The organism is Butyrivibrio sp. AE3004 (assembly GCF_000703165.1).
Classification (GTDB): Bacteria; Bacillota; Clostridia; order Lachnospirales; family Lachnospiraceae; genus Butyrivibrio.
The window spans coordinates 620,505-678,175 of the sequence record NZ_JNLQ01000002.1 but is presented as its reverse complement, the minus strand read 5'-3'; the positions used below and the strand labels follow the sequence as shown (position 1 = coordinate 678,175).

Here is a 57,671-nt window from a genome sequence, read left to right as displayed (position 1 = left end):
AGGTGTCAATGAACATGTCCAATAAAGCCAAGGATGTGGGTGAGCCATACAGAATCTATGTAAGCTGGAACGGTTGCAAGTCAGGTACTGTAGATTATAACGGCGGTGACAAATTCACCTCATCTAAAGATATGTATCTAAACTGCAGTCAGAATCAGGATTTTGCTCTTAATCTCGACTCCGATGTCACCTATAAAGTTCCAAAGGGCGGAACCTTAGGCGAACAAAAAGCCATCGTTTTTTCTCAGTTTGGCGGAGCATCCATTGCCTGGATATACGAATGGAAGCAAATAAACTAAAGTATAAACTCTATAGGAATGAACCAACGCTTTAGGAACTATACTATCAAATAAGAATGCAATGCTTTGGTTCCAGTACTTAAATAAATGCTGTACTAATATATCGCATGAATAAGGCCTCCTAAGATAAAATCTTAAGGAGGCCTTTTATTATGACAAAACAAAAAGATTAAAAAAAATTCTTTGATGGCCAGGCTTATCTTCGTTCGTTGCATTTCGACAGCAAATTCCCAATTCTGACACTTGAAATCCAAACTTTGATTAGTGCAAGTGTCTGATTACTGCATAAATCTCCAGACACAACACTCGAATTAAGAATAATAGGTCAAAAAGACTCTTTACTGTGATTGTCTTTTATACTTCTTTCAAAATCACAATTTCCCCATCGCTTGATGATACCTTCAAAGACACATGCCCTTCGGTTTTTTTGCGTATGATGGCAAGAGCACGGCCATTCCAGGTGGTTGTCATATTTCCGCAATAGTTTTCCTGTGATTTGGGATTGGCAGAGCCAAGTCCAATCAGTTCACCATCTCCCATAGCCTCTACTGTAATTTGCGCTTCTTTATCTGTAAAAACATTCCCATTTGCGTCTACCAGAGAAAGATTGATATATAACAAGCTACTATTAACCGGTAAATGCTCATCAACCTCTGCAACAAGGTTTACATCACCTTTTGCCGTAGTTATCTCATATTCTCCGATATCTGCTCTGTTTTCCCTTGACACCGCTCTAAGTGTGCCCGGGGAATATGTTGTTTCAAAAATCGCCCTGCAATTATCAGCGTCAGTCATCTTCTTTTTTCCGATACTTTCATCATTAAGGAACAATTCAACCTCATCGCCTGCAGAATATATTTCCACCAAAACCGGCTTATTTTCATATCCGTCAAAGTTCCATCCTGAAATCGCATCACTCATTACCCAGGGTGTCTTTATAAGCTTTTCTCCGTAATGAGCAGGATCCTGAACTGCAATATAGGGCTTTGTTCTAAGTCCGAAAACTATCTCTCTGTAGTATGAGAGGGGTCTTCTGAATCCCGTTATATCAATATCTCCTGTATAGGCAAGCCTTGCCGGGAAGCATGCTCCAAAGCCTCCGTCCCCGAATTTATACGCAGGAATTCCAACTCCCGCTTCTCCAATGTAATCCCATCCGGTCCAGGTAAAATCACCTATAACCTGATCGTATTTCATGACTTCTCGCCAGTTGACAGCTATCTCCGGGGGATATGTTTCACTACCCACAATAATCCTGTTTGGCGCCTGATTATTATCAAGAGCATACCTCGCAGTCATATAATTATAGCCCGCAATGTCTGTTGCTGCGCAGGCCTTATCAAGCCTTTTTGTGATCTCAGGATGAGCAACAATTTTATCCATATATTTATCCATGATCGTCATGAAATCATTGACATTTATGGAGTCGTCTGTCCCATCCAGAGATGCCGCTACATCCGCAGTTATCTGTGGAACACCGTCCCCTGCCGCAAACACACCGTTTATAGATGCAAGTGTGTATCTGTAGGGATCAAGTTTATGGCAAAGCTCACTTATCTGTCTTGCAAGCCTGCTTCCCTCATCAGTTCCGATTTCCGGGATCTCATTTCCGATGGAATACATTATGACGGAAGGATGGTTGTAATCCTTCATTACCATGGATTCTATATCTCTCTTCCACCAATCATTAAAATAGAGGTTATAATCATAGTCCGATTTTGCCCTTGTCCACATATCAAAGGCTTCATCCATAATATACATTCCAAGCTCATCGCAGGCCTTTACAAGTGCCGGTGCTGCAGGATGATGTGACATTCTTATAGCATTAAATCCGGCCTTTTTTAATATTGTGACTCTTCTAAACTCAGCTTCGTAGTACGTTTTTGCACTCAAAATCCCACTATCATGATGAATACATGCTCCGCGAAGTTTTACAGTTTTCCCGTTTACTCTAAGTCCATGTTTTGCATCAAGCCGGAGTTTCCTTATACCGATAACTTCTTCAGCCTTATCCATGATTTCACCCTGACAGCATTTGCCATCTTCTCCGATATTAGCCGCAGCAATCGTAACCTCTGCCTTATACAGATTGGGAGACTCATCTGACCACAGCATTGGATTATCAATAAATAATCTGGAAAACACTTCTGCCGAATCACCCTTATTTATACTCATAACCTTCTGTTCATACGCAGCTGTTTTTCCCTTTGAGTCTTCAATTTTAAAGGTAACAAGTATGTCCTTTGGCACAGTGTCATCATTTGTTATTTGCGCCTTTAAAAGTACAGTTGCCTCCTCTTTGCTGCATTCCTCTGTAGTAGCAAGTAACCCATTTTCTTTAATATATGTATTACCTGCACTTAAAAGATAAACATCCCTATATATACCAGAGCCCGTATACCAGCGGCTATTTGGGCAGGCATTGTTTCTTACCTGAACACGTATCTCATTTTCCCCTTCTTCCTTTAGAAGCTGTGATATAGGAACGATAAACTGCGAATAGCCATAAGGTCTGTTTGCGGCAAGCTGTCCGTTTACATAGACAAACGAGTTCATGTATATGCCTTCAAATAAAAGCATGATATTTCTGCTTCTGTCTCCAGGCTTTGATTCATAAAACTTCACATAAGTGTATGAACCGCCGTTATAAAACCCTGTATTTCCTCCGTTTGGTGAGTCAGCGACATTTTGAGTCTCTATCATTGCATCATGAGGAAGAGTCACCTTCTTTGCATTTTCGGGGATGTTCCACACTAAAGCAAAGGCATCCTTGCTATCCCAAAACAGCCAATCCTCGTTCCACTTTATTTTCTTCATCAATTACCACCTCTTAAGTTTAAATATCTTATCTGTAACAGGGTTAACCGTCTCCGGCGAAAAGCCCATGTAGAATAAAAACGGCAGCTCTCCCAGGGTGTGATTACCGTTTTCAGGATCATGATTTTTGATTATTCCAAAAGCAACGGGAAGCTCCTTTTGCAAAATTCCCATTACTTCATCATCCTTCTCAAGTTCGGAAAGTCTGGTTTCAGCTCCGTACACATATCGGTAATCCTTAGACGGCATATAACTGATATCATAAGTTCCTGCAGGGAGCGTAATCATCCCATCCCAATTTACAGAATCTACATCAATGCAATCAGCATTAAACATATTTTTGCTAAATCTCGGAAGCCTTACATCTGCGCCCCCGCCAAACGGAATTTCAATATGCAGGGTGATTTTTCCATCTTCTTCGATTTTCCAGTTCGAAACATATTTGCCCTGTGCAGTTACCATCGAGGCTCCAAAATGTCTGAATCTCATAGACGGTTCGGGAGCAATGACAGCACGTTTAAAACCTTCTGCAGCGGGACGAAGTCCACCGATATATTCATACATGAACTGTACAATCGTTCCGTAGGAATAGTGATTTAATGAATTCATTCCCTCTCCGCAAATGGAGCCATCAGGCATTACAGAATTCCATCTCTCCCAGATTGTAGTAGCCCCGAGATTTACGCAGTAAAGCCAGCTCGGGAAATCTTCATTAAACAGGAATTGATAAGCAAGGTCCATCCTTCCGATTTTTGCAAGGGTGGTACAAAGAAGCGGTGCTCCTACAAATCCGCATTTTATCTTAAAGCAGTCTTTTGTAAGTCTCTCCACAAACTGCTCTGTAAGTTTGTCTTTGTCCACGTATATATCAAAAGCAAGAGCCACGATGTAAGCAGCCTGAGTATCGCAGGCAAGCCTTCCGTTTTTTGAGAAATACTCATCAAGGATTGCTCCCTTAACCTTCTTTGCCAGTGCTTCGTATTTTTCCCGATCATCTTTATAGCCAAGACGCTCCGCCATTTTTGCGGTAATGACCGTAGACCTGTAATAATAAACAGCAGACAGATAATTATCATCAGTTCCGCCCTTAAAGCTCTGCTCTGTAATTCCGTCGAGCCCCAGCCAGTCGCCAAACTGGAAAGGCAATATAAAGAAGCCTTTATCGCCATGCTCCTCATCATTTCTGTGCATGTATTCGACCCAGCCCTTCATCATCTCATAGTGCTCTTTAATGTCTTCAAGATTTCCGAAGGTGTTATACAAAACCTCGGGAACTATCGTGCTGACATCTGCCCATATACTTGCAACTCCTGCAAGATTACCTGCAGTATTAGGAAGAAAGCTTGCCACTGCACCTTCATGACGCTTTGCGTCAGACCCCAGATCACGCAGAAACTTTCTGTAAAAAGCTCTCGTATCCATGTTGTAGCTCGCTGTCTGTGAAAATACCTGTGCATCTCCGGTCCAGCCAAGCCTCTCATTTCTTTGAGGACAGTCTGTGGGCATATCTATGAAGTTGGACTTTTGACCCCATATACAGTTCTCATAGAGTCTGTTTATCTTTTCATTATCGGTTTCAATGAAGCCTGTTCTCTCCATATCTGAATAGATTACGTTTGATCTGATTTTCTCCGTAGTAAGTTCTATGTCCCCCGGCCAACCTGTGATTCTTAAATATCTGTATCCAAAGAAGGTAAACTTAGGATGTATGGTTTCCTTTCTTCCATCTGAAATGTATACGAACCGGGATCTTGCTTCGCGATAATTCTTATTAAAAAAGTTCCCTTCCTGCAGTATCTCACCACAATCTATTATGATTTTTGTATCTGCCGGAAAATCAGCGTCTATCTCCATAATTCCCGCATGGTTCTGGCCAAAATCAACAACCGTCTCCCCTGCAGGTGTATGTATTATTTCTTTTGCATTAAGAACTTCTTTTACAATCACCGGAATACTGTATCTGTCCAAAAGCTCTCTTTGCCCGCAGGTTACCTGTGCATTTCCCATGGAAGGCGTACCTGCAGTTCTGTCGATATCTTCTCCGTAATAAATCCCGGAATCGGTTACATCATTCTTCAAAACCTCAAAGCTGTCATCTGTCCCGATTACTTCATGACTTCCATCCGCATAGTCTACATGAAGCTCTGCTATAGCCTCCATTCTGTCTCCGAAATTATAACCGCCCTCAAGTCCGAAGTTGCTCATATACCAGCCCTTTGCAACCTGAATATCCAGAACACTTTTCTCGTTTAATTCATCAGTAACATCAAAGGTAATTATCTGCATTCCGGTCTCATAGTCATTTATATAAGGTGTAAGAATTTCATTTCCGATCTTCTTCCCGTCAAGATAGGCCTCAAAAACTCCAAGGCAGCTGACATACAGCCTTGCACTGGCAGGTTTTTCTTTTAAAGAAAGCTCTTTTCTGAAAATCGGATGATAGCATTCTCCTTCGCCTGCTGCGATCCATTTTCCCATCCAGGGTTCATCCATTTTCCCCGTTTCAAAAAACTGCGTCTTGGATGTAGCGCGGTCATCCCTGTCACCGGTTACAGTTACTCTCCAGAAATATCTTGTCCTTGGTTTTAATTCTATATTTATAACCTCTCCGCTCTGATCAAGCTCCGAAGATTCCTTTTTGTACAATATCTCATTAAATTCACTATCTGTAGAAACCTCCAAGACTCCGCTTTTAAGAGACTTTGAAGTCGTCTCTTCCACGTTCCAGGATGCTATTATCTTTTTAAAGCAATATCCGATCGGATTAACTATTCCATTAAGCTTTGTTCTTGTTATTTTCATTGCTTACCTCTCACCTTCTTATATGAAACATTTCTTTTATCTGACTCAAAGCGGTCAGTTATAGGCACCGTATCTTTTTCTTATTCTTATTTTATTTTCTAATGTCAAATTAAAAAATGTTTTTTCTTTTTTCATATCCGACATTTTTTCAGTTACAATTTTCTTTATTTCATATGTGGAAAAAAATCAATTAATTAACTTGAACTTCGCATATTGAAAAACAGGCCTGAGAGTAATTCTTACAATAAAGAAAAAAACTCTCATGTTATCGCATTTCTTATCAAAACGCTTTAACATAAGAGTTTTTTATAATCTATTATTCACTTACTTAATCCAGCTTTATAACATGAATGCTCTCAAGGCTCTCAATAAATGCCTCTTCGAAATCATCATCAGCAGCGCGGGAAAAAACCACAGTAAAAACTTTATTTGATGAAAGCACAATTGCAGTCATCTGATGTATGGTCTGCGCATTTTCGGGTGTGAATGAAGTCTTAATCAAATAGCCCGGAAAACCGTCAAATTCCTTTTTCTCAAAAGTTTCCATAGTGAAGTTTATGTTCTCACCATATAGATTCTGATAGTTTTCCTTCTGGATGCTTTCATACATTTTGGATGTAAGCTCATTATATCTGTATTCCACACCGTTATCAGCGGTCTTACCTGCTGCCTTTTCAGCATTGGTTAATACTTTCTCCTTTGGAAGCACTGTCATGTTATAAGTAACATTTGCCGATTCCAAGGGATAATGTTCATTTACGTATTGCCCCGGTATGTCAGAGATATGAAAGCCTGCGGGAACTATAAATGTACAGCTAAGTGCTTTAGGAAGACTTCCAAACTCCGAAGGTGCATTCGCCTCTTCTTTGTTTTCGTTTTTACCGTCAACAATATCATCAAGAACTGCTCCTGCACCAACCGAGGTAGCATCCGTAATACTCTCCGCAAAAACCCTCAGGGAGCCATTTCCATAACCGATCACCGCTATAGTCATTCCCGCCAGAGCTATAATTTTACATATGTTTTTTTTACATAAAAAATTTTTAAAAAACAACAAACGATCACCTACCAAATTACCCGTAAGCACAGAGTGCTTACGGGTGGTATAAAGCTAATTATTCAACACTGTCAATAAGCTCAAGTGTATGTTCAGCATTCATCTTCTTGCACATCTCAACAAACTTCTCAAGAGGTACATTCTGAATCTGCTTGTTGGAGCCGCGAACATTGATGGATACTGTGTTCTCTGCAGCTTCCTTATCACCAAGTACGATGATATAAGGATCTTTGTAGTTCTTAAACTTCTTGATCTTCTCCTTCATGTTGTTGTCGGAGTAATCAGCCTCTACATCAATTCCGTTCTCGAAAAGAAGATCAGCAACCTTCTTAGCATATTCGTTATGCTCAACACGAATCGGAACAATACCTACCTGATAAGGACTGAGCCAGAACGGGAATGCACCCTTGAAGTTCTCGATAATGATACCGATGAATCTCTCAAGCGATCCGTAAATAGCTCTGTGAATAACAACAGGCATTTCAAGGCTTCCGTCCTGTGCCTGATATGTAAGGCCAAAGTTATGAGGAAGCTGGAAGTCAAGCTGAACAGTACCGCACTGCCATTCTCTTCCAAGAGCGTCCTTGATCTGAAGGTCAATCTTAGGGCCATAGAAAGCTCCGTCACCCTCGTTGATCTCATAGCCGCCCTCTCCGTAGGTCTTATCAAGGATGTTCTTAAGAGCAGCCTCTGCTCTGTTCCAAACCTCGATATCACCCATAAAGTCCTCGGGACGTGTTGAAAACTCAGCTCTGTAGGTTACACCGAAAGTCTTGTAGATCTCATCAGCAATTGCAATGATATCAGCAATCTCATCCTCGATCTGTGACTCCATTACGAATGTATGGTCATCATCCTGTCTGAACTCCTGAACACGGAAAAGACCGTTCATCTGTCCTGACTTTTCTTTTCTGTGAAGGACATCATACTCACTGTAACGAATAGGAAGTTCCTTATATGAATGAACTGTTCTCTTATATGTCATCATGGCATTAGGGCAGTTCATAGGCTTAGCACCCATTGTGTCAATCTGCTCTCTGTTATAGATAACAGATCCTCTCTCAATCTTAACAGGTGCCTTAGGTGCATCCTCATCCATACTCTCTGCTACATCCGGTATATTTGTGTCTGCCTGTACGTGACCTGCAATACCGGGAACAATAAACATGTTGTTGATGTAGTGAGCCCAGTGACCACTGATGAGCCACAGCTTCTTATTATCGATAAGAGGCGCTGCTATCTCAGTGTATCCGTGTCTCTCCTGTATATCTCTTGAGAATTTAAGAAGCTTCTGATACATTCTCCAGCCTCTGGGAAGCCAGTAAGGCATACCGGGAGCTGTCTCATCAAACATGAAAAGGTCGAGCTGTGCGCCAATCTTTTTATGATCGCGCTCAAGTGCTTCCTGGATCATCTTAAGGTGAGCCTTAAGCTCATCCTTTGTAGGAAATGCATAGAGATAGATTCTTGTCATGGAATCTCTCTTCTCATCGCCTCTCCAGTAAGCTCCGGAAACTGCCTTTACCTTGTATGAAACATTCATCAATTCCTGAGAGTTCTCAACGTGAGGTCCGCGGCAAAGATCGATGAAATCATCACCTGTATTGTAGGTTGTGATAGTCTCGCCATCAGGAAGATCATTTATAAGCTCAGTCTTAAATTTCTGATCCTTGAAAATCTCAAGTGCTTCTTCCTTTGAAACCTCTTTTCTGGTCCAATCCTCTCTTCTCTTGATGATCTCGCGCATCTTATCCTCGATTGCCTTGAAATCATCCTCTGTTACAGCCTTTGGCAAAACGAAGTCATAATAGCAACCGTCTGCCACCTGCGGACCAATTGCGTACTGTGTCTCCTTACCGTAAATCTCAATTACGGCCTTTGCCAGAATGTGTGCCAATGAATGGCGATACACTTCTTTGAATTCTTCTTTTGTCATCTCTTTCTCCTTCTACCATACCAACCGGGTATAGTTACTATTTATTAAAAAAACCCTCATCCGGCCCATCGGGCCACCTTCTCCCTTAGCGAGAGAAGGCTTTATGAGGTGTTCTTTTCTTTATTGACATCTTAAATCCAAAACAGATTTTAAAATGTGGCATTCCCCATTTTTTTTTTGGGGGGGACATATATAGTTTTCGGATAAAATCCAATTAGAATTTACCTTTACCGTGGCACTTCTTATACTTTTTGCCACTTCCGCACGGGCAGGGATCGTTAGGATAAACCTTGTTCTCCTTGCGAACAGTCTGAGAAGCCTTCTGCTCCTTGTAAAGTTCCTTCTGCTTCTCCTCTGAGAAGATCTCGTTCCATTCAGGAAGACCGTAAAGCCAGTCAGCACCTGCTGCAACCATGTTCTTGTAAAGAAGTTCCTTATCAAAGCCAAGAGAAACCTCTGTATTCTCATCCATCTCTTCGATAGGATTCTGTTCCTTAAGTGAATCATTGATACCATCAAGGAAACCTGTCATTGTCATGATATCTATGCTATATTTCTCAGCCAGTTCTTTAACTGTGCCTTTAACTTCCTCATCAGGATTTTTAAGAAGGATTGCGTAGATTTCTTTTTCCTTCTGGAAATAATCTGTCCAAAGTTTCTGCAGCTGTGCCTTATCAGCTTTTTCTGAATAAGCCATATCACGCCACTGTTGTAATAATGCCATAATGTAACCTCACTTCCAAATTAAATGTATTTCTATGTGCTCATGTTTTCCATGTCGCAATCCCTCATATTATATTATGTTTTTACTGCAATGTAAACATTCACTACTATGCTCAAAACTGGCTCTTTACGCATTTTTGTCAGTTACAGCTTTGACTTCCATGGGGTAAATAACAAACATATATAGATTCCTGAGCTCATTTTCATCTTTGCGTTCAGGAAGTCATGATGAATCTGCACACATATATTAAAATATGCAACAATCTTGGCTAATTAAGGGAATTGTGGTATCATATGCCTAGTTTAGAGGGGGTTCTTATGGCAAACTATAATAAACCTAAAAAACACAGACATAAAAGACATTATACTTTTATGATAATTTCAGGAGACTCTGACGGAAGTAGTGAAAGCTTTCATCTAAGTCATATTGCCACTCAGGTTGTGGCTTTTTCTCTATTTGCCATTTTTGTAGCACTGGTGTGCTTTCTTGTGCATTCAGCAATCACGGTTTCATCTTTAAAAAAATATGCAAACGAGCAGGATGCCAAGATTCTTGAGCTTGATACGACAAACAAAGAACTCACCCAAGCCAATTCAGAACTTCAGAATGAGGTTAGTCAGCTGAGCCAGGCACTTAACCAGAAGGTTGAGGCTGAGGCACAGACTGCAGCCGAAGAAGAACAACTCAGCATTCCTTCCCAACTTCCGATTTCCGGAACTGCTTCCATGATCAACACTTATGATGACCCGAATTCCTCTGATATTGCAATTGCCGGTATTATCGATGCCGACGGCAATGCTGTGGAAAAAGCTGAAGGTGAAGAAAACGAAGAAAATGCCGAAGAGCCTGTGGATGTATCAAAGCTTGATCCAATCCTCATTCTTTCTACCGAAGAGAATTCCACAATTATTGCCTCAGGTTCCGGTACGGTAGCTTCAGTTGCAGGAGATATCAAATACGGAAACTGTGTGACAATCGATCACGGCAATGGTTACATATCCATTTATCGAAACGCCGGTGACAGTCTTGTCCACGAAGGTGATACAGTCACAAAAGGTACTGCACTTTTTGTAGTCGGAAGTGATAACACAAAACTTGGATATCAGATAAAAAAAGACGGAGTATTTATAAACCCGGAAGAGCTCGCTCAAATAAACGGGTAAATACATATGGTAATCATCCCATTTCAAGGAGGAAACAATGGCACTTTTTAACAACTCAAAGGAAGGCGGTCTTGATGTCGCCGCAGAACCCATAACATCATTCATCGCAGCAGGCGCTATCGTTGATGGTCCTTTTTCCGCAAAGGAAAGCACAAGAATAGACGGCACCATAAACGGCAATGTATCTGTAAACGGTTCACTTATAGTTGGACCGGAGGCAAAAATAGTCGGAGCTGTTTCAGCCACCAACCTTTTTCTCGCAGGTGAAATTCAGGGAAATGTAAGCGCAGGAACAGGCAAGGTTGAGATCAGTGACACCGGAAAGCTTATCGGAGATCTGACCGCCAAAACCCTTGTAATAGATGAAAATGCAATCTTCCAGGGGCAATGCAATATGACAGCTGATAAGACTTCTGCAGAAACCGCCAAGGAACGAGCTACCGCTACCACAAACAACTGACATCAGATATTCGAGATCTGAAAATTTACGGAAAACAGAATAATTTCTTATAAGACAAAAAAATCCCCGTGACACATTTTTTCTTCCTCAGCAGATGCTGTTTAATCAAGCCTGCTGAAAATGAAAATATATATCACGGGGTATTTTGTTTTTGTCCTTACTGTTCCTTCATACGTTGGAAAACAAGTGCATAACCGTCGTCACCGTAATTAAGTGATCTGTTCACACGGCTGATCGTGGCTGTAGATGCACCGGTCTTCTCAGCTATTTCAAGGTAAGTTTTATGTTCTCTAAGCATTGCTGCCACCTCAAATCTCTGTGAAAGTGACATCAATTCGTTAACGGTACATAAATCTTCAAAAAAACTGTAGCACTCTTCCTTATTATCGAGTGACAATATAGCCTCAAAAAGGTGATCGACTGCCTCTGTACGAATTTTCTTGTTCATACAATCCTCCAATATTTCGATTGCAGTAATAATCTCTTTAAAATAAAAATTTGCAAGTTTACTATATTTCGTCAATTCACTTCACTGCTTGCATATTTTAACACACTAAACAATTAAAGTAAAGTAATGCCGGTCAAGCTTAGATGAATTGTGAATTTTTTCGCGAATATTTTAATAATTCCTTTACTTTTAAGTAGTCTTGTGATATTCTAATTATGTTGTTTTAATACAACATATCGTCAATTGATGTACTCGAATGACGATAAGAACTATTTTTTTATTTTTAGTGGAGGTAAGCTATGAACAAGGGTACAGTTAAGTGGTTCAACAACCAGAAGGGTTACGGCTTCATTTCTGATGAGGCAGGCAATGATGTATTCGTACATTATTCAGGACTCAACATGGAGGGCTTCAAGTCTCTCGACGAAGGCGCTGCAGTTGATTACGATGTAATCCAGGGCGAAAAAGGACCGCAGGCCGTTAACGTTAATAAGCTTTAATTAACGGCAAACATTTTAATCAAGACTACAATGTGCCTTATTCTTTATATATAGAATCAGCAGATGTACAAATGATTAATCAAGAACCCATCCGGTAACGGATGGGTTTTTTGAGTGCAATCTAATTTTACCAAAATTTTATACTAAATTAATTGTTATACCAAACACGGTTTGCTATTCTAAATGTGTGTTTCAATTTCTTATGGAGGTATAACGATGCAAAAACGAAACGGTTCTTTATTGTATTCTCTTATTGCAGTCATTGCAGGTGCCGTTATTATTACGGGTATCGTCATTGAGCTTTTCACAATCAACAGCACCATTGCCACCAATAATACGCAGACAGCTGCATACCGCGAACGTCTGATGGCCGATCAGCAATCAGAATTAAAAAATCAGGTTCAAAACGTTGTAAGCCTGGTTGAACAGGTACATAACGCAGCTAAGTCCGGTGCAATCACAGAAGATGACGCCAAAAGAATTGCCGCAGATTATGTACGTGAGCTTCGTTACATGGATGGTGACGGATACTTTTGGATTGATACAACAGAAGGTATAAACGTTGTACTTCTTGGACGTGAAAACACAGAAGGTCAGAGTCGTATTGATTCTGTTGACCCTAACGGCGTTCATATGATCCAGGATTTCATCGCTAACGCTAAGGCAGGCGGCGGATTTTCATATTTCAGTTTTCCTAAACCGAATGAAACAGAGCCTCTTCCCAAGATGGGTTACACACAGCTCTATGAGCCTTGGAACTGGGTAATCGGAACCGGTGTATGGATTGACCACATTGATAATCTTGAAGCTGAGTATAAAGAAGCTGCTCAGGAAGCTCTTAGCAAGGCTATTATTAAATCCGTAATAGTACTTCTGGTTCTTATCGTTTTAGGCGTAATCCTTGCCTTCTATATTGGTAAAAAAATCACAACTCCCATTATTCTTGTTGCTAAGGAAATGGAGAAAATGGCGAACAGTGACTTTAGTGATAATTCTGACATGAAGAAGGTTCGTCCTCTTAAAAAGAACAATAATGAGATTGGTCTTATCTCCGATGCTCTTGATCTCTTACACGGAAATATCAGAGAGCTTATGGCAAAGATTTCAGATACAACTGCTTACGTTGCATCAGCTTCAGAAGAGCTTTCAGCAAGTGCTTCTCAGTCAGCTGAAGCCAGCGAAATGGTTGCAAATTCTTGCACGAATGTTGCAAACTCCTGCAGCGGTCAGATTACAGCTGTATCCGGTGCAAGTAATGAAACACAGGCATTTGTAAATAACATGCAGGAATTCCAGGATGCTATCGTCGCTTCAAGCGAGATGATTCAGGCCACTAATGAAGCAGCTACCAAGGGTGCTGCAGATATGAATCATGCAACTACCATGATGGAAACCATTAAAGATTCTGTTGAAAATACAGCAACTATGGTTGAAGGCCTTGGTGACAAGCTTAAGAACATTGATTCCTTCGTTGACACAATTGCTGAAATTGCAAGTCAGACAAACCTTCTTTCCCTTAACGCCAGCATTGAGGCTGCACGTGCAGGAGAAATGGGTAAAGGCTTTGCGGTTGTTGCAAGTGAGATCAGCAAGCTTGCCGATCAGTCAAACGAAGCAGCAAACAATATCACTGTTCTCATTGAGGATATCATGAAGAGCTCTGAAGAAGCGGTTGAGTCCATGCGTGAAGGCGCACAGAGCGTTATTGAAGGCTCAGAGGTTGTAAACGAAGCCGGAAATACCTTCAATGAAATCGTTAACAAAGTTCATTCCGTTTCAGAGCAAAGTGCACGCATGAGCGAAATTGTTGATCAGCTCTCCGGCGGTACCGAGACTATTGCTCACAACATCCAGAAGATTGAGGAAATGAGCGTTAACGTAGCAGACGAAACACAGAATGTATCTGCAGCATCACAGGAACAGACCGCATCAACTCACGAAGTTGCGGAAGCTTCCGACCGTCTCGCCGAGAATGCTCAGGAACTTCAGGATTTCGTTGCAAAATTCTCATTATAAACATTGCTTAAGCAGACTTCTTGAACGTAAAAATAAAAATGCATTAAGGAATCTATAAACGTATCCCCGGGTATATGTATTTTCACTTCCGCCCTATTACATTTACAGTAATAGCGGCAGGGAATTGAACTTACATATACCCGGGGATTTTTAACATTTAATCGAATTTTATAAACAATGATCTAAAATTGAATTTCTAATGATATTTGAAAATACTCATATTCTTCGTTTTTTCGTAAAAACATGTTTTAGTATCATGACGTCATAAATCTTTGGATTATCATTTTCTGAGAAACTCAAGAAGCTCTGAAAATTTCATGTTACCGCCAAAGATATCAAGAGCACTTCCAACCGTTACATCCAGTTTTCCGTCGGCACATTCCTTCAGAGAAGTAAGGTCTTCGAAGTTATGTACTCCTCCGGCATAGGTCGTGGGAAGCTGTCCCCATTTTCCAAGCATTGATGCAAGCTCCACCTCAATACCCGACTGTTTGCCTTCAACATCTACCGCATGAATAAGGAATTCGTCACAATAAGAGGAAAACTCATCCAGTGTTGATGCATTCACCTCTACTTCCGTCATCTTCTGCCATCTGTCGGTAACAATATAATATTTATCATCCTTTTTCCGGCAGCTTAGATCAAGTACAAGATGCTCTTTTCCAACCTCATTAAGGAGCTTACGAAGATTGTCATAGTTTACTTTTCCATCCTTAAACACGTAGCTCGTGACTATGACATGTGATGCCCCTGCATCAAGAAATCTCCATGCATTATCTGCCGTTATTCCACCGCCTATCTGAAGGTATCCCGGAGTCTCTCTAAGCGCAGAAAGTGCCTGATTTGCCGTAGCTTCATAGTATGGGCTGTCTATAGCATTAAGGATTATTATGTGTCCGCCATATAGCCCTTTTTCTTTATACAGGCGTGCAAAAAAAGCAGCGTCCTGCTCTGACACGAAGTTCTCCGTAGCCAAGTCCCCCATGTCCCTTAGGCTGCTGCCCACAATCTGCTTAACCTGTCCGTTATGTATGTCTATGCAAGGTCTGAATCTCATATATCCCTCTTCACATCCGATATACCGGTCGTGTATATCGGTAATTAAAAAATTCATAGCTGAGCGGTTTTATCTATAGAAATTACAAAGCAAATTACTAAATAAATTTCAATAAGATAAAAAGCGGTTTTGCAATATTACATAACCGCTTTTCCTAAATACATTGATTCCTGAATTTCCTCAGAAATCTTAATTTTTTAAATTACATCACTCATATCGTACATTCCCGCACCCTTACCTGCGAGGAATTTAGCAGCTTCAATAGCGCCCTTTGCAAATACGGATCTGGAATATGCTCTGTGAGAAAGTGTAATGACTTCATCAGTGCCTGCAAAGATGACATCGTGATCACCGACGATTGTACCACCGCGTACTGCAGAAATTCCGATTTCTTTCTTTGGACGCTTTTCTCTTCTGCTACTTCTGTCATAAACATACTCACACTTTTCGGATAATGAATCATTTACACTGTCAGCAAGTGCAAGAGCTGTACCACTGGGAGCATCAAGCTTCTGATTATGGTGCTTTTCAACAATCTCAATATCAAAGCCTGCTGCATCAAGTGTAGGTGAGATTTCCTTTAAAACCTTCATCAGCATATTGATACCAACTGACATGTTGGCTGACTTTAAAACCGCAACCTTCTCAGAAGTCTTTTTTACTTCCAAAAGCTGGTCATCAGAAAGTCCTGTTGTGCATAATACTACAGGCAGATTCTTATCAGTACATACCTTCAGAAGATTATCAACTGCTGATGCGTTTGAAAAATCAATAACAACATCAGCATCCACATCACATTTTTCTATTGAATCAAAAACAGGAAAGCTATAGGTATTTTCACCATAAGCATCTACTCCTGCTACAATTTCTATGTTTTCATCCTTTGATGCAAGGTCAACGATCACGTGACCCATACGGCCGTTACAGCCGTGCATTATTGCCTTTATCATCGTGTTCTCCTTTCATCCGGCAAAATCGGCACTATTGCTCATAAAGGTTACACTATTATGCCAAAAATTTCTTCAGTTCCTTTTCAAGCACCACCCTGTTTGCCTCAGTCATTGATGTAAGAGGAAGACGAAGCGGGCCTGCCTTAAAGCCGATCATCTCAAGAGCTGCCTTTACAGGGATAGGATTAACCTCCGAGAAAAGAGCATCAATAAGAGGAAGTGCTTCAAGCTGAATCCTGGTAGCACCTGCGAAATCACCGTCCAGAGCCTTCTGGCACATCTCATGTGTCTTTGCTGGTGCAACGTTTGAAAGAACCGAAATAACACCGAGTCCTCCAAGTGACATGATAGGAACTACCAGTCCGTCCTCTCCTGAATAAAGATCTACAGCACCCTCAGCAAGCTGCATCATCTTGGTGGTCTGAGCAAGATTGCCTGTTGCATCCTTGATACCAACAATGTTGTCAACTTCCTTGCAGAGTTTGGCAGCGGTTGCAGGCTGAATATTGCAGCCTGTGCGGCTCGGAACATTGTAAAGGATTATCGGAATATCAACTGCCTTGGCAACGGCTGTAAAATGCTGCACAAGGCCATCCTGAGTTGCCTTGTTGTAATAAGGTGTAACGGAAAGAATTCCGTCGGCTCCTGCCTTAGCTGCATCGATTGAAAGATCTACCGCTGTCTTGGTGCAGTTTGATCCGGCACCTGCGATTACGGGAACTCTTTTGTTAACATACTCTATGCAGAACCTGGAAACCTCCATGTGCTCCTCTTCTGTCATAGTCGCACTCTCTCCAGTTGTTCCGCATACGATAATAGCGTCTGTACCATTATCAATCTGGAAATCAATCAGTCTCTTGAACTCATCATAATTAACTGATCCGTCTTCATTAAACGGTGTCGCAATGGCAACACCTGCACCCTTAAAAACTGCCATTTCAAAGTCTCCTTTAATATATATAACACAAAACATGAAGCTAACCCACCGCAAAGAGAGTTAGCTTCATGAAATCACCATTGATCATATTAGCACGATAGCTCCCCATCTTACGATGACAGTCATACAGTTATTAGCTGTATGCCCAGGTACAAGCTCTTCAGGAAAGCTCATCCTTCGGCGTATTGTCCTTTCCGAATCCCTCATATGCGCCTGTCGCATCAGAATTCATACTGATAAAATACGCAACCTCTATCTTCAAATCTTTTAAAAGCATAACACTAGTACACTAAAGTGTCAACGTGATAAATCACAAATGACTTATTTCATTCCCTCCCAAAATCTGTCATGCTCAGTAAACCTTACCGTATCATCCTCGGAAATCTCTGCCTTCGGCTTCTTCTCCTTGGTTCCCGTTTGTTCCATCTGCAGCTCATCCTCTGAAGGGGAATTGTACATACCTTTATGTTCTCCGAAAATCTTATCTATAATAGCCATGTCATTTACCTCCACATCAAAGATTTCTACACCACTACATATACTTATAGATAATTTTTCTACATCTCTATTTGCTTATATTAATTATACCAAAAGCATATAGAAAAAGGAACATATTTAACTACACTTGTAATATCCAATACCTTTAGCTTTTTACATATGATAACAATATTGTCATGCTGAACATATAAGGGTATTATAAAAACAACTACAAGGATTATCTACGGTAATACACAATTAAATATTCTAAATTATAATTATTTCTACCTATATAACGACAGTAGAAGGAGACCTGTTTATCATGAAAATTAATAGAGTAATAAATATTGTCAGTATCTTGCTATGTTTACTATTACTTTTTAATAATACAGGCTATATTACTCGCGCCATAAACTATAACTTAGAAGATATAGAACCTGGCGATAATAAGGAAATTTATGGCGATTGGCCTATAAAAATAACCAAAAAAGGAATTACGTATAAAATATATCCATCCATGACTTTCGTTATCTCTATTTCCAATGTTAAGAAAGCTCATATAGATCATGTTATCTATAATGATCAGATTTATTATGTTAATACTATTACTGCAAGTGCCGGAAAAGGTAATAAATCACTAACTACAATTACTATAGGTCCACATGTTAAAAATATAGAAGATAATGCATTTTATAACTGTAAGAAGCTAAAACAGGTAATAATAAATAACAGTGGAAACTTAAATGTTGGAAGGAACGCATTCAGAAAGATTGGTAAAAATGCAACTATTCTTCTAAAAGGAGCCAAAGGAAACTCTAAACAGAAACTTATAAAGAAAATCAGCAAACAGACAAATGCAACTATTAAATAACTGCGGATTACGTTAAGTTATTTATAGCACTAAGAATAACCTAAAGGATCTATAAAAATATTTCATTATTTTTTCTAAGAAGGAGTATAAATGAGGCAAATTAAAAAGATATTATTACATATTTTAGTTGGAATAGTTATTCCAATAATAATAGCTGCACCCATACATCCAATTATAAGTCATGCATATAGCAACACATGGACAGCCACAAATGTTGGCTCTGGTAGGAATAAAATGTTTTCTAAACTTGTCACGTCAGCAGAAAGGTATGTGTATGAGTTTGCTATTAACTATGCTTATGAGGGTGATTGGGCTTATCCATGGACTCCCAATGATACCAAATTAACTACAACACAATGTAATAATGTGATGCTTGCTTTAAATTGTGATTATCCTGAGGTGTATTGGTACATCTATTGCAGTAGTACATACTTATATGTAGCTAAAGATTGTCGCTTTGCAGATTACAATAATGCGTTTGCAAAGAAGTATAAAATAAGTGGCCCTCTTGATTCAAAATTGAGAAAAATATTTTACATGGTTGCAAAAAATATCATATATTCTACTAATACTTCTTCATACACATATATAGATCATCAACCAGACGGCACAACTAAAGTAAGTTATAATCGAAAGGATCAATTACCTGAAGGACTATTCTCAGGAAGAGGTGTTTGTTGCAGCTATGCCAGAGCATTTCAACTTTTTTGTAATGTTAATGATATTGAGTGTGTGACAGTTCAAGGTTCTGCTTATGGTACTGGTCATATATGGAATATAGTGAAATATAATGGTAAATGGCAATTAGTAGATGCAACAGATTTAAGTAATGCATCACTTGATACTATGGAAAACAATTTTTTAGCATCAGAAAACCAGCTTGGTTTCACCAGAAAAAATTATTCTATAGATGTACCTTCTACTTCAAATAGAGCACACAAGAAGTTTTCTTCTATAGAGAGAAAACAACTAAAAACTGTATGTGATGAAGCTTGTTGCACTTTCAAGTCAATAAAAGACAGTATCCCCAGAGCTGTTAATTTATCGGAAACTATTGATATAACATATCAGAAAGGTTTTTTAACAAATTCTGTTGCTGCCCCGCTACCTGACCCATACACTACTCACATAAATATCAAATAACTCAAATTAGTTTTTTATTAAATGCGTCACACTATCTATCAATAATTTATAGATGGTATGACGCTTATTACTTTATGTCATAACCCTATATTGTCTATTGAAAAACATAAACTGAATTTAAAAAAAATGTCCGAGTTTACGACAGTGCTGCTGTCATCTATATGGACCGCCTCTTCTAAGCAATCCTCATCTCCTCTAATTTTTTTACGATTGCAACAGATAATTCTTTATGGCCTTTCTCGTCCATATGCTCATCATCCACTGTACTTGGTTCAGCAAAATCGGATGCTGCCAGGAACTGATTACCTCTTTTTCTTGCAATACGCTCATACTCCTGCTTTAAGGATTTGCTGGTCGCAACGGAGTTCTCATCGAATTCGGGATCTTTTTCGGGAAGATATACCTCATTTCCCAGTTTTATTGGCGAGACCACCAGGATTTTTTCGGGTGCTATATATTTTTCCAGTTCGTCCAGGCATAGCTCAAGGCCTTTTCCGATAATATGAGAATTAGCCTTAAACATGGTTTTGCAATCATTTGTACCAAGCATAATGATCGCAGCATCGAGAGGATAATTGCTCTCAAGACTAAGTGGCAATATCTCAGCACCCTTTCTGAAAGGGCGAAGCTGATCGTCAAAAACGGTAGTCCGTCCGCATAGGCCATCCTCTACCAGTCTTACTTCCCTAAGATTTTCCTGAACCAGACTTGTCCATCTAATCCCCCAAGGATATCTGTCCTTCGTTCCGGGGATAAGCCCCCAGGTATTTGAATCTCCAAAAGCAAGTATGTTTCCCATAAGTTATACCTCATCTATCAACATATGTTTATATCTGACTCATACTGATCTGTTGCCGGTACCGTTCCGCAAGCACTCCTACATTCCCGGTACAGTACTAATCCTTACAATATAATTATGAGATATAGCCACTGTAGTGTAAAATATCCAAAAGTGATAGTCACATATAAAGAAATGCTATCACAGCCAACTGCATAAGCAGTCACCCGGACAATATGTAATGAATAAATACATATCTACGCAATTGCAGCTCCGTTTTCCTTAGTAAGAATACCCTCCTCCATCCTGTAAACAGCATCTCCGTACTTAAGAGTATCAAGTTCGTGTGTAACCATGATTACGGTTGTCCCCTCATCCGCAATTTTTCTGAAAAGTTTAAGAATCCCTGATGTATTTTCCCTGTCAAGGTCGCTCGTAGGCTCATCAGCAAGTAATATTCCGGGATTATTGATTAGCGCTCTCGCAATTGAAACTCTCCTTAGCTCACCTCCGGAAAGGCTGGAGGGATAAGCATTTTCAAGATGAAGAATGCCAACCCTGTCAAGAAGCTGTCTCGCCCTTTCCGTGTCATCTCCTTCTCTGTTAAACAGGTAAAATGGAAGGCGTACATTATCAAGAACCGTTAAATTTTTCAGAAGACTTTTCCCCTGCATTATATATCCGATTTCGGAATTTCTAAGGTATGATGCCTCCTCATCGGAAAGCCTTGCTATCTCTCTTGTATTAAGTACAATCGTTCCGCCTGATGGTTCAAGAAGACCTGCGATAAGATTAAGCAATGTGCTTTTCCCGCTCCCGGAACGACCGATAATGCTAATAAAGCTTCCGCCGGGAACAAAAAGACCTGCATCTCTTACCGCATATATTTCCCGATTTCCCTGTATAAACTTTTTCTCAAGTCCCCTTATTTCCAAAGTCATTTATTCACCCTCCCTCATTGTCAGATAGGTTTCCGCTCTACTGATTCTCACTGCCAAAAGAGCTGCTGAAAGAGGTCCTGTCAAAAATGAAACAACAAGATCAACAAGAAAGATAAAGGCTATCATCCCCGCATTCGGAAGAAGATAGGGAAGCCCCAGTCTGTCTCCTATGTACACATTAAGCGGAAATATTATGATTGCTGCGAAAATTGCACCTACAAGTCCACCCGTTCCGGTTATTATTGCAGACTCCGAAAGTATAATTCCCGCAAGCTTCTTCCTGGTTGCTCCAAGAGTTCTCAGAACCGCAAATTCCTTTTTCCTTTCGTTTGAAATAACTGAAAATACCAGCAAAAGAGTTGCTACAGAAGTCAGAAAAAACAGACCGGAAAAAATATATAAGAAGATTGCCACATTTTTCATGTTATCAGCAGTTCCGGTTATCATGTTCTGTGATTCAACAATCTTAACACCACCAATTTCCCGTCTTATGTTCTTTATAAGTGTTTTTCTGTCATAGCCTTCCTGAACGCGCACAAGTATGGCTGATATCGCCTCCTTTGGATCTGCGTCTTCCAAAAAGCGCTGTCCCTTTTCTTCAGCATCAGCATACATTCTAAGTATTGTATCCTTTGTCGCATAGACTGCCTGGTCAAGTCCTGTTCCTGTGGCATCAAGCTTTGCAGCAATCTCATATTCCTTGCCAAAAAGCTTAATGAACCCGCCCGATTCAGTCTGTATGTCGTTTCCGACTATCACAGCGCCGTTTTTCAGCTCTCCGTCAAAGGTCTTCCTGATCCAGGGCTGAATTACAAAATCGGTATCAGGGTCAAAACCAATAAGCTGAACCTTTGCATCACAGCACTCTGCTTCAAGCGATGTCAGAAAAAACTGGGAAGAGCAAAGTGAAACACCTTCCAGCCCTGCAACCTTTCCCTCAAGCGTTCTTTTAAAATAAAAACAGCTTGGCTCTCCCTTTAACAAAACAGCCTCCAGATCATTTTGATTTTCAACGGGAACGATCATAAGATCAGCACCAAGCCTGTCCTTCATTTGTCCAAGTCCGTTGCTTAAGCTTTTTGAAAGTATAGCTCCACCAAAAAGGACAAAAGAAAGTACTGCCATTAAAAGAACAAGTCCCACTGATCTTGTGAGACTGTTCTTTACGTTTAAAAAGGCTATATATGGAATTCCCAAACGTTTATTATTCATAGGAATTAAGCTCCTTTTCTTAATTCTTGAACTACCTGTACTTTCTCCTTGTTTTTTAAGAGGAAAAATGTATTTGCAAGAGCAAAAACCGCACCTGCAATGCCAAGAATGATAAGTACCGGTTTTGTAAGTGAATGACACTGCATATGTTCACCACCACATACTCCGATAAGCTTTGTGGGGACAAGAACTGAAACGATTGAAAGCGCAAAGGCCGCTATGCTTAATCCCGCACGAATCTGTTCTGATTTAAAGAAAAGAATCCCGGCTGCCAAAAACACAATTGCAAGACCTATTCCCAGTTCAGCCTGTGCTGTCCAGTGACATTTCATAAACTTACCGTCCTCCATGGGACCACACACCGCAAATATTGACTGCGGTCCAACTGCAATTAAAAGTCCAAGTATAATAAATGTAATTCCTGATATAATTCTGTTTTTCATAACCTATTCTCCTCATTCATGTCACTAAAAATTATTCCTTTGCAGTTAAAAACTGCTGAGGATCCTTTGGCGGATCGATTTCTGTTATATCAAGTCCGTCTTTAATTCCCGGAAGGAACAGGTAGCTTGTCTGTATAAGAGCAGCCTTGTCCGTATCCTCTTTGAGCAGTCCTAAAACCTGTGCATCATCAAAGTTTCTGTAAATAGCTTCCTTCAAAGAGCTAAGCGAAGTAGGATACTGATATGTCTTTAAAAGATCGGTATTTACATTTACATCACCCACTGTATATCCCTGAGCTACCTGAATCTGCGCGGAAAGTTCCGGATTGTTCGCGATCCATACAGAAGCCTTCTGGATTGCGGTAACAAGCTTTGCAAGTGTTGCAGGCTTTCTCTCTATGGATGCGCTGCTGGCAAAAAGTACACAGCAGTTTTCATCCTTAAGTCTCTCATCATTTGAAGTATCAAATATAACCTTTGCTCCTTCATCCCTTGCAAGGATAGCAGCCTTATAATCTCCGAGTCCGATAGCATCAACTGCTCCGTTTAAAAGTGCCTGCTCAATTGAATCCTTGTCATAGACAACAAATTCCACATCATCTCCTGAAAAGCCCTCATAGTTAAGTGCACGAAGCGCTGCTATATGCTGTGAACTTGAAAGTGCCGTAACTCCGATTGTCTTTCCTGCAAGATCCTTAGTGGACTCTATTCCGCTGTCCTTAAGAGTTACAATTGTCACACAGCCGGTATGTAGTCCGGCGATTGCCTTAGCTTCAAGACCGTTATCAAGTGGCTGTAGCATACCTGAAATAAGTCCTATAGCCACGTCTGCCTGATCGGTTGACAGTAGAACCGCTCCCGTTTCTCCACCTGCATCCACAAAGTCATAATCAACACCTTCTACAAGACCTTCCTGTTCATAAAAGCCAAGCAGATATGCTATCTGTGTCTGAACCTGGCAGGTACCTTCAAAGGTACTTACTATTCTTATGGGATCACCTACTCCTGTTTCTTTTGCAAAAGCAGCATCAAGGTCAAAATCCTCATCAACTATATCCGGTGCCTTTGGTTCAGATTCATCTTCGATATTTTCTGTCACAACACCCCCAGTTTCTTTTAAAGCTCCGCTTCCGCAGCCAGAAAGGACAGATAGTGCAAAAACAGTTGCCAATATTAATGCAACAAATCTTTTCTTCATAATATTTCTCCTCTTTTTAAATCACATACTCAATCTCTGCAGCTTTTCCGGTATAATCCAGAATCTGCAATATTTTTGACCTTAGATTAAGGAAATCCACGCTGTCACGTTTACGGCCAAGGGTCTCATTTCTCCCTATTTCCACATCCACAATTGACTCGATTTTTGCCGGTCTCGGTGTCATTACAAAAATGCGGTCACTTAAATAAACAGCCTCATCAACGTCATGTGTAACCATGATCATCGTCGTTCCCCGCTCTTTCCAGATACGCAAAAGTTCATCCTGCATATTCATTCTTGTAAAAGCATCAAGAGCTCCAAAGGGTTCATCAAGAAGAAGTACCTTAGGATGATTTACAAGAGCCCTTGCGAGTCCCGCCCTTTGTGCCATACCACCTGATAAATGATGCGGAAGAGCTTTTTCAAACCCTTCCAGCTTTACCAGCTTAATAAATTCCTCTACATCATCTTTCTTTTCTTTAAAAATGTGTCGTGTCTTTAATCCAAAAGCCACATTCTCATATATGTTCAACCAGGGAAAAAGAGTAGGATCCTGGAAAACAAGTCCTCTCTCATATCCCGGTTTTGTAATCTCATCTCCATCAAGGAATAAGGCTCCCTCCGTAGGCTCAATAAGTCCTGCAACAAGCCTTAAGAACGTTGATTTTCCGCAACCGGAAGGTCCTATCAGGCATATAAATTCCCCCGGCTTTATATCTACGTCCACTTTCTCAAGCGCAATAACCGTCTCTCCGTTCGGATCGATAAATTCTTTTCGCACATTCCTTGCCGATATTGCACCGGTGCTTCCTGTTTCTACCATTTGACAACACCCTCCTGCCATGATAATAATTTGTCTCTTACCTTGAACTGAATGGTAACAAGGATGTAACAGAAAATTGCTACAACTATAAGTCCCGCATAGACATTAGGGTAAGAGAGCATGGTCTTTTGCCAGTTTACGTACCAGCCAAGACCCGATTTGCATCCGATCATCTCAGCTGCCATAAGTGCCACAAAGGAGGAACATGTGGCATTGAAAAAGCCAAGGAAAATCGATGGTGATGCTGCAGGAACCGCGATCTTAAAAAGATTCTGCAGATTACTAGCACCGAGTGTTGAAGATACTTCAAAGTAAGCTTTTTTTACACTCTGAATACCTGAGCAGGTAAGGATTGTTATCTGGAACCAGACACCGAATGCTATCAGAAAAACCGCAGCTCCCTGAGCTGACGGAAATACAACCAGCGCAAGCGGTGTCCAGGTTGATGATGGAATCGGTCCAAGTATGCGGATCAGGGGGTAAATCCAGTAATTTGCATCTTTACTCCACCCCACCGTAATTCCACAGATCATACCAAGAATAAATCCGATTATTATTCCTTTGACCAACAGTAAAAAAGAACTTTCAAGACATTGGAGGAGGAGCTCCTTATCTTCGAAATAAACATTAAATATTCTTGCTATGCTTGGGAAATACAACTGTGGTAGGATCAGAAACTTTGCGGTTACCAGATCCAATATGTTCAAAAATGCAAATACCCCGCATATGAAATACCCCCGATAGGAATACCTTTCCCTCACTCTCTCATTAAATAAAGCCAAAATTGCCAGGAGGATCACCACTGCCAGCGCTATCCATAGGAAGTATCTGTAATGTGGCAATTCCGCGTATTTTAATTTTTTATGATTTGGAATTATGATATTTACGCTCAATGCAAGTAGTACGCCCAATATGGGGAACACTGTTCTGAACTTAGATTTCATAGGCTCCCTCCTTTCTTAACTCACAACTTATTCTTAGATTCTGTAGTCGTCCTTAAGATCATCCATAAGACCGTATTCAACAAGTATTTCTTCAAGACGCTCCTGAGACATCGGTGTCGGAATTGTAAACATGGTGTTCTCATCGATTGCCTTTGCAAGTCCTCTGTACTCATCTGCCTGAGCAGCATCCGGTTTATATTCAATTACTGTCTTTCTTCTTATCTCTGCGTGCTGTACAATATTGTCTCTGGGAACAAAATAGATAAGCTGCGTATTAAGCTCCTTGGCGAAAGCACGTAAGAGGTCTTCCTCTCTGTCTACGCGACGGCTGTTGCATATGATACCGCCAAGTCTTACTCCACCCTTCTGCGCATATTTCTGGATACCTTTTGAAATATTATTTGCCGCATAAAGAGACATCATCTCCCCACTTGCTACAATGTAAATTTCCTTTGCCTTACCTTCACGTATGGGCATGGCAAATCCGCCACATACAACGTCTCCAAGTACGTCATAAAAAACATAATCAAGTTCTTCCGTAAAAGCTCCAAGCTGTTCCAAAAGACCTACCGCAGTAATGATACCTCGTCCTGCGCAGCCTACACCCGGCTCAGGTCCGCCTGACTCCACACACTTGGTTCCTCTAAAGCCGATCTTCATTATGTCATCAAGCTCTACGTTTTCTCCCTTTTCACGAAGAGTGTCCAGAGTAGTCTTCTGATGCAGCCCTCCAAGTAACAGTCTGGTTGAATCTGCCTTAGGGTCGCACCCTACCACAAATACGTTTTTTCCAAGCTCTGTCAGTCCTGCTGTCAGGTTCTGTGTAGTAGTGGATTTTCCGATACCTCCTTTCCCGTATATTGCGATTTGTCTGATCTGTTTTTCTGCCATTTTTTCATTCTCCTCATCTATATCCGACTCATGTCGGTCTGTTACTCTTTCGTTATAAGGGATTACCAATTCTATTTAATGCTGTACCAGTATCTGCTCTTTTCAACCGGCAAGTCTGTCCAAAGTTTTGTGGACAAATATCTTTCACCTGTATCAGGTAAAACAGCTACAACAGTTTTTCCTTCAAACTGTTTCCTCTTTGCAACCTGGGCTGCAGCATAGGCTGCCGCACCTGAGGATATTCCTACAAGAAGCCCCTCTTCTCTTGCAAGAGTTCTGGATGTATCAAATGCCTGCTCATCCTTTACCTTGAAAATCTCATCTATCAGATTGAAATCAAATACCTTTGGTACAAAGCCTGCTCCGATTCCCTGAATACCATGCGGACCTGGTACACCTCCTGAAAGTACAGGTGAACCATATGGCTCAACTGCCACAACATGAATATCGGGGTTCTGTTCCTTAAGGTATTTTGCAACACCTGTAATTGTGCCTCCAGTGCCGACTCCGGCTACGATTACATCAACCTTTCCCTCTGTGGCTTCCCATATTTCCTCGCCCGTTGTTGTGTGATGTGCCTTGGGATTTGCAGGGTTATTGAACTGCTGAAGGATAACACCTCCGGGGATCTGGACCTCAAGTTCCTCTGCTTTTCTGATAGCTCCCTTCATTCCAAGAGCAGCGGGTGTAAGAACAAGTTCAGCACCCAGTGCACTAAGAAGTGTTCTTCTCTCCAGACTCATGCTCTCTGGCATGGTGATAAGAATTTTATAGCCCTTTGCAGCTGCCACAAATGCAAGTCCAACACCTGTATTTCCGCTGGTTGGCTCTATAATGACAGAGTCCTCCTTGAGGATTTCCCTTTCTTCAGCGTCCTCGATCATTGCAAGTGCAATCCTGTCCTTTACACTGCTTAAGGGATTAAAATATTCAAGTTTAAGAAGCAGCTTCGTTTCCTCGGAGAGTCCTGCAAGCTTTTCAATCTTGCGTGGTCTCAAAATGGGAGTCTCTCCGACGAGCTGTGTAAGATTATCAACTATCTTTAATGCCATTTTGCTCTTCCTTTCTCGTCTTCATTAGAATCTGTCGCCCTGAATGATGTTGTCGTTAGGATCAAGATTCATCCAGGTTTCAGTCAGCGGATGTCCCACATATTTGCCAATGTTCTTAGAAAAGTTTGTATTCTTAAGTGCTCTTGCTGCTCTCCTTGCAAGCTCAAACGCTCCGGAATATCCCATGTAGTTTATTGGTGCTCCAAACAGTGGAATGTTAGGAATACCTATCTTTGAAACCCAGCCGTTCGCACCTGCATGCCCTATATAAATATCAGGCTTTAATCTGGTTAATGTATTAAGCTCTTCAGCGGGCTGTCCTGCCGCTACCTCTACCGTAAGATTTGGATCTTTGATATCGCTAAGAAGATTTTCAACAAATCGGTCAAGGTTATGTGCCTTTATTCCCACAAGCTCCATTCCTATGCTTCTGTAAAAATCCGCTGTTGTGAGAATACGTGTCTCACCGCCTCCTACAAATATCTTCTTGCCCTTAAGGACTTCCACAAAAGGAGCAATTGCCTCCTTCAGTTCTCTGTTCTCCTGCTCTATAAGCCTCTCTGCCTCAGCCTCAAGATGAAAGTGGGCTGCGATTTTCCTGATCCATGTATTGGTGCAATTTATTCCAATGGGAAGTACATCCAGAATGTAGGGCGTTCCGTAGCGCTCCTTCAAATGACCAAGAAGATAATCGTCATGAGTTGCACATATGCTGACATTCAGCGCTGCTTCTCCCAGATGATCAAGATCATCAACCGTTGCATTTAAAGGCACGACTCTCGGGATAAGCCCAAGTGCACTTACAAGTCTTGAAAGTTCAACCTCATCTCCATTACTGTTTGAGCCTACGTTGAAGATGTTTACTGTTCTGCTTGTACGATATTTCTTTGCAAAGTCGTATTTTATCTGTGCCTCTTCGGTAAGCTGCGGATATTCCTTAGGATCACGGATGAGATATTTCAAAATACCGTGATTTGCTGCATCATAGCCTGATGAAACAAAACGGCTCTTAAAGCCTTCACAGTGGATCGGAACAAGTCTTGCGGAAATCTGTGACTCCAGTTCTCTTACTACAGCATCAATATCATCGCCTATAATTCCGGGAACACATCCGTTTACTATTGCAATTACCTCGGGATGATATTCCTCTTCAGCATATAAAATGGCTTTCTTAAGCTTTTCAACGCCGCCGTTTACTACATCCAGTTCATCCATATTTGTATGGATCCAGGGCTGTTCCTCAACCACGAGTCCTCTCGATGCTCTGCTTGTGCTTCTTACGCCTGCCATACCTGCAAGTCCCGAGCAGCAGCCAAGTGGTGAATGAACTATTGTTATTGCCCTTGTCAGGGAGTTGATTATTCCGAGTGCAAGTCCAAGCTGACACCCGCCACTCTGTGAAAACTTTCTGTTTTGTGCCTGCGCACATCCGCTTTTAAAATCCCCCTTAAGTCCTGCACAGGAACCGCAATATGCTGTACAACCGCCTACACGCTCATCTCTTACAGGTGGTTCATCAGCTGCTAAAAAATTGTATTTAAGATTCTCATTCAATAATTTTGGCATTTTCTCATCCCACCTTCCTATCGTGATGCAACCAGATTCGTAAGTAAGTCTTCAACAAGTGATAATGCACCCCTGAATCCGGCATAGCCTTTATTAAGTACTGCTCTGTTACTAACAGGGAATGCTACGGTTAAAAATCCTGCGCCGTAATCTGCTGCCAAATTACGTTCAACCACACTTCCGATTATGTAAAGGGGGCCCAGTGAATCATAATATTTTTGGTTATTGTTATAAGGCCAGCTCGCACGAAGCTTCTTTTTCACATAACTGAATTTATCTTCGTATATCACTGAAGGCTTTGTCTGTGATGTAAGGTTCTCAAATTTCTTTGTGTACGCCTCCTGTTTACTCTTATCCTGAAGATCGTTTACCGCTACGAAATGTGGTATCCATCCAAGCTCTTCAGATACGAAATCCACTAGCGGATACGCATAGTAGCTGTCGGTGATGGCAACCACATATCTCTGGAAATCAAGATCCGAAGCAACATCTACAATTCTTTCGAAGTATGAATAGAAATACTTTGTCTCTTCTTCAACCACCTTGTCGATGACAGCTGTATCTATTCCAAGCTTTTCTCCGATAAGACGAAGGAATCTTTCTGAAGCTTTGGGGCCTATCGGTAATTCGGTAGTTATGTACGGTATTTTGTGAACAGTTTCAAATGCCTTTGCAGTAATCTGTCCCGCTGTTTCGGAAACAACCACGCTAAGTGAAGCATCCCCATAGTTTTTTATCTTCTCTACCGATTCTCCGTCTCCGAAAAAGGTATTTGCCTTAACTCCTATCTTTTCCAGAAGATTCTTTAAATGCCCAATGTTTCCACGATAAAAAACATCATGGCCGGGTACGATACCGAGAAGGTTTATTGTCTTTGGAGCCTTCTCTTCTTTTTTCTCAATAAAATTCTTAACAAGTGCACTTAGTACTGCATCATATCCTCTGAGAGTATTTCCTAAAAATCCCGGCGTGTTTATACCTATAACATTCTGATCACGATATCTGTCAGCTATTCCAACCGCATCGTCACCTATCATTTCCGTCTGACAACCGGTTACAACCAGATATAGATCGCCCTTTATATATTTAAGTGTTCCCTCAATCTGTCCCTCCAGCTTACTCTCACCACCGAATACTATATGGCTCTGTGAGATATTAGATGTAGGGATCATATTCCCTCCGCAATATCCGACACCTCTGTAACCTGCGGACAGGTTATAGGTTCCGGACAAAGCCGCAGCACATCCGCCTGATGCATGAACGATGGGAACAGCCTTCGGAATAGCTGCTATAGTTGAAAGCGCACCTCCCAGGGCACATGAAAATTTGGAGCGCTCTATAAAATCACTCATTATTTCTATTCTCCTTTCATCTGTCAGCGTTTAAATCAAACACTTCATATCTAAACAAATGATTAAAATTCAACTATCTGAACCTTGTCCTGTGCCAGTTCAGCTGAGGAATTAAAGATTTTTATCTGTTTTGGTTCAACGACAAAAATACTCTTGTCCTCAGTAAGCTCGAATTTAGGGAGTTTTTCTTTTATGAGTGCTGCTGCCTTTTCAATTCCTTTTTCACAGGTAACCTTCCTTGCCTTGCCATACACAGTTGCATTTACATAATTCGGAAATTCCTGTCCGGGTGCTTCAAAATAGATTGCAACGTTATCGTTTTTCTCAATCTGGGCAACCTTTCTTGCATTTGACTGTGTGGAAAAATAAGTCTTTACACCGTCTGTCGCGATAGCACCTAGGATTCTTACATCTGCCTGATTGTCTTCTGTCACCGTTGACAAAAGAATTCTCTTTGTACTCTTAAGATAGTTTTCAATTTCTTCATGTGTTAATGCCATAATTTTTCTCCTCTTCTTTTCCTTTTTATTTATCTACTATCCCGTTTTCGGATAATATTCTCCTTGCCCGTTCTTCCTTCTGCTTTTTCTTATCTCTGTAGTCCTTTAATTTGGACAGTGCTTTGTCTATGGGAATAACTGCATCTATAGCGATTATGTTTGCTCTTCCAAGTGCCATTACCGCACGAGGACCGATTTTTGCTGCAAGCACGTATTCCACATCGGAAAGCCTTTCGGCAATCCTGTCAAAGGTTCCTACTTCTCCGCAGCTTCCGTCGCTGCAGCCCGCAACACTTATTTCCCTTGATTCTGCCGGCTCCCCCTCACCGGAATTTACATCCACATCATATATGGTGAATTCGGTCACATGACCAAAGTGAGAATCAACATTTATTCCATCAGACGTTGCCACCGCAACCTTGAACTTTTCATCAGCCATGAGAAAACGTCTCCTTTACACTTAATCTTCCCTGATAAAGCTTTGCTCCGATGTCGTAAACACCCGGAACTCCAACAGCGTCTGCCCTGCAGTGCTGACAGTGTCTGAAAACATTTATGTAAAGCTCTGCTTCCTGTCTCGCCCTGTGAAGCTCCTCGCAGGTCGGTGCAGCTATGTCCTTCATATCATTCTGCGGAATAAGCGGGATTATATTGTAGATTGACGCTCCCGCTGCCTTTACCGTAGCTGCAACCTCTTCTATATGCTTATCGTTTATCCCGGGCACCAAAACTGTATTTACTTTTACAAGAGTTCCTGCCTTTGCAACTTTTCTGATGCCACTTAATTGATTTCTTATAAGTATCTTTGCTGCTTCAATTCCTGTATAAATTTTTCCGTGATAGATGATCTTGTTATTTATCTGTGCCTGTATCTCAGGATCTACCGCATTCACCGTCACCGTTAAGGTATCTATCAGTTCGGCAACTTCCTCTGCCTTTTCATCGAGAAGAAGTCCATTGGTACTCATGCACCTTATCAGCTTTGGAAATTTTCCTCTTAAAAGTCTGAATGTTTTAAGTGCTCTGTCTGTCGCCAAAGTGTCACCCGGCCCTGCAATTCCAACTACCGTAATTTCCGGGCATTTCTCAATTGCCAGTTCCACAAAGCCTGCTGCCTCCTCAGGTTCAAGTACTGCACTTGTAACCCCCGGTCTTTGCTCATCTTCATTTATCTTTCTATCGCAAAACCGGCACTCAATATTGCATCCGGGAGCCACCGGCAGATGAATCCTTCCTTTATTCTTTTTGCATGGTCCAAAGCACGGATGTTCCTTTAAAATTATATGTTCGTCTGTAGCCATGTTTTAAAACCTCTATTTTGATGTATGTAACCTTGTTTACTGTGAAAAAACCTTATTTTTGCGTATAAAAAAGGAAGCTGGCGTATACCCCACGAATGGAATGAAGTATACGTAAGCCTCCGGTTGTCCAGTCAGCTTTATTCGATTTTTTTGCCGAGTACTGTTAATCTGCGAAAAGCGCTGTTGAAAGGTATCTGTCACCTGAATCGGGAAGAAGAACAACTATATTCTTGCCCTTATTCTCTTCTCTCTTTGCAAGTATTGTTGCTGCCTTAAGTGCTGCACCTGATGATATTCCTACAAGAATTCCCTCTGAAACCGCAAACTTCTTACCTTCTGCAAAAGCGTCATCATTCTCTATCGGAATAACTTCATCATAAATCTTGGTATTGAGTGTTTCAGGAACAAAGCCTGCTCCGATTCCCTGAATCTTGTGTGCGCCTGCTGTTCCCTGTGAGAGAACCGGGCTGCTTGCAGGCTCTACTGCTACAATCTTAACATCGGGATTAAGCTCCTTTAAGAACTCACCCACACCTGTAACTGTTCCGCCTGTACCAACACCTGCAACAAAGATGTCTACTTTACCGTCTGTCTGTTTCCAGATTTCAGGTCCTGTGGTTTTTCTGTGAACCTCCGGATTTGCCGGATTTTCAAACTGTCCAAGGATGATTGATCCTTCAATTTCCTTTTCAAGCTCCTCTGCCTTTGCAATTGCACCCTTCATACCCTTTGCGCCTTCCGTAAGTACGATCTGAGCGCCGTAAGCCTTCAAGAGATTTCTTCTCTCAACACTCATTGTATCAGGAAGTGTAAGTATTGCTTTGTATCCCTTTGCAGCTGCAACTGCTGCAAGTCCGATTCCTGTATTTCCGCTGGTAGGTTCAATGATCGTAGCTCCGGGTTTGAGCTTTCCTTTCTTCTCAGCATCCTCGATCATGCTAAGTGCTACTCTGTCCTTAACCGATCCTGCGGGATTTAAATATTCGAGCTTTGCAAGAAGAGTTGCCTCTGTAACTCCTGCTGCCTTGCTGTAGCCGTTAAGTTTAAGTATGGGTGTTCCTCCAATAAGCTCCAATGCGCTTTCTTTTATATCTGCCATGACTGTCTCCTCCGTATATATTTTATATTGTGTCTTTTGTTTTCCGTTTGTTTTGAACTAAGTTATTTATACCATGCCTTTCCCGTTTGTGAAATTAAACAAACCTTATCGCCTGATATAAACACTACTTATTCCTGCCATCAGCTTTTCTTATCACTGTTCCCCGGCTTCTTTTTCAGCTATAGCAAAGACTCTGTTAAATTCACAAATAAGGTCCGTTATTCCCTCAATTCCTACAGAGAGTCGTAAAACCCTGTCGTTTATTCCATTTTTCAAAAGAAGGTCTTTGGGAACATCCGCATGAGTCTGTGTTATTGGATATGTGATAAGTGTCTCTGTTCCACCAAGGCTCTCTGCAAAATAGATAAGCTGGACATTATTCAATATAGAATGAGCAAATTCAGGACTGTCTACTTCAAAGGTAAGCATTGCTCCAAAGCCTCTTGCCTGTTTTTTCATAATCTCGTATCCGGGATGTTCCGGAAGCCCCGGATAAATAACCCTTGTCACATGCTTATTTGTCTTTAAATATCTTGCGAGCTTTAAAGCATTTTCCTGTGCTCTGTCCAGCCTTACCGCAAGGGTTCTGATTCCTCTAAGGATGAGCCAGCTGTCAAAGGGTGATAATCCCGCCCCCGTCGTCTTATAGATGAATCTAAGCCTCTCGTCCAAAGCTTCATCCTTTACCACCACAAAACCACCTATAGTGTCATGATGTCCACCGAGGAATTTTGTTCCTGAATGAATGACTATATCAGCACCAAGATTTAAAGGATTTTGAAAATAAGGTGATAAAAAGGTGTTATCAACTATAAGAAGTAATCCCTTTTCCTTCGTAACCTCGGAAAGCTTTAAAATATCCGTCACATTCATCATGGGATTTGTGGGCGTCTCAAGGTAAACAGCCTTAGTGTTTTCCCTGATATAAGGTCTTATATCTTCTTTACTCAGACTGACAGCTGTGTATTCCAGACCATTTTTTAAACTAATCTCATTAAAGAGCCTGATACTTCCACCATAAAGGTCCTCATCAATAATAAAATGATCCCCGGGACTAAATAGCTCCATTATAGTTGCTATAGCGGCCATTCCGCTGGCAAAGGCAATTGCGTCCTTTCCGTTCTCAAGATAAGCAACGATTGATTCAAGCTGCTGTCTCGTAGGATTCTGCATCCTGGTATAGTCATAACCGGTGCTGTCTCCAAGTCCCGGATGTGCAAATGTCGCCGTCTGATATATGGGAAAACTGATTGCCCCCCACTTATCCAAAATATTTCTGTCAAGCTGCTGACACTTTGTCTCTATACTGCAGTTGACATCAGTACATTTATTGCAACCACCGCAAGCCATATCTATTACCTCCTCCCCGGGCATTACGTAATTTTTTTCATGCTAATCGCCCCGTCTGTATAAACTTCTTTTTTGTATTAAAATCTGAGCTTAGAACTTGTCTCAATCTGTGTAATCTTCCCATCATGAACAGTAATTGTTACAGTTCCGTATTTCAGGCTTTCAACCTGTTTCTGAATCTTCTTCCAGACTTCTTCCGGTGTGCATTTTTCTGTTTCAACCTTTGCCATATTTTTCTCTCCCACCTGACGACTTAAGGGATACCTTGTTTTCCCTATTCATCGTGATAAATTATGAAAATATTACCTTACAGCCCCCTTAAGAACAATTCAGTAAAACTTATCGTTCGCTATCATTATTACTGATAGCATCGTATAGCTGATCCATTGCCTTTTCTAAGATTTTTCTAGGCGCTGCGATATTTATTCTTTCAAACAGATTAGTCTCTCTTCCGAAGATTATTCCCGGATCAAGCCACAGATGAGCCTTATCAACTATTATCTTTTCAAGGTCTTTATGATGATCCGCTATCCGGCTAAAATCGAGCCACAAAAGATACGTTCCCTCGGGCTGAATAAGTCTGACCTCCGGTATTTTTTCCTCCAGATAATTTTTAATAAAAAAGACATTCCCCTCAAGATAGTCCAATAGTTCATCCAGCCACCCGCCTCCCTTGGTGTATGCTGATATTGTTGCCGTAAGCCCAAGTGCACTGCACTGGCTATAGCCTGCTGCCTCATTTGCTACCCTGAAAGCTTTTCTCGTGTTTTCATCGGGAATAAGTATATTGGCAATCTGTAATCCTGCTATATTGAAGGTCTTGCTGGGTGATGTTCCGACTATCAGCTTTTTAGTGTATTTCTCTCCAAGTGTCAGATAAGATATATGCTTAAAGCCTTTATAAACAAAATCCGCATGAATCTCATCCGCAAAAACATACACTCCGTTTCTTTCGCAGATATCAGCAATCTTAATAAGCTCCTCCTTTGTCCACACCCTGCCTACAGGATTATGAGGACTGCACAGCAAAAAAAGCTTTACCTTTTCCGATATGATCTTGTTTTCGAAATCGTTAAAATCTATTTCATAGTAGCCATCCCTATATATTAGCTGATTATTGACAGCCCTTCTGTTGTTAAGCTTTATCATCTCGGTAAAAGGATAATAGACCGGCTGCTGTATAAGTACCGCATCTCCTTCCTCTGTAAGTGCCCTTATTGCAGTTGCTATGGCATATACTACTCCTGGAGTTATTGTGTTCCATTCATCCTTAACGGTTATGCCATGACGTTTTAAAAACCAGTTCCTGACTGCAGCATAATAATCTTCCTTAGGATCTGTGTAGCCAAAAATACCATGCTTCACTCTCTTTTCAATATCCTCAATTATTTCATCCGGCAGTTTAAAATCCATATCCGCAACCCATAAAGGAAGAAGATCATCCCTGTTTTTTCTCTCAGGGCCAAAATCATATTTCAAAGATGATGTGTTTTTCCTGTCAATAACTGTATCAAAATCGTACCTGCTCATACTTTTCTCCTCATCTGTAAACTTTTTTCATCCCGCTCACACCGGTCTGTTACCGCTATCGTTACACATACATGAAACCCAATTATGCGAATTGCTCCGAAAGCATATATGCTTCGGAGCAATCTGTATTTCCGGAAGGAGATTTGTAACCGGATTGTTTCATTGTTATGTATTCCGGACAAATGAAATCCGAAATACATATCTGCTATACTCACAGGCGTTTTCAAACCGAATGGAGGTTACGCCAAAGTATAGGAATATGCACACATAGTGGCAAGTTACATGTGCTTTTGTTTTATTTAAGAAGATATTACCACTACAATACTGTTAGCAAAATTAAGTAATGATTATCGGTAGAAATAACCTTTACTTATTGTCGGAGTAATTTCTTATAAGGTAAAAAAATTCCTGCACGCATTTTTCTTTTACGTGCAGGAAGTCCTTTTAATCGCCTACCTTTTTAATGTACAGTTCAAATGTACCATCCTGATTATCATCAAGTTCCAGGATTTCGTGCCCCTCTTCCTTGATGCTTCTTGGAACGTTCTGTACAGGCTCTCCGTCATTTATATTCCCACAGAGATACCTTCCTTTATCGATAAGAGCTTAGCTGTTTCAAAAGATTCTTTATTAGGTGCCTTGAAAACTTCATCAAATACCGTTGTATTTAGAACTTCAGGAACAAAACCTGCTCCTATCCCCTGTATCTTATGAGGGCCTGCCTTTCCTTCAGAAAGAACCGGTGAGTCCTCAGGCTCCAATGCAACAACCTTAATATTGGGATTCTGTTCCTTTAAGAATTCTCCGGTTCCTGTTATGGTTCCTACACCTGCAATAAATATGTCCACCTTGCCATCTGTGTCATTCCAGATTTCGGGACCCGTGGTCTTCTTATGAATTGCAGGATTTGAAGGATTTACAAACTGGCCCGGTATGTAACTTCCTGGTATATCCTTTGAAAGCTCATCTGCTTTCTCGATTGCTCCCTTCATTCCCTTTGCTCCATCTGTAAGAACTATCTCAGCCCCGTAGTTTTTTAGAATACTCCTTCTTTCAACACTCATAGTTTCAGGCATTGTAAGGATAACCTTATATCCCTTTGAAGCAGCAACGGCAGCAAGTCCTATCCCCGTATTTCCGCTTGTGGGCTCGATGATAGTAGCTCCCGGCTTTAACTTACCACTTTCCTCCGCATCCTCTATCATTGCCTTTGCAATACGGTCTTTTACGCTGCCTGCCGGATTAAAATACTCAAGTTTTACAAGAACGGTAGCTTTAAGATCAAGCTCCTTTTCTATATTGACCACCTCAAGCAGTGGTGTGTTTCCGACCAGATCAAGAATTCCTTTGAATACCTTAGACATACTTCCCTCCTCTATCTCTATAAACGAATGTTTATATCTGACAAAACATTTCCACGAATATATCAGCATTTACCAACCATGTCAATGGGTGAATTTAATATGTTTTTCCTTGCAAAATTATCCTATTTTCCGAATTTTAGTATCTGTCTAAAACAATTCTGAAGTATTGTGAAATTATAAAAACTACATTGTAGTTTTCTGTTTTAACCTATAAAATAGTAGGTGTTAGCTCTAAAAGAGCATCTGACAGCATTCTGTCAGATATGACTTCTTGCTTATAAAAAGTAGAAATTTCTGTGGATAAAACAGGAATCTATAAATTTTGTTAAATATAGAGAAGGAGAATTATGTTTTCAACAAAAGGAAGATATGCTCTTAGAATAATGATAGATATTGCAGAACAGACTCCCGGTGAACTCGTTCCTCTTAAAGATACAGCTGATAGACTCGGAGTCTCAAAAAAATATCTTGAGATAATAGCGAAAGAACTGGTTAAAGCAAAGCTCATCTCCGGGGCAAGCGGGAAACATGGTGGGTATGCTTTGACAAGAGCTCCCGAGGAATACACCGTCGGTGAGATAATAGAGATCATGGAAGGCCCTATAGCACCGATTGCCTGCCTTCTTCCGGATGCTGAGGAATGTCCTAAAAAGGAAACCTGCAGAACTCTCTCCATGTGGAAGGAGTTTCAGAAGCTGGAGAAGGATTTCTTTTTTGGGAAGAAACTGAGTGATTTGGTGCAGTAGGTTGCCCCTTAGCGGCGCTTCGAACGTCCCTCATCCGGCGCTTCGCGCCACCTTCCCCCGAGAGGGGAAGGCTTTTTTATTTACTCCTCATCCGGTACTTCTCACTAGACAAAACTTTCTTCTGCCTTCCCCCCGAGAGGGGAAGGCTTTTTTATTTACTCCTCATCCGGTACTTCTCACTAGACAAAACTTTCTTCTGCCTTCCCCTCTTCGGGGGGAAGGTGGCGCGAAGCGCCGGATGAGGGGCTCTTACTCATACGCAAAGGTCTTCAAGAATCTCTTCGCCCTCTCTGTCTCCGGCTCGTCAAAGAACTTCTTAACTTCCCTGCTCTCCTCAACAATCTCACCCTGATCAAAGAATACTATCCTGTCAGCGACCGCTTTTGCAAAGGCCATCTCATGCGTAACAATTATCATGGTTGACCCGCCCTTAGCCAGCTCAAGCATGGTCTGCAGTACTTCATGCACCATCTCGGGATCCAGCGCTGCAGTAACTTCATCAAACAGCAGCACATCGGGGTGCATCAGAAGTGCTCTCACTATAGCTACTCTCTGCTTTTGTCCTCCTGATAACTGCCTTGGATAGTAATCCTTTTTATCAGCAAGTCCTACCTTATCAAGCAGTTCAAGCGCTTCTCTTATGACATCATCCTTTATTCTTTTTTGCACAAGCACAGGCGCAAGGATTGCATTTTCAAGAACTGTCTTATGCGGAAAAAGTTCATAAGACTGAAACACCATTCCAATTTTCTGTCTGATATTACTGATATCCTTTTTATTCGGTTCAACCGGAAGACCATCTACGGTCACGACTCCTCCCTGAATGTCTTCAAGACCGTTGAGGCACCTTAAGAAGGTACTTTTTCCGCAGCCTGAAGGTCCTATTATAACCATAACCTCTCCTTTTTTCACCGAGAGATTTATATCCTTAAGGACCACATTATTACCGAATTCTTTATGTAAATGTTTAACTTTAACGAGCTCACTCATCTTACGCCCACCTTTTTTCAAGTTTAACTGCAAATCTGCTAATCGGCCAGCAAACAAGGAAATAAAGAAGAAATACAACTGCGAATACACCAAAGGCGGCATTAGGTGATGCCTTTCTGTTAGCTTCGATTATCTGCTGTGCAACCTTCAATACCTCGACTATTCCTATCATCATCACAAGTGATGTTGTCTTTACCATTCTGGTAACCAGGTTTATGGAAAGAGGAATAAGTCTTCTTATTGTCTGTGGAAAAATAATAAAGAAATGTACCTGGAATTTATTAAGTCCAAGTGCATACGCAGAATCATACTGAATTTTCGGTATGCTTTTTATTGATCCTCTTACAAGATCACCCATCTCCGCTGTTCCCCAAAACACAAAAACAATGATTGCGGAAAACTCAGCGGAAATATTCATCCCGAAAACTCTTGTTGTCCCAAAATATACAATAAATAAAAGTACCATCTGGGGCATGATCCTGACTATCTCAAGATATATCCTAAGCAAAATCTTAAGAATTCTGTTTTTGGATGTCATTAAGACTCCTACCACGAGACCAAGTGCAATACTTATTGCAACCGATATCAGGCTTATTTCCACCGATACCCAGAGTCCCTTTAGAAGTCTTATCATATTGGTGCCTTTAAAAAGTACGTCAATCCCCAAACTCTGCATAGCGCACCCTCCTCTCGATTATTGATCCCAGAATCGAAACAGGAAGAAGCATTATCAGGTAATAAACAACAAGTAAAAACAGACACTCTATTGTCTTTGCATACATTCCTATTAAATCCTTTGCCGTAAACATAAGATCCATTAGACTTATGGTTGAAAAAACAGAAGTTTCCTTAAGAAGGAAGATAACATTTGCCATAATTCCGGGAATGCTTACCGAAAAGGCCTGTGGCAAAATTATATGTAAAAATACCTGACCATCCGTCATTCCGAGAGACAGAGCGCTTTCGCTCTGTACCTTTGCAATTGATTCAAGGCCGCTCCTCATGGTTTCTATCATGTATGCTCCGCCTATAAGCCCCAGCCCAATAATGCCACAAAGCTCCGCTGATATCCTGATTCCAAGCTTTGGTAATGCAAAGTAAATGAAAAAAAGCTGAACCAGTAGCGGAGTGTTTCTGAAGATTTCTATATATACTTTCAAAATACTGTTTATAACCGGAACCCTGAAGTAGGTGGCTGCTGCCCCTGACAGCCCAATGGCGAAGGCTGTCAGGATGCCAAGCAAACCTATCTTAACAGTCAGGAGTAGTGCTTCGTTATATAACGGTATATATGATTTAAGCACATCTAAATTCATAATTACTGAACCTTACCACCCTCAACTACAAGAGTGTTTTCATAGTCTGCTCCATAGGTATCAAGAAGAGTAGCTTCATAATCCTTATGGAAGAAGTTGTCAGCGCCGATAGTTTCGATCTCATCGTTAAGCCATGTAAGAAGTGACTCATTGCCCTTTGTTACGGCAGGTGCGATTGTATCAGCATCACCAAGGGAAGGAATACCTACAGTATAGCCCTCGTTCTCAAGTGAGAAGGCAATAACCTCTGTGTTATCGTTTGCCCATGCCGCACCGTTTCCATTTTCGAAAGCTGTCTTTGCTTCAGCATAAGCATCATATTTCTGGAGCTTTATGTCAGGATAATTCTTCTCAAGGTAGGTCTCTGCTGTTGTTCCTGAAATAACGATAATCTGATCATCAGCTTCTACAGAATCAAGACTCTCTACAACCTTGTCAGATGGTGAAACAACACCAAGTGCAACATTCATATAAGGAAGTGCGAAATCAACTTCTTCTGCTCTCTCTTCGGTAACTGTAAAGTTAGCAAGAATAATATCTACCTTACCTGTCTGCAGATATTCAATTCTGTTTGCAGCCTCTGTAGATACGTAATTGATCTTAACACCAAGATCCTCTCCGATCTTCTCTGCAAAATATACGTCATAACCTGCATATTCACCGTTCTCATCAACATAGCCAAATGGGCTCTTATCTGAAAAAACGCCGATATTGATTGTTCCGCTCTCCTTGATTTCATCAAGTGTTCTGTAAACAGTATCTGTTTCTGCTTCATCATTGGCATCTGCTGATGAATCTGCAGCCTCAGCTGTTTCAGCCTTTGCTGTATCTTCATCAGTAATTGTTGTTTCAGCCTTAGCTGAACCGCAGCCTGCAATAGTTCCCCCTATAAGTGCTGTTGCTGCGACAAGTGTTCCGATTTTTGTAAGTAGATTCTTTTTCATAATTATTAACTGTCTTTCTGCGAAAGACACCAACGGGGTTATGAAACCCAGCGTCTTTCCCTGTTTTCTATTTTAAAGTTTCCTGTTATATTCTTTATTCGTAAGGCTGACATACTACAGAACACGTGGAGGTGAGTGGCGGGGCGGTATAGCGGCCACCTCGCATGATTATATGTTGTCGGTCATCTGTAAAGGCATCAACGAATGGCGCATACCGTAGCCCGTAAACTTATCTCTTCCGAAGTTGTCTCGATTTCGCCGGATGACCAGTCACTGTCAGCTTTACAACTATAAAATGTGACAGGAGGTTATCTATTGGCATTTAAAATCTTTCGAAAGAACTGCTGTGGGCTTGATGTCCACAAAACCTGGATCTATGCATGCATTGGTATTACCGATGCAAATGGCCGCACTGAGTATTTTGAAAAAAGGTTCTCGTCCTTCTCAAGAGGACTGCGTGAACTTGCTGAATGGCTGGCCAAGTATCATTGTGTTGATGTCTGCATGGAATCTACTGGCAAGTACTGGATACCCGTTTTTAATATCCTTGAAAAGTCTTGTAATGTCGTACTTGCCCATCCCAAATATACAAAGCCCCAAAAAGGTAATAAAACCGATCGTAAGGATGCAAAATGGATATGTGACTTATTTATGTGTGACATGATCAAGCCTTCCTTCATTCCGCCAGCTGACATTCGTCATCTTAGAGATCTTGTGAGATACCGTTTCAAGCTTATCTGTATGATCACAGGCGAAAAGAATCGTGCCCTTAATTGTCTCACAGTATCAAATCTTAAGCTTGATGAAGTGTTCACTGATGTTTTTGGCAAATCTTCCAGATCCATAACTGAATATATTCTTAAGCATCCCGGGGAATGTTTCGATGTTACTCCTTTTGTTGACAGGCGATGTAAGCATCCAATTGAGGAAATCCAGGCTGCCGTTGATGGCGCTATCTGTAAGGAGCAAGCAATCAAGCTTCGTCAATGTCTGGATCACATAGATGAGTTAGAGAAACACAAGAATGAAATAGAACGGGAAATCTTTCGTGTTTCTGATCCTTACAACGATGCTCTTGCCCTAATTCGTACAGTTCCGGGGTTGGATAAAAATCCATTCACGGCAATACAGATACTTTCAGAAATAGGTGGCGATATGTCTGTCTTCCCCACAGACAAGCACCTTGTTTCCTGGGCTGGATGCTGTCCACGCAATGACCAAAGCAATTTCAAAATCAAATCCACTAGGATTTCCCGTGCTGGTATTTATCTTAAACCTGTATTGGTGCAAGTTGCAAATGCTTTGATCAAATCCAAGAAGCATCCCGAAATTACAGAACGTTATCGCCGTATCAAATCACATCGTGGTCACAAGAAAGCCATCATTGCAATCTGTCGTATGCTCCTGACCGCTATCTGGCACATACTCACAGATCTTAAGCCCTATACTCCTGATGGTTATTTTATTCAGAAGTCCGTTGAAGAAAAGAAAACTCTTACAACTGCTCAGGCTCTTAATCTATTGAAGTCCAGAGGTTTTATCATCAAAGATGATCTTGCAGAAGTGACATCGTAGATCTTTGCCCCAAATATTTAATTTTTCGACTACCTCCAGGTGGTTTATTTATCATGCCCTAAACTTTATTCCTATCCGCTACCTCTCTGTTTCAAACTTTCACTCTCCTCTTTTGTAGCTATATTTACTTTCCTTTATTTAGCTGCTGCAAAGCCCTTTTCAAGATCTGCAATAATATCATCGATATGCTCCGTGCCGATTGAAAGTCTTATCGTGCTCTGTGTGATTCCCTGATCTGCAAGCTCCTCATCATTAAGCTGTGAATGAGTTGTTGTAGCGGGATGAATAACAAGGCTCTTTACATCCGCAACGTTTGCAAGCAGTGAAAAGATTTCCAGGTTATCGATAAACTTCCATGCTGCTTCTCTTCCGCCCTTGATCTCAAATGTGAAGATTGAAGCTCCGCCATTAGGGAAATACTTCTCATAAAGTGCATGATCCGGATGATCAGAAAGTGAAGGATGATTAACCTTCTCAACCTGAGGATGCTTTGAAAGGAATTCCACAACCTTCTTTGTGTTCTCAGCATGTCTGTCCAATCTAAGGGACAGTGTTTCAACTCCCTGAAGAAGAAGGAATGCATTAAACGGAGAAATTGTTGCGCCTGTATCTCTGAGAAGAATTGCTCTTATATAAGTAACAAATGCAGCAGGTCCAACTGCGTCATAGAAGGATACACCGTGGTAGCTCGGATTAGGAGCTGCTATCTGAGGATAGTTGCCACTCTCCTTCCAGTTAAATTTTCCTGATTCAACAATGATTCCTCCAAGAGTTGTTCCATGTCCGCCTATGAACTTTGTTGCTGAATGAACAACAATGTCAGCACCGTGCTCGATAGGTCTGATAAGATATGGTGTTCCGAAGGTGTTATCAATTACAAGCGGAAGTCCGTGCTTATGAGCGATTTCTGCGATTGCATCAATATCCGGGATATCACTGTTGGGATTACCAAGTGTCTCAAGATAGATGGCTCTTGTATTTTCTTTGATTGCTCCCTCAACCTCCTGAAGATTATGAGCATCAACAAAGGTTGTTGTAACACCGTACTGAGGAAGTGTATGAGCCAGTAAATTGTAGCTTCCACCGTAGATTGTCTTCTGTGCAACTATGTGTCCGCCATTAGCAGCAAGAGCTTCTATAGTATAGGTTATTGCTGCTGCTCCGGATGCAACTGCAAGTGCTGCGCTTCCACCTTCAAGAGCTGCAATTCTCTTCTCAAGAACATCCTGTGTGGAATTTGTAAGTCTTCCGTAAATGTTTCCCGCATCAGCAAGTCCGAATCTGTCTGCTGCATGCTGTGAATTTCTGAATACATAAGATGTTGTCTGGTAAATCGGAACCGCTCTTGCGTCTGTTGCCGGATCCGGCTGTTCCTGACCTACGTGTAACTGAAGTGTCTCGAATTTGTAATTACTCATACCATTTTCCTCCTGTTCTGACTGTTTGACTGTTAAGAATTTGTAATCTCTTCTCTATTTCATTTTTGCCATTTTCTTTTGGCTGTTCGCTTTTGTTGAAATAGATGATACAATCTATTTACCTACTGTGTCAATATGTTTTACGATAAGCATTTGTTTTCACTTGCTATAAGCAACGCTTAATCTACAAATCCGCATCTATACTTTATTCTTAACATATTGATTATATTGAAGAATATATATTATTAGGAGGAGCTACATGTTTTCAACAAAGGGCCGCTATGCACTTAGGATAATGATTGATCTGGCTGAGCAGAATCGCTCTGACTTTATTCCACTTAAAGATATTGCCGAAAGACAGGACATTTCAAAAAAGTATCTTGAAATCATCGCAAAAGAGATGGTCAAAGGAAAGCTTATAGTAGGTGCAAGTGGAAAACACGGTGGCTATAAACTGCTTAGAGAGCCTTCAGATTATTCTATTGGCGAAATAATAGAGCTCATGGAGGGTTCCATGGCACCTGTTGTATGTCTTGAGGAAAACGCAGATGAATGTCCCCGCCTTACAAAATGTAAAACCATTTCCATGTGGAAGGAGTTCTATAATATGGAAAAAGATTTCTTCTACAATAAAAAATTGAGCGATCTGCTTTGATGCAGGTCGTTTTTTTGCAGCTCATAACCGGCAAGCAAATGGATGCCCGAATATGCTATAATTTATTGATGATTGGGAAATTTCCTATCCTCAAACAGTGTCAAAAAGTATTTTTTAATACTTATATTACTTAATTAAGGGGGACGAACATGATAAAAAGAAGAATCGTTTTATTAAAGAAACTGACATCTGTAATTATGATTTGTTCACTAGCTTTATCTTCCGGCTGCGCATCGTCTACAAAGGCAGGCGGCTCCGGAGATGCACCCGGAGCAGTAGAATCCACAAATTCCGAAATCAGTACCGAATCTAAAGAGGCTGATGCCGGAAAAGGTACTGCCGAAGAAGACACTGCCAACGCTTCCGCTTCATCTGATTCTGCAAGCTCAAATAATGCAGAAGATTCCGAAGCTACCGATTCCGAATCATTATCCGAAGAAGATCTCTCATCTCCGATTGACTTTACCTATCAGAATCATCCAATGACTCTCATGAATAATGAAACCCGATATGCTTCCGGCAACTACTACACAGTTCAGCTTGAAAAAAGTGATCTTGAGAAATATCCAAAGCTTCAGAAAAAATTGGATGAGCTAAATGAATCCGGCGAAAAAATGCTTAACGATCTTTTCACCTCAAACACTGATGAAATAAATGAAATGTTTTCCCAAGGCTGTCAATTAGCATACGAATTTGATCACAATCTATATCCGGTCAGAGCCGACGGGAAAGTTTTCTCTTTTGTCATCGAGAATTATACATATCTTGCCGGTGCTCATGGTTATGCTGACTATTCCAATTATAATTTTGATCCATCGACCGGGCAGGAAATTGCTTTTTCCGAAGTGGTAAAAAACACAGAGGACCTTCCCGAAATAGTTGCGGATGAAATCATAAAACAGAATGATGATCTAAAGGACTACTTTACTCAGTGTCCTACAGACAGACAAAACCTTATAGACAGTTTTCCTGACAGATTAGCTAATAATGCCCGGGGGCTTGCCTGGACAATTGACTACGACGGCATGCGGATAAATTTCGAGGATTACGCAATGGGAAGCTATGCTGCGGGAGCACGCGATGTTAAGATCAGATTTGCAGATTATCCGGATCTTTTCACAGATACCTACAATAATTACCGGGATGCCGAAATTCCCGATGTAAAAGCTGTTGCAAAAGAACTGAAGGATGCTGAAGATGTTGAAGTTGCTGCTTCACCCTCGGAGAATTTGTCAGATACCGAGGAAGAAGACTACGGCGAAGACTGGTGGTACCATACTATAGTAGAAAATCCCGGTTGGGAAGAATGGACTGCCGATGGCATAGATACAACTCAGGGAACTCCTTCCTTTGAGCTTTCGGAAATCAGTTCCAACACTACCGATTGGTTAAACGAAGATGAATGGTCCAAAAAGAACAATATTCCTCTTCCCGACAGTTTTCCTTATAATGACGGAACCTACACCTACAGCGTAACCAATGATCCCGAGGGAGGTACGCTTTCCCTCACTGTTATGAATGATGAAACCCAGACACTTTGCGGTAATTTTTATTTTGACGATTTCATCGCAGCGCCTGACGGGGGCGAAGGTCTGTTTGCAGATTTCACGCAGCCATACATCCATTATGCACTTATGAAGGATGACATCCTTTATGTATCACTTGGTCACAGGACCTACGCTTCTGCCAATCCTCATAAATCCTACATAGTTGCGATAGATACAGTATCCGGCAAAACACTTTGGCGAAGCGCAGATCAGGTCTGCGGCTCCTGTAATTTCATTATCAGGGACGACAGCATAATATGCGGTTATGGCTTTACTGCAGAACCTGACTACATTTACATACTCAATCGTCATAACGGAAAAATACAGAAAAAGACAAAGGTTAAATCAGCGCCTTCATATTTTATACCGATGGACGATAACCTCTATGTTCTAACCTACAACACGGAATACTTATACAAAATAAAGTAAATAAGAAGATTGGAGAAAAATAATGTACGAAGAACTTACAAATCAGTCATCACAGGTTACAGAAGAATTAATAGAAAAAGCTGGTCTACAAAAAGGACAGATCCTTGTTGTCGGCTGTTCCACCTCGGAAGTATGCGGAGATACAATCGGAACCGGCTCAAACCTTGAGGCTGCAGAGGCTGTATTTTCCGGAATATATTCAGCCACTCAAAAGCATGGCATATATCTTGCAGCGCAGTGCTGTGAACATTTAAACCGTGCAATCATAATTGAAGCTGATGCTGTTCCGGGACAGGATATAGTAAATGTTGTTCCTCAGCCCAAGGCCGGCGGCTCCTTTGCGACCACAGCCTATAAAACCTTTGCTCATCCTGTTGCAGTCGAAGAGATAAGAGCAGATGCCGGACTTGATATCGGAGATACCCTTATAGGTATGCACCTGAAAAAGGTCGCAGTACCTTTAAGACTCACAAATAACAAAATAGGCGAAGCACATATCACCTCCGCCCGTGTTCGTCCAAAATTCATCGGTGGCATCCGTGCCCACTACGACGAAACCCTTGAATAATATTTAAGAAAAAATCCCCTTTGGAGTGTGTGTTCCGTTCCGACCGATTATGCGTCCTTTGCAACGAGATCGGAACGGAATAATAAAAACCCCTTTGGAGTGTGTGTTCCGTTCCGACCGATTATGCGTCCTTTGCAACGAGGTCGGAACGGAATAATAAAAACCCCTTTGGAGTGTGTGTTCCGTTCCGACCGATTATGCGTCCTTTGCAACGAGGTCGGAACGGAATACACACTCCATAAGGGGTTTTTTATACCTTATTTTTTATTTTTTGCGGCAAATCCTGCTCTCTTACGAAGTGTAGGATCAAGTATCTTCTTACGGATACGAAGAGTTGTAGGTGTTACCTCAAGAAGCTCATCAGTATCGATGAAGTCAATACTCTGCTCAAGTGACATGATGCGCGGAGGAACAAGTCTCAATGCCTCATCGGAAGATGATGTTCTTGTGTTTGTAAGGTGCTTGGTCTTACATACGTTAACCTCGATATCTTCACTCTTTCCACTGGAACCGATGACCATACCTGAATAAACCTTATCGCCGGGGCTGATGAAGAGCTGTCCTCTCTCCTGAGCATTGAAAAGACCATAGGTTACTGCTTCACCTGTCTCGAAAGCAATAAGTGACCCCTGCTTACGATAAGAGATGTCACCCTTGTAAGGAGCATAGCCCTCAAAGATTGTGTTCATGATACCGTTACCCTTGGTATCTGTCATGAACTCACCTCTGTATCCGATAAGTCCTCTTGAAGGGATAAGGAACTCAAGACGTGTATAGCCACCGTTTGCAAGTCCCATGTTGATCATCTCACCCTTACGCTCACCAAGCTTCTGGATAACACTTCCAGCAAATTCTTCAGGAACATCGATGTAGCATTTTTCCATAGGCTCAAGCTTCTTACCGTTTTCATCGGTCTTATAAATAACCTCAGCCTTACTTACTGCAAATTCATAGCCTTCACGACGCATTGTCTCGATAAGGACAGAAAGATGAAGCTCACCACGTCCTGAAACCTTAAAGGTCTCTGTTGTATCTGTATCCTCAACTCTGAGTGATACGTCAGTGTTAAGTTCCTTGTAAAGACGATCACGAATATGACGTGATGTTACGTATTTTCCTTCCTGACCTGCAAGAGGTGAATCATTAACAATGAAGTTCATTGAAATTGTAGGCTCTGAAATCTTCTGGAAAGGAATTGCATTAGGTGCATCCGGAGCACAGAGTGTATCACCAATCTTAAGATCTTCAATACCTGAAATTGCCACGATAGAACCTATTCCTGCTTCCTGAACCTCTACCTTGCCAAGTCCCTGGAATTCATAAAGCTTACTGATCTTGGTCTTAAATGAACGATCAGGCTCATGGTGATTTATTACAATTACTTCCTGGTTAACCTTAACTGTTCCGTTATCAACCTTACCAACACCTATACGGCCAACATATTCATTGTAGTCGATAGTACTGATAAGCATCTGAGTACCTGCATCGGGATCACCTACAGGTGCGGGAATGTAATTGATGATAGTGTCGAGAAGAGGCTTAAGGTCGCTTCCGGGCTCATCAAGTGACATGGATGATGTTCCCGCCTTAGCTGATGCAAATACGAAAGGACAGTCAAGCTGCTTATCATCTGCGCCAAGGTCAAGAAGAAGCTCAAGTACTTCATCGATAACTTCACCCGGACGAGCCTCAGGTCTGTCGATCTTATTTATACATACGATTACGGGAAGCTTAAGCTCCATTGCTTTTCCAAGAACGAACTTGGTCTGGGGCATCGCACCCTCAAAAGCGTCAACGACAAGAATAACACCATTAACCATTTTAAGGACACGCTCTACCTCTCCGCCAAAGTCTGCGTGGCCGGGCGTATCAATAATGTTAATCTTAATGTCTTTGTAGCTGATAGCTGTGTTCTTGGACATGATGGTGATTCCACGCTCACGCTCGATATCTCCTGAGTCCATAACACGCTCTACGACGTCCTGGCCCTCACGAAAAACACCGCTCTGTCTGAGAAGTCCGTCAACCAGTGTTGTCTTACCGTGATCGACGTGGGCAATAATTGCTACGTTTCTGACATCGTTTCTTGTCTGTTTCATGGTTTTCCTCCGTTATTTTTTTATTACTATTTTTACTATATTAATGTGTGAATTCCATTTATTTGGTTTCAAAACTCACATAGTATATCACGCAGCAATAATTGATGCAATAATAAAGACAACGCAGATATCATTAAATAAATATAAACTGTGTTTTGTGTATTTAAATTTGATTGCCAAAGCCTTAAAATATAAATATGGATAGCTATGAGAAAAACCTGAAGAGATTTGAGGCTCTTCACGGAGATAAAATAAAATTACATACGGAAAAAGAAAGAACGAGGGTATGCCATAACTGCGGACGAAGGCTGCTTCACGATATCAAGGGGAATCTGTGCCCTATGTGCTCCGAACAGGAGCTTTTCTGCGAAGTACGGGATTATATCCGTGCTAACGATGTAAAAGACTATGAGGTTGCAGATCATTTCAATCTGCCTTTGGCAAAGGTAAAGGAGTGGATAAAGCAAGGCAGAATCCAATACAAAGATGACCCTACAATGAAGCAGATTTTCATGGGCAATTATTGCCAGATTTGCGGAAAACCAACAAACTTTGGCACAATATGCCCGCAATGTATGAAGGAAAAGCGAAAAGCCGAACAGAAAGGTATTGCCATCGGACAGCCCCAGACTCAGGGCAGCAACAAGATGCGTTTTATGGAGGAGGACAAATAAGTCCTCCTCTTTTTATATTACAATATTCCTAAATAAGCTCCAGTCTCTCTTTCGCTATTGCTTTAAAATGTCTTAATGCTCCACTTATTCTGACATCACATTCACTGTCATGATCAGCTATAATTTCAGCAGAGGAAAGCTCCTTATTTTTCCAGCTCATATTGACGGTAAAGCCTCCCTTTGCCCTTAACCCCTTTACGCTTCCTTCACTCCACTCATCCGGTAGTGCGGGCAAAAGAATAATTTCTCCGTTTGTACACTGCAAAAGGGCTTCACAAATTGCCGCCTCTCCTCCAAAGTTTCCGTCTATCTGAAACGGCGGATGATTGTCAAACATGTTCGGATTTGTGGAATTGCCGAGGAGCTTTTCAATATTCTCGTACACCTTCTTGCTGTCATATAATCTTGCCCACATATTTGCGATCCAGGCTCTGCTCCATCCCGTATGTCCTCCGCCATGAGAAAGTCTTCTTTCAAGGGTAGCTCTCGCTGCTTTTGCAAGGAGCGGAGTCTTTTCCGGTGTTATAAGGTCTGCCGGATAAAGCGCAAAAAGCTGCGAAATATGTCTGTGGCCTATCTCAACCTCATCGTAATCAACAGCCCATTCCTTTATCTGACCGTATTTTCCTATTTCAGGCTTTGGGAGTTTCTCCATCATCTGTTTAAGGCGCTCTGCAAAGGCCTCATCAATTCCGAGAATCTCTGATGCCTTTATTTCATCCTCAAAAAGAACTGTAATTATCTGTGAATCCATAGACGGTCCCATGCAAAGACACCCTTTTACACCCTTATCGGTCATGTAGGTATTTTCAGGTGATACGGAAGGTGAGGTAACAAGCCTTCCGTCACTGTCTTCAATAAGGAATTCTGTAAAAAACTCACAGGCTTCTTTTATCAGGTGATATTTATCCTTAAGAAATTCCTTGTCTTTCGTATATTCGTAATGCTCGAAAACATGGGTAGCAAGCCATGCTCCGCTCATTGGCCATATGGTTGCGGGAATCCATTCGTCCTGTGGTGCGGTATCTCCCCAGATATCCGTATTGTGATGGCATACAAAACCCTTTTCGATACCATACATCTCCTTGGCTGTAATTCTTCCGTTTACGCAGACCCTCTCAAGAAGATCAAAAAGCGGCTCATGAAACTCAGAAAGATTGCAGCTTTCAGCCGGCCAATAATTCATCTCTGTGTTTATATTCACCGTGTACTTACTTCCCCATGCAGGCCACATATCCTTGTTCCAGATTCCCTGAAGGTTTAGTGGCTGTGTCCCCGGACGGCTTCCTGAAATCATCAGATATCTGCCAAAATTAAAGTAAAGCTCCATCAGCTTATTATCGAGATTTCTTTTTTCCAAGGTACCGTCGTTTGCTGAAAACCTCTTAAGTCTCTCGTCAGTAGAGAGCTCTCTTGCGCTGTCACTGTTATCATTTAATAACAGTTCTACCCTGTCAAAGTACTTTTTATAATCTGAAATATGAGTTTCTTTTACATCCTCATAAGATTTTTCAATAACAGCTTTTGCATCCTTTATTGCTCTCCGGGCATACTTCTTCCCATCTAAATCGTTTAATGTATCTTCCTTGTCACTTAAGCTGTACTCATAAAAACTTGTGCGGCAAGTCAATATAAGAGTTGCCTCATCCGCACATTCAACGCTTATCTTTTTACCAAGAGTCCTAATGCTTCCTCCCTTGCAGGAGCCGGCAAGAACAGCAGCAAAAAAGATTCCATCCTTTGAACCTGTTCCTCCCGTATACATAATCATGTTGTCAGCGCAGGGCCTGTTGTCGTCATAATAATCATCCCGTCCGTCAATATCAGCTTTGAAGCTCACTTTACCGGGCACTGATGATGTAATGTGTACTATCAGCGCATTATCGGGAGCAGACGCAAAATACTCTCTTTTATACTCTGTGTTCCCGCACTTGTACTTTACGGTGGCAACGGCATTACCTATATCAAGGATTCGGCTGTACTCCGTAACGTCTTCATCATCGCAGGAAAAAACTATGTTAAGGTCTCCAAGCGGCATATAATGCCTGCTATTGGGATTTATTCCCTGCATTTTTTCAAATGCAGTTTTCTCTGCAGCCGGAATATCCCCTTTAAAAAGAAGGTCTCTTACTTCCTTAAGGCCTTCCTTCGCATCGGGATTAATTCTGTGTCTTAAACCGCCCGACCACACAGAATCCTCATTTAATCCAACAAGATCCTTATCCGGACCTCCATATACCATTCCGCCTATTCTACCGTTTCCTATAGGCATAGCCTCATTAAAATCCGATGCAGGCTTTGTATATCTAAGAATCACTTCTCTGTCCTGTAATTTACTTTGCATCATTGCCTCCCGTAAACTTTTTACACTGCAAGACTAAATTATATCATTGTGATCCTTTTTTTCTACATGACTATTTATACTTAGTTTCATGACATTTTTATACCTTGTTATCGTACGTAAAGTCATGGCTTATTGAATGCAAAAATAAAATCACACGCAGAAAATCAGAAAACCGGATATATATTCATCACTCAAAATGAATATATACCCGGCAGTCATTTTACTTCTGATTTTAAAACAGATATCCTTTACTGATTGCTTGTTGCATCATATACCAGCATTCCGTTGTAATAGGATGCGAGAGCATTGTCAGTATTCAGCTCGTTTAATAGATTCACCGCACAGTTCAGATTATACAAACGATAAAGACCGTTAACAGCGTCAGCCATCTCTTTAAGTGTATTCATCATATCATCCCACCCGGCTTTATAGTTTTTATCCTCTATAGCCAAAGCGGCAAATTCTGCCATCCCGTTCTGCCAAATGGATATTGTTACAAGATCTCCTTCCCTGGTAATCTTATAATTGTTTCCGAAGCTTTCCTTCAAAAGACTCTCTGTATAAGTCATTATCTGTGAAATCTCTGCATCAGAAGCTTTTTCTACTGTGGTATCCCCAGTTTGTCCCGCAGCATAAGCCTTTACGGGAGATAATACAAGCGAAAGCATCATCGCAAGTCCTGCTACCAGTACGATACCGTTCTTCAATAATTTACTCATTAGAATGTTCCTCCTTGAATCAATCTAAATAACCTTATGGGTAAATTATAAAAAGTTCGAAAAAACAAAGCTATTAAAACGATATTAAATTATATAAACTGTGAACTATTAATCAAAAAAATCGCTATTTTTTGAAATTTTATTTCAAAAAATAGCGATGAACTGTTTTAAAGCGCAGCCTTATATATTTCAAAAGCGGCTTTGGCATCAATCGGCCTTATTCTTGAAAGCTTAACGGTATCCTGCATCGTTGCATCCATAGAAAGGGCTGTAAGATCATCATCAGTGGGATTAATTCCAAGATCATGCAGACTTACAGGCATTCCTATACTCTTAAAGAATTCCACTGTTTTGTCTATACCTGCAGCTGCAGCCTTTTCATCATTCTCTTCGGATATTCCCCATACCTTACGCGCAAATTTAGCAAATCTTGAATCAGCATCCTTATATAATGCCTTTGCCCATGACCCCCACACCGCTGCAAGCGAATCACCGTGAGTCACATCATAGCGGGCTGACAAAGCATGCCCAAACTTGTGAACTGAAAAATCCTTGCCTCGTCCGCATTCGGTCAGATTGTTATGTGAAAGACTTGATGCCCAGAATATCTCAGCCATTGCATCATAGTCTGAAGGTGTATCAACTACAATCTTTCCGTTTTTAATAACGGTTCTCAAAAGGCCTTCCGCTATCTCATCTGTCATGTCACACTGAATACCCGGAATGAAGTATCTCTCCATGGTGTGCATCATGATATCAGTAACGCCTGCAGCTATCTGATTCTTTGGAAGTGTCATTCCAAGTGCGGGATTAACCATGGCAAATCTGCATCTGTTAAAATCTGTGTTAATACCTGCTTTCTTGCCAAGCTCCTCATTTGTAAGTACAGCTGAGTCACTCATCTCACTTCCTGCTGCGGCAATTGTTAATACAGCTCCAACAGGAAGTGACTTTGTAAGCGGTACCTTCTTTGTCCAAAGCTCCCATAGCTTCTCATCCGGATTAGCGGCTCCGTGCGCAATAGCCTTTGCGGTATCTATCGCACTTCCGCCGCCGATCCCTATTATCATATCTGCACCAAAAGAGAGCGCTTCCTTAATTCCTTCCTCTGCATGAGCAAGTGTCGGATTGGGTTTTGCTCCGCCAAATTCCTTGTACTCCACACCTGACTCTGAAAGAGATTTTTCAACTCTTTCCAAAAGTCCGCTCTTTACAACACTTCCTTTTCCATAAACCAAAAGTGCTTTTTTACCGTATTTTACAGCGGTTTCGCCTGTCTGATCTTCAACATCTTTTCCGAAAATAACTTCCGTGGGTGCGTAGTACTTGAAATTGTCCATAATGTTAGTTTTCCTCCTTTGGAGCATTAACAGTTACATTTACTGCTTCTCCCGACAGATTAATGTTTTTATTAACTTTGGCATCATATGTGCCGGCTCTCATAATCTCTGTAAAGTCAACACCTGTTGCTTCTGACATTGTATCAAATACCTGTTTCATTACAATAGGCATATTTCCCGAAATCTGGCTTGCGCCATTGGTACCATCGCCTGTTCCGTATATATTGATCTTGTCGATCTGTGAAAGAGGCTTCGCAATTTCAGCTGCCATCTGAGGCATGATCTTGATCATCATTTCTGCCATAGCTGCGCCGTTATACTTCTTGTAGGCTTCTGCTTTCTTCTCCATAGCCTCAGCTTCCGCAATACCCTTGGCCCTGATGGCTTCAGCTTCTGCCTTACCTTTTGCTGCAATACCTGCTGCCTCTGCATCATACTTTGCTTTAATACCGGCAGCTTCCTGCTCTGCCGCAAATTTCTGGGCTTCAGCCTGAGCCTTTTTGGCATCAGCTTCACGTTCCTGCTCATACTTTGCTGCTTCAGCTTTTTTCTGTCTCTGAACAAGCTCTGCTTCGGCCTTCTTCTCAGCCTGATACTTCTCGGCATCTGCCTTTTTCTCAATCTCGGCTGCAAGTTCCTGCTGTTTAACTATAACTTCCTTCTGCTTAAGTTCAGCCTCACGCTCAGCCTTTGCAATCTGGGCATTTACTGTAGCTGTCTGAATTGATTTCTGCTGTTCCTGAGTCTGGATTTCATAAGCTGCGTCGGCTACAGCACTTGCTGTATCAGCTTCTCTCTTAAGCTCTGCCTGCTTAATCGCGAGAGCATTGTTTTTCTCTGCTATCTCGGTCTGTGCAAGTACACGTGCATCGTTGGCTGCCTTATCAGCTTCTGCCTTGGCAATGGCAACGTCTCTGTCTGCCTGAGCCTTTGCAATAGCTGCATCCTTCTTGATCTTAGCGGTGTTGTCCATACCAAGATCGCTTATAAGACCGTTTTCATCAGTAACGTTCTGAATGTTACAGGACAAAATCTCAATACCGAGTTTGTTCATGTCCTTTGAAGCCTTTTCCATAACCTGATCGGAAAAGCTGTCTCTGTCAGTATTGATCGTCTTTAAAGCAAGTGTACCTATGATCTCACGCATGTTACCCTGCAGGGAGTCCTGAAGATCCATTGTGATCTGCTCGGGTGTCTTGTTAAGGAAGTTCTTGGCTGCAAGCTGAATTGCTTCAGGTGTTGTGCCGATTCTTACCTTTGCGACAGCGTCAACATTTACATTGATGAAATCGTTTGTGGGCACTGACTGCTCTGTCTTGATATCAACGGTCATCTGTCCAAGATACAGTTTATCTACTCTTTCAAAAAACGGGATTTTTACACCTGCACGTCCTATGAGAATTCTTGGAACCTTTCTCATACCGGAAATGATAAATGCCTTATCCGGAGGTGCCTTTACATAGCCCGCTGCTATGACGATGATCGCGATTACAATGATAATTGCGAGTGCGATAATTAATGTAGTATCCATAAATACCTTCCTTCCCGGGGTCTTTCCCCAATGCGTGCACTTTATTGTGCTACGCTGTTCCCTTTATGTTTATATTTTAACAATCTAAGAAATTCAAATATATCATATTTTCAACCAAAATGTATGCTCTATTTCTCCATTTTGGCCAAAAAAATTTCTATTTTTGCAACATTTCAGAATATTGAGTGTTTTTATCATTTTGGGCTTATAGAGTTAGTTCTCTAAGATAAAAGGCGAAACCTGCTTGGTTAACAGGTTCCGCCTTCATTTAAAAAATCACTGATAGAGAATTCTGAATTCTCCGTTCTCTACAGACAGTTTTATCTTTCCACCATCCTTTAACTTTCCAAATAAAATCTCATCAACAAACAGAGGCTTTACGTCATTTCTTATCACACGGTCAACCTCTCTTGCACCGAATTCCTGACTGATTCCGCGCTTTTTAATAAGCTGTTTTGCTTCATCATCAGCCAAAAGCTCTATCTTCTTAGCCTTTAGCTGATCGCATAATTCTCCAAGCTTTTTATCCACAACCATTGTCGCCATCTTGGAATCCATGCTTCCAAACACCACAACCTTGCTCAAACGGTTTCTGAATTCAGGCTGGAATACACGCTTTACTTCCTCCATGAGAACGCTGTCATCATGTCCTTCACTCACAAAGCCGATTCCGCTCTTTCCGAGGCGGTTGGCACCTGCGTTGGAGGTCATGATTACAATAACGTTTCTGAAATCCGCTTTTCTTCCCTGATTATCCGTGAGAGTAGCATAATCC

53 protein-coding genes, 1 pseudogene and 1 riboswitch (2 of these 55 cut by a window edge) are annotated in these 57,671 nt (G+C 41.3%); of the genes and pseudogenes, 13 read left to right on the top strand and 41 right to left on the bottom strand.

The features are described from left to right. Positions 1-299, top strand: partial view of an Ig-like domain-containing protein gene (locus BV60_RS0106150; RefSeq protein ID WP_029320271.1) — the end only. It extends 721 nt beyond the left edge of the window; 299 of the gene's 1,020 nt are visible here — the last part of the coding sequence; its start codon lies beyond the left edge, outside the window; its stop codon occupies positions 297-299. Between the two features lie 354 nt (positions 300-653). On the opposite strand, the gene BV60_RS0106145 is transcribed toward BV60_RS0106150, so the two are convergent. From BV60_RS0106145 to BV60_RS0106125, 5 genes are all read right to left on the bottom strand, one after another. Then, the gene (locus BV60_RS0106145; protein WP_029320270.1) at positions 654-3,116 is read right to left on the bottom strand and encodes a glycoside hydrolase family 2 TIM barrel-domain containing protein; all 2,463 of its coding nucleotides are present in this window, start codon (positions 3,114-3,116) and stop codon (positions 654-656) included. A gap of 3 nt (positions 3,117-3,119) precedes the next feature. Beyond that, the gene (locus BV60_RS0106140) at positions 3,120-5,918 is read right to left on the bottom strand and encodes an alpha-L-rhamnosidase (RefSeq protein ID WP_029320269.1); all 2,799 of its coding nucleotides are present in this window, start codon (positions 5,916-5,918) and stop codon (positions 3,120-3,122) included. Positions 5,919-6,246: 328 nt separating this feature from the next. Beyond that, positions 6,247-6,912 carry a hypothetical protein gene (locus BV60_RS0106135; RefSeq protein ID WP_156035992.1) on the bottom strand — a complete coding sequence of 222 codons (666 nt, stop codon included), beginning with the start codon at positions 6,910-6,912 and terminating at the stop codon, positions 6,247-6,249. A gap of 121 nt (positions 6,913-7,033) precedes the next feature. After that, a complete protein-coding gene (locus BV60_RS0106130) occupies positions 7,034-8,911 on the bottom strand; it encodes a threonine--tRNA ligase (protein WP_029320267.1) in 1,878 nt (625 codons plus the stop codon). Between the two features lie 214 nt (positions 8,912-9,125). Then, positions 9,126-9,635: an SEC-C metal-binding domain-containing protein gene (locus BV60_RS0106125; RefSeq protein ID WP_029320266.1), complete on the bottom strand. Its 510-nt coding sequence runs from the start codon at positions 9,633-9,635 to the stop codon at positions 9,126-9,128. Between the two features lie 317 nt (positions 9,636-9,952). On the opposite strand from BV60_RS0106125, the gene BV60_RS0106120 reads away from it, so the two are divergent. Then, the gene (locus BV60_RS0106120) at positions 9,953-10,798 is read left to right on the top strand and encodes a murein hydrolase activator EnvC family protein (protein WP_029320265.1); all 846 of its coding nucleotides are present in this window, start codon (positions 9,953-9,955) and stop codon (positions 10,796-10,798) included. A gap of 37 nt (positions 10,799-10,835) precedes the next feature. Further along, entirely contained in the window at positions 10,836-11,258 is a 423-nt protein-coding gene (locus tag BV60_RS0106115) for a bactofilin family protein (protein ID WP_051656544.1), read from the top strand. A 157-nt stretch (positions 11,259-11,415) separates the two neighbouring features. Here the strand turns inward: BV60_RS0106115 and BV60_RS0106110 are convergent, their stop codons facing one another. Next, positions 11,416-11,706 (bottom strand): YerC/YecD family TrpR-related protein, encoded by a 291-nt coding sequence (locus BV60_RS0106110; protein WP_029320263.1) that lies wholly within the window; start codon positions 11,704-11,706, stop codon positions 11,416-11,418. Between the two features lie 299 nt (positions 11,707-12,005). Here BV60_RS0106110 and BV60_RS0106105 point away from each other — a divergent pair, with 299 nt between their 5' ends. Together BV60_RS0106105 and BV60_RS0106100 are read left to right on the top strand one after the other, a co-directional pair. Then, positions 12,006-12,206, top strand: coding sequence for a cold-shock protein (locus BV60_RS0106105; protein ID WP_022761586.1), 201 nt, complete (start codon positions 12,006-12,008; stop codon positions 12,204-12,206). 216 nt (positions 12,207-12,422) lie between these two features. Continuing rightward, positions 12,423-14,222, top strand: coding sequence for a methyl-accepting chemotaxis protein (locus tag BV60_RS0106100; protein ID WP_029320262.1), 1,800 nt, complete (start codon positions 12,423-12,425; stop codon positions 14,220-14,222). 280 nt (positions 14,223-14,502) lie between these two features. On the opposite strand, the gene hisA is transcribed toward BV60_RS0106100, so the two are convergent. The 4 genes from hisA to BV60_RS23135 form a co-directional block, all read right to left on the bottom strand. Beyond that, positions 14,503-15,279: a phosphoribosylformimino-5-aminoimidazole carboxamide ribotide isomerase gene (hisA, locus tag BV60_RS0106095; RefSeq protein ID WP_029320261.1), complete on the bottom strand. Its 777-nt coding sequence runs from the start codon at positions 15,277-15,279 to the stop codon at positions 14,503-14,505. 197 nt (positions 15,280-15,476) lie between these two features. Further along, on the bottom strand, positions 15,477-16,229 hold the full coding sequence (gene dapB / locus BV60_RS0106090; protein ID WP_029320259.1) for a 4-hydroxy-tetrahydrodipicolinate reductase: 753 nt from the start codon (positions 16,227-16,229) through the stop codon (positions 15,477-15,479). 55 nt (positions 16,230-16,284) lie between these two features. After that, the gene (gene dapA, locus BV60_RS0106085; protein ID WP_029320257.1) at positions 16,285-17,166 is read right to left on the bottom strand and encodes a 4-hydroxy-tetrahydrodipicolinate synthase; all 882 of its coding nucleotides are present in this window, start codon (positions 17,164-17,166) and stop codon (positions 16,285-16,287) included. 90 nt (positions 17,167-17,256) lie between these two features. Then, a riboswitch (Lysine riboswitch) is annotated at positions 17,257-17,429 on the bottom strand. A 58-nt stretch (positions 17,430-17,487) separates the two neighbouring features. Continuing rightward, positions 17,488-17,664: a hypothetical protein gene (locus BV60_RS23135; protein ID WP_156035989.1), complete on the bottom strand. Its 177-nt coding sequence runs from the start codon at positions 17,662-17,664 to the stop codon at positions 17,488-17,490. A 301-nt stretch (positions 17,665-17,965) separates the two neighbouring features. Between BV60_RS23135 and BV60_RS0106070 the strand changes: the two genes are divergently transcribed. Beyond that, positions 17,966-18,514 carry a leucine-rich repeat protein gene (locus BV60_RS0106070; protein ID WP_029320255.1) on the top strand — a complete coding sequence of 183 codons (549 nt, stop codon included), beginning with the start codon at positions 17,966-17,968 and terminating at the stop codon, positions 18,512-18,514. A 90-nt stretch (positions 18,515-18,604) separates the two neighbouring features. Next, the gene (locus BV60_RS0106065) at positions 18,605-19,657 is read left to right on the top strand and encodes a transglutaminase domain-containing protein (protein WP_029320253.1); all 1,053 of its coding nucleotides are present in this window, start codon (positions 18,605-18,607) and stop codon (positions 19,655-19,657) included. A gap of 175 nt (positions 19,658-19,832) precedes the next feature. Here the strand turns inward: BV60_RS0106065 and BV60_RS0106060 are convergent, their stop codons facing one another. The 20 genes and pseudogenes from BV60_RS0106060 to cysK (BV60_RS0105970) form a co-directional block, all read right to left on the bottom strand. Continuing rightward, positions 19,833-20,456: a GDSL-type esterase/lipase family protein gene (locus BV60_RS0106060; RefSeq protein WP_029320251.1), complete on the bottom strand. Its 624-nt coding sequence runs from the start codon at positions 20,454-20,456 to the stop codon at positions 19,833-19,835. Positions 20,457-20,692: 236 nt separating this feature from the next. Further along, the gene (locus tag BV60_RS0106055; protein WP_029320249.1) at positions 20,693-21,376 is read right to left on the bottom strand and encodes an ABC transporter ATP-binding protein; all 684 of its coding nucleotides are present in this window, start codon (positions 21,374-21,376) and stop codon (positions 20,693-20,695) included. Then, positions 21,377-22,588, bottom strand: a complete 1,212-nt coding sequence (locus BV60_RS0106050; RefSeq protein WP_029320247.1) for an ABC transporter permease — start codon at positions 22,586-22,588, stop codon at positions 21,377-21,379. It lies immediately after the preceding gene. Between the two features lie 5 nt (positions 22,589-22,593). Next, positions 22,594-23,031: a DUF4418 family protein gene (locus BV60_RS0106045; RefSeq protein ID WP_051656543.1), complete on the bottom strand. Its 438-nt coding sequence runs from the start codon at positions 23,029-23,031 to the stop codon at positions 22,594-22,596. A gap of 31 nt (positions 23,032-23,062) precedes the next feature. Further along, positions 23,063-24,229 carry an ABC transporter substrate-binding protein gene (locus BV60_RS0106040; protein ID WP_029320244.1) on the bottom strand — a complete coding sequence of 389 codons (1,167 nt, stop codon included), beginning with the start codon at positions 24,227-24,229 and terminating at the stop codon, positions 23,063-23,065. 16 nt (positions 24,230-24,245) lie between these two features. Further along, positions 24,246-25,052 (bottom strand): ABC transporter ATP-binding protein, encoded by an 807-nt coding sequence (locus BV60_RS0106035; RefSeq protein WP_029320243.1) that lies wholly within the window; start codon positions 25,050-25,052, stop codon positions 24,246-24,248. Next, positions 25,046-25,996, bottom strand: a complete 951-nt coding sequence (locus tag BV60_RS0106030) for an ABC transporter permease (RefSeq protein ID WP_029320241.1) — start codon at positions 25,994-25,996, stop codon at positions 25,046-25,048. The genes BV60_RS0106035 and BV60_RS0106030 overlap by 7 nt, the downstream gene beginning before the upstream one ends. A gap of 33 nt (positions 25,997-26,029) precedes the next feature. Next, positions 26,030-26,887 (bottom strand): nitrogenase iron protein, encoded by an 858-nt coding sequence (nifH, locus tag BV60_RS0106025; protein ID WP_029320239.1) that lies wholly within the window; start codon positions 26,885-26,887, stop codon positions 26,030-26,032. A 71-nt stretch (positions 26,888-26,958) separates the two neighbouring features. Next, positions 26,959-27,939 (bottom strand): cysteine synthase A, encoded by a 981-nt coding sequence (cysK, locus tag BV60_RS0106020; RefSeq protein WP_029320237.1) that lies wholly within the window; start codon positions 27,937-27,939, stop codon positions 26,959-26,961. 24 nt (positions 27,940-27,963) lie between these two features. Continuing rightward, the gene (locus BV60_RS0106015; RefSeq protein WP_029320235.1) at positions 27,964-29,505 is read right to left on the bottom strand and encodes a nitrogenase component 1; all 1,542 of its coding nucleotides are present in this window, start codon (positions 29,503-29,505) and stop codon (positions 27,964-27,966) included. Positions 29,506-29,522: 17 nt separating this feature from the next. Then, complete coding sequence (locus BV60_RS0106010; protein ID WP_029320233.1) at positions 29,523-30,857, bottom strand: nitrogenase component 1; 1,335 nt, start codon at positions 30,855-30,857, stop codon at positions 29,523-29,525. Between the two features lie 62 nt (positions 30,858-30,919). Next, on the bottom strand, positions 30,920-31,357 hold the full coding sequence (locus BV60_RS0106005; RefSeq protein ID WP_029320231.1) for a pyridoxamine 5'-phosphate oxidase family protein: 438 nt from the start codon (positions 31,355-31,357) through the stop codon (positions 30,920-30,922). Between the two features lie 25 nt (positions 31,358-31,382). After that, entirely contained in the window at positions 31,383-31,796 is a 414-nt protein-coding gene (locus BV60_RS0106000) for a NifB/NifX family molybdenum-iron cluster-binding protein (RefSeq protein ID WP_029320230.1), read from the bottom strand. Next, a complete protein-coding gene (locus tag BV60_RS0105995) occupies positions 31,789-32,658 on the bottom strand; it encodes a radical SAM protein (protein ID WP_029320229.1) in 870 nt (289 codons plus the stop codon). The genes BV60_RS0106000 and BV60_RS0105995 overlap by 8 nt, the downstream gene beginning before the upstream one ends. A gap of 163 nt (positions 32,659-32,821) precedes the next feature. Further along, positions 32,822-33,757 carry a cysteine synthase A gene (cysK, locus tag BV60_RS0105990; protein WP_029320227.1) on the bottom strand — a complete coding sequence of 312 codons (936 nt, stop codon included), beginning with the start codon at positions 33,755-33,757 and terminating at the stop codon, positions 32,822-32,824. 153 nt (positions 33,758-33,910) lie between these two features. Beyond that, positions 33,911-35,107, bottom strand: coding sequence for a trans-sulfuration enzyme family protein (locus BV60_RS0105985; protein ID WP_081846599.1), 1,197 nt, complete (start codon positions 35,105-35,107; stop codon positions 33,911-33,913). 77 nt (positions 35,108-35,184) lie between these two features. Beyond that, a complete protein-coding gene (locus BV60_RS22675; RefSeq protein ID WP_081846598.1) occupies positions 35,185-35,337 on the bottom strand; it encodes a YezD family protein in 153 nt (50 codons plus the stop codon). A 109-nt stretch (positions 35,338-35,446) separates the two neighbouring features. Next, the gene (locus tag BV60_RS0105975) at positions 35,447-36,637 is read right to left on the bottom strand and encodes a MalY/PatB family protein (protein ID WP_029320224.1); all 1,191 of its coding nucleotides are present in this window, start codon (positions 36,635-36,637) and stop codon (positions 35,447-35,449) included. Positions 36,638-37,081: 444 nt separating this feature from the next. After that, a pseudogene (locus BV60_RS24370) lies at positions 37,082-37,237 on the bottom strand (sulfurtransferase TusA family protein); the annotation flags it as partial. Beyond that, on the bottom strand, positions 37,204-38,001 hold the full coding sequence (gene cysK / locus BV60_RS0105970) for a cysteine synthase A (RefSeq protein WP_029320223.1): 798 nt from the start codon (positions 37,999-38,001) through the stop codon (positions 37,204-37,206). The pseudogene BV60_RS24370 and the gene cysK (BV60_RS0105970), both read right to left, overlap by 34 nt. A 347-nt stretch (positions 38,002-38,348) precedes the next feature. Between cysK (BV60_RS0105970) and BV60_RS0105965 the strand changes: the two genes are divergently transcribed. Beyond that, entirely contained in the window at positions 38,349-38,747 is a 399-nt protein-coding gene (locus BV60_RS0105965) for an RrF2 family transcriptional regulator (RefSeq protein ID WP_029320222.1), read from the top strand. A gap of 249 nt (positions 38,748-38,996) precedes the next feature. Here BV60_RS0105965 and BV60_RS0105960 read toward each other — a convergent pair whose 3' ends face one another. Genes BV60_RS0105960 through BV60_RS0105945 form a run of 4 tightly spaced genes read right to left on the bottom strand, consistent with a single transcriptional unit; the run spans position 38,997 to position 41,997 of the window. Further along, entirely contained in the window at positions 38,997-39,737 is a 741-nt protein-coding gene (locus tag BV60_RS0105960; RefSeq protein WP_029320221.1) for an amino acid ABC transporter ATP-binding protein, read from the bottom strand. A 1-nt stretch (position 39,738) separates the two neighbouring features. Continuing rightward, positions 39,739-40,413: an amino acid ABC transporter permease gene (locus tag BV60_RS0105955; RefSeq protein ID WP_029320220.1), complete on the bottom strand. Its 675-nt coding sequence runs from the start codon at positions 40,411-40,413 to the stop codon at positions 39,739-39,741. After that, on the bottom strand, positions 40,394-41,053 hold the full coding sequence (locus BV60_RS0105950; RefSeq protein WP_029320218.1) for an amino acid ABC transporter permease: 660 nt from the start codon (positions 41,051-41,053) through the stop codon (positions 40,394-40,396). The genes BV60_RS0105955 and BV60_RS0105950 overlap by 20 nt, the downstream gene beginning before the upstream one ends. A gap of 2 nt (positions 41,054-41,055) precedes the next feature. Beyond that, positions 41,056-41,997 carry a transporter substrate-binding domain-containing protein gene (locus tag BV60_RS0105945; RefSeq protein ID WP_029320216.1) on the bottom strand — a complete coding sequence of 314 codons (942 nt, stop codon included), beginning with the start codon at positions 41,995-41,997 and terminating at the stop codon, positions 41,056-41,058. A gap of 315 nt (positions 41,998-42,312) precedes the next feature. On the opposite strand from BV60_RS0105945, the gene BV60_RS0105940 reads away from it, so the two are divergent. Further along, positions 42,313-43,572 carry an IS110 family transposase gene (locus BV60_RS0105940; protein WP_026509922.1) on the top strand — a complete coding sequence of 420 codons (1,260 nt, stop codon included), beginning with the start codon at positions 42,313-42,315 and terminating at the stop codon, positions 43,570-43,572. Between the two features lie 134 nt (positions 43,573-43,706). Here BV60_RS0105940 and BV60_RS0105935 read toward each other — a convergent pair whose 3' ends face one another. Beyond that, a complete protein-coding gene (locus BV60_RS0105935; RefSeq protein ID WP_029320215.1) occupies positions 43,707-44,990 on the bottom strand; it encodes an O-acetylhomoserine aminocarboxypropyltransferase/cysteine synthase family protein in 1,284 nt (427 codons plus the stop codon). Between the two features lie 259 nt (positions 44,991-45,249). Here BV60_RS0105935 and BV60_RS0105930 point away from each other — a divergent pair, with 259 nt between their 5' ends. The 3 genes from BV60_RS0105930 to BV60_RS0105920 all read left to right on the top strand — a co-directional run bounded on the left by BV60_RS0105930 (position 45,250) and on the right by BV60_RS0105920 (position 48,189). Further along, entirely contained in the window at positions 45,250-45,645 is a 396-nt protein-coding gene (locus BV60_RS0105930; RefSeq protein WP_029320213.1) for an RrF2 family transcriptional regulator, read from the top strand. Between the two features lie 149 nt (positions 45,646-45,794). Further along, a complete protein-coding gene (locus BV60_RS0105925) occupies positions 45,795-47,621 on the top strand; it encodes a hypothetical protein (RefSeq protein ID WP_029320211.1) in 1,827 nt (608 codons plus the stop codon). A gap of 22 nt (positions 47,622-47,643) precedes the next feature. Then, complete coding sequence (locus BV60_RS0105920) at positions 47,644-48,189, top strand: TIGR01440 family protein (RefSeq protein ID WP_029320209.1); 546 nt, start codon at positions 47,644-47,646, stop codon at positions 48,187-48,189. Positions 48,190-48,446: 257 nt separating this feature from the next. Here BV60_RS0105920 and typA read toward each other — a convergent pair whose 3' ends face one another. Beyond that, positions 48,447-50,288, bottom strand: coding sequence for a translational GTPase TypA (typA, locus tag BV60_RS0105915; protein WP_029320208.1), 1,842 nt, complete (start codon positions 50,286-50,288; stop codon positions 48,447-48,449). A gap of 197 nt (positions 50,289-50,485) precedes the next feature. Here typA and BV60_RS0105910 point away from each other — a divergent pair, with 197 nt between their 5' ends. Then, on the top strand, positions 50,486-50,962 hold the full coding sequence (locus tag BV60_RS0105910) for a hypothetical protein (RefSeq protein ID WP_051656542.1): 477 nt from the start codon (positions 50,486-50,488) through the stop codon (positions 50,960-50,962). 28 nt (positions 50,963-50,990) lie between these two features. Here BV60_RS0105910 and BV60_RS0105905 read toward each other — a convergent pair whose 3' ends face one another. The 5 genes from BV60_RS0105905 to BV60_RS0105885 all read right to left on the bottom strand — a co-directional run. Further along, positions 50,991-53,306 carry a glycoside hydrolase family 95 protein gene (locus BV60_RS0105905; protein WP_051656541.1) on the bottom strand — a complete coding sequence of 772 codons (2,316 nt, stop codon included), beginning with the start codon at positions 53,304-53,306 and terminating at the stop codon, positions 50,991-50,993. Positions 53,307-53,554: 248 nt separating this feature from the next. Continuing rightward, positions 53,555-54,025 carry a hypothetical protein gene (locus BV60_RS0105900; RefSeq protein ID WP_029320203.1) on the bottom strand — a complete coding sequence of 157 codons (471 nt, stop codon included), beginning with the start codon at positions 54,023-54,025 and terminating at the stop codon, positions 53,555-53,557. Between the two features lie 167 nt (positions 54,026-54,192). Next, positions 54,193-55,365: an iron-containing alcohol dehydrogenase gene (locus tag BV60_RS0105895; RefSeq protein ID WP_029320202.1), complete on the bottom strand. Its 1,173-nt coding sequence runs from the start codon at positions 55,363-55,365 to the stop codon at positions 54,193-54,195. A 4-nt stretch (positions 55,366-55,369) separates the two neighbouring features. Continuing rightward, the gene (locus BV60_RS0105890) at positions 55,370-56,896 is read right to left on the bottom strand and encodes a flotillin family protein (RefSeq protein WP_035777101.1); all 1,527 of its coding nucleotides are present in this window, start codon (positions 56,894-56,896) and stop codon (positions 55,370-55,372) included. Positions 56,897-57,172: 276 nt separating this feature from the next. Further along, a protein-coding gene (locus BV60_RS0105885; protein WP_029320200.1) for an AAA family ATPase crosses the window boundary here: on the bottom strand, positions 57,173-57,671 show its 3' end. The gene runs 1,721 nt beyond the window's last position; the window shows 499 of its 2,220 coding nt (coding positions 1,722-2,220); its start codon lies off the right edge, out of view; it ends in the stop codon at positions 57,173-57,175.

What these genes read in the sequence shown, in the direction of transcription:
- BV60_RS0106145 (WP_029320270.1), bottom strand. Translation starts at nt 3,116, where the DNA reads ATGAAGAAAATAAAGTGGAACGAGGATTGGCTGTTTTGGGATAGCAAG.
- BV60_RS0106140 (WP_029320269.1), bottom strand. Translation starts at nt 5,918, where the DNA reads ATGAAAATAACAAGAACAAAGCTTAATGGAATAGTTAATCCGATCGGA.
- BV60_RS0106135 (WP_156035992.1), bottom strand. Translation starts at nt 6,912, where the DNA reads ATGACTATAGCGGTGATCGGTTATGGAAATGGCTCCCTGAGGGTTTTT.
- BV60_RS0106130 (WP_029320267.1), bottom strand. Translation starts at nt 8,911, where the DNA reads ATGACAAAAGAAGAATTCAAAGAAGTGTATCGCCATTCATTGGCACAC.
- BV60_RS0106125 (WP_029320266.1), bottom strand. Translation starts at nt 9,635, where the DNA reads ATGGCATTATTACAACAGTGGCGTGATATGGCTTATTCAGAAAAAGCT.
- BV60_RS0106120 (WP_029320265.1), top strand. Translation starts at nt 9,953, where the DNA reads ATGGCAAACTATAATAAACCTAAAAAACACAGACATAAAAGACATTAT.
- BV60_RS0106115 (WP_051656544.1), top strand. Translation starts at nt 10,836, where the DNA reads ATGGCACTTTTTAACAACTCAAAGGAAGGCGGTCTTGATGTCGCCGCA.
- BV60_RS0106110 (WP_029320263.1), bottom strand. Translation starts at nt 11,706, where the DNA reads ATGAACAAGAAAATTCGTACAGAGGCAGTCGATCACCTTTTTGAGGCT.
- BV60_RS0106105 (WP_022761586.1), top strand. Translation starts at nt 12,006, where the DNA reads ATGAACAAGGGTACAGTTAAGTGGTTCAACAACCAGAAGGGTTACGGC.
- BV60_RS0106100 (WP_029320262.1), top strand. Translation starts at nt 12,423, where the DNA reads ATGCAAAAACGAAACGGTTCTTTATTGTATTCTCTTATTGCAGTCATT.
- hisA (WP_029320261.1), bottom strand. Translation starts at nt 15,279, where the DNA reads ATGAGATTCAGACCTTGCATAGACATACATAACGGACAGGTTAAGCAG.
- dapB (WP_029320259.1), bottom strand. Translation starts at nt 16,229, where the DNA reads ATGATAAAGGCAATAATGCACGGCTGTAACGGCCGTATGGGTCACGTG.
- dapA (WP_029320257.1), bottom strand. Translation starts at nt 17,166, where the DNA reads ATGGCAGTTTTTAAGGGTGCAGGTGTTGCCATTGCGACACCGTTTAAT.
- BV60_RS23135 (WP_156035989.1), bottom strand. Translation starts at nt 17,664, where the DNA reads ATGGCTATTATAGATAAGATTTTCGGAGAACATAAAGGTATGTACAAT.
- BV60_RS0106070 (WP_029320255.1), top strand. Translation starts at nt 17,966, where the DNA reads ATGAAAATTAATAGAGTAATAAATATTGTCAGTATCTTGCTATGTTTA.
- BV60_RS0106065 (WP_029320253.1), top strand. Translation starts at nt 18,605, where the DNA reads ATGAGGCAAATTAAAAAGATATTATTACATATTTTAGTTGGAATAGTT.
- BV60_RS0106060 (WP_029320251.1), bottom strand. Translation starts at nt 20,456, where the DNA reads ATGGGAAACATACTTGCTTTTGGAGATTCAAATACCTGGGGGCTTATC.
- BV60_RS0106055 (WP_029320249.1), bottom strand. Translation starts at nt 21,376, where the DNA reads ATGACTTTGGAAATAAGGGGACTTGAGAAAAAGTTTATACAGGGAAAT.
- BV60_RS0106050 (WP_029320247.1), bottom strand. Translation starts at nt 22,588, where the DNA reads ATGAATAATAAACGTTTGGGAATTCCATATATAGCCTTTTTAAACGTA.
- BV60_RS0106045 (WP_051656543.1), bottom strand. Translation starts at nt 23,031, where the DNA reads ATGAAAAACAGAATTATATCAGGAATTACATTTATTATACTTGGACTT.
- BV60_RS0106040 (WP_029320244.1), bottom strand. Translation starts at nt 24,229, where the DNA reads ATGAAGAAAAGATTTGTTGCATTAATATTGGCAACTGTTTTTGCACTA.
- BV60_RS0106035 (WP_029320243.1), bottom strand. Translation starts at nt 25,052, where the DNA reads ATGGTAGAAACAGGAAGCACCGGTGCAATATCGGCAAGGAATGTGCGA.
- BV60_RS0106030 (WP_029320241.1), bottom strand. Translation starts at nt 25,996, where the DNA reads ATGAAATCTAAGTTCAGAACAGTGTTCCCCATATTGGGCGTACTACTT.
- nifH (WP_029320239.1), bottom strand. Translation starts at nt 26,887, where the DNA reads ATGGCAGAAAAACAGATCAGACAAATCGCAATATACGGGAAAGGAGGT.
- cysK (WP_029320237.1), bottom strand. Translation starts at nt 27,939, where the DNA reads ATGGCATTAAAGATAGTTGATAATCTTACACAGCTCGTCGGAGAGACT.
- BV60_RS0106015 (WP_029320235.1), bottom strand. Translation starts at nt 29,505, where the DNA reads ATGCCAAAATTATTGAATGAGAATCTTAAATACAATTTTTTAGCAGCT.
- BV60_RS0106010 (WP_029320233.1), bottom strand. Translation starts at nt 30,857, where the DNA reads ATGAGTGATTTTATAGAGCGCTCCAAATTTTCATGTGCCCTGGGAGGT.
- BV60_RS0106005 (WP_029320231.1), bottom strand. Translation starts at nt 31,357, where the DNA reads ATGGCATTAACACATGAAGAAATTGAAAACTATCTTAAGAGTACAAAG.
- BV60_RS0106000 (WP_029320230.1), bottom strand. Translation starts at nt 31,796, where the DNA reads ATGGCTGATGAAAAGTTCAAGGTTGCGGTGGCAACGTCTGATGGAATA.
- BV60_RS0105995 (WP_029320229.1), bottom strand. Translation starts at nt 32,658, where the DNA reads ATGGCTACAGACGAACATATAATTTTAAAGGAACATCCGTGCTTTGGA.
- cysK (WP_029320227.1), bottom strand. Translation starts at nt 33,757, where the DNA reads ATGGCAGATATAAAAGAAAGCGCATTGGAGCTTATTGGAGGAACACCC.
- BV60_RS0105985 (WP_081846599.1), bottom strand. Translation starts at nt 35,107, where the DNA reads ATGGCTTGCGGTGGTTGCAATAAATGTACTGATGTCAACTGCAGTATA.
- BV60_RS22675 (WP_081846598.1), bottom strand. Translation starts at nt 35,337, where the DNA reads ATGGCAAAGGTTGAAACAGAAAAATGCACACCGGAAGAAGTCTGGAAG.
- BV60_RS0105975 (WP_029320224.1), bottom strand. Translation starts at nt 36,637, where the DNA reads ATGAGCAGGTACGATTTTGATACAGTTATTGACAGGAAAAACACATCA.
- cysK (WP_029320223.1), bottom strand. Translation starts at nt 38,001, where the DNA reads ATGTCTAAGGTATTCAAAGGAATTCTTGATCTGGTCGGAAACACACCA.
- BV60_RS0105965 (WP_029320222.1), top strand. Translation starts at nt 38,349, where the DNA reads ATGTTTTCAACAAAAGGAAGATATGCTCTTAGAATAATGATAGATATT.
- BV60_RS0105960 (WP_029320221.1), bottom strand. Translation starts at nt 39,737, where the DNA reads ATGAGTGAGCTCGTTAAAGTTAAACATTTACATAAAGAATTCGGTAAT.
- BV60_RS0105955 (WP_029320220.1), bottom strand. Translation starts at nt 40,413, where the DNA reads ATGCAGAGTTTGGGGATTGACGTACTTTTTAAAGGCACCAATATGATA.
- BV60_RS0105950 (WP_029320218.1), bottom strand. Translation starts at nt 41,053, where the DNA reads ATGAATTTAGATGTGCTTAAATCATATATACCGTTATATAACGAAGCA.
- BV60_RS0105945 (WP_029320216.1), bottom strand. Translation starts at nt 41,997, where the DNA reads ATGAAAAAGAATCTACTTACAAAAATCGGAACACTTGTCGCAGCAACA.
- BV60_RS0105935 (WP_029320215.1), bottom strand. Translation starts at nt 44,990, where the DNA reads ATGAGTAATTACAAATTCGAGACACTTCAGTTACACGTAGGTCAGGAA.
- BV60_RS0105930 (WP_029320213.1), top strand. Translation starts at nt 45,250, where the DNA reads ATGTTTTCAACAAAGGGCCGCTATGCACTTAGGATAATGATTGATCTG.
- BV60_RS0105925 (WP_029320211.1), top strand. Translation starts at nt 45,795, where the DNA reads ATGATAAAAAGAAGAATCGTTTTATTAAAGAAACTGACATCTGTAATT.
- BV60_RS0105920 (WP_029320209.1), top strand. Translation starts at nt 47,644, where the DNA reads ATGTACGAAGAACTTACAAATCAGTCATCACAGGTTACAGAAGAATTA.
- typA (WP_029320208.1), bottom strand. Translation starts at nt 50,288, where the DNA reads ATGAAACAGACAAGAAACGATGTCAGAAACGTAGCAATTATTGCCCAC.
- BV60_RS0105910 (WP_051656542.1), top strand. Translation starts at nt 50,486, where the DNA reads ATGGATAGCTATGAGAAAAACCTGAAGAGATTTGAGGCTCTTCACGGA.
- BV60_RS0105905 (WP_051656541.1), bottom strand. Translation starts at nt 53,306, where the DNA reads ATGCAAAGTAAATTACAGGACAGAGAAGTGATTCTTAGATATACAAAG.
- BV60_RS0105900 (WP_029320203.1), bottom strand. Translation starts at nt 54,025, where the DNA reads ATGAGTAAATTATTGAAGAACGGTATCGTACTGGTAGCAGGACTTGCG.
- BV60_RS0105895 (WP_029320202.1), bottom strand. Translation starts at nt 55,365, where the DNA reads ATGGACAATTTCAAGTACTACGCACCCACGGAAGTTATTTTCGGAAAA.
- BV60_RS0105890 (WP_035777101.1), bottom strand. Translation starts at nt 56,896, where the DNA reads ATGGATACTACATTAATTATCGCACTCGCAATTATCATTGTAATCGCG.